Below are 49,912 nucleotides of genomic sequence, written 5' to 3'. Positions count from 1 at the left end.
AGGGCAGTCGTTTTTCGCGCGGCGACCAGGGCGGTCAGCTCGGTGTGGAAGCGCTCGGCAGCCAGCTCGGCGGGCCAGGGCTCCCAGGGTGCGCAGTCGTAGATCGAAGCCAGCGGATCGACGGACAGGATCGGGTGCGTGATGCCCAGCTCGTTGCGAATCTCGGCCAGCGTCCAGCCGGCGCAGCGCAAGGCCTCGGATGCGGCCGCGATGGCGTCGGCGCGCTTGTGCAAGGGGTAGGCCTCACCCGACCAGGGAACGAGGCTGTAGCGGGCGAATATGGCCCGCGCGAGGCGATCCCCAACGGCCCGGAAGGGATCACCCAGGACTGCCTTCAGCGGCGATATGCAGTCGAAGCCCAAGAACCCTTCTTCGGCATCGTGCAGCAGCTCCAGCAGCGAAGCGTCCATGTCCAGCGCCTCTGCGGTCATCTGCCGGCGCAGCGCCAAGACGGTCAGCGAGTGCTGAGCGACCGACAGGGGGTGCGTCCATGACGATTCCCCCCCCCACCGGTAGGTGCGGGACAGGCGGATGGCAAGGTCGGTGTCCGTCCAGGCCTGCGGATCGGGGTTGATGAGGTCGAGGCGGCCGCCAGACGGCAGACGAGTCCAGGCGCGCGGCTTGCCGCCCTCGCCGCTCATTGCTTGCTCCGGGGCTTGTACGCGCCGGCCAGGTCGAGCCCGAGTCGGCCCGCCAGACCTTGGAGCGATGCCAGGATCAGCCCATCGGGATCAAGGCCGTCCTCTGTCGTCTCCGACACGCTGGCGATCACGGACGCGCGCCGGCCATCAGCGTAGCGCTCGATGTTGACCGTGGCGCGCTGCTTGTAGGCCCACTGGTCGCATTTCGCCAAGCACTTGCCGTCAGGGTCGCCCACGGCGCTGTTCACCGCGTCCTGCACGCCCGTCGCGTTGCCCACGTTTTGCAGCACGGTGCCGGCGACCACAGCCAGCGGATTCAAGCCCAGGGCGACCGAGAAGCCACGGCCGCTCTTGGTCTTCAGGGCCTCGGGATGCTCGGCGTATTCACCCAAGCGGATCTCGGCCGTGCGATTGGTCGCGGGCCGCATCGCCTGGAAGGCACCGTCGAAGATGTAGGCGATGTCAGCCTGCACTTTGCTGTCGGCCAGCTCGTAGCCCTGCGCCCTGAAGGCGTCTTGCAGCGCCTTCGACAGCGCCGGGCTGTCGTTGAACTCCACGTACAGCTTGCGGCCCTTGTCGCCTTCCGGCGCGATCTTGCCGACAAGGCGATTCTTGATCGACGGCGCGGCTGCCGGCGCTTGCGCTACCGGCGAGCTGGCGTCGGTCTGAGCCGATTCAGCCCAGGCCGCGGTCGCGGCGGCCAAGAGCATGGGGATCAGAAGTTTTCGCATGGCGTATCAACCCTTCTCGGCACGCAGGTGGTCGCGTTCGCGGGGCTGCTGCAAGCTGCCGTTGATCCAGCGATGCAGGTTCACAGCTCCTTCGGCTGGGCAGTTGATGAACCGGCGAACATCCGCCGCCACCGCCTCGTCAAAGCGGTTCACGAAGCCGAAGTTGCGGCCGCCCATCGTGCTGACCATGAGGTACATGAACGACACCATCACCAGCAGGTTCACAGCGGTGGGGATGGCCGCAACAAGCTCGTCTTTCGTGACTATCTGGATCGCGTGCAGTGCAGTAGCGAACGACTCCGGCGCGAAGAAGTAGCAGCCAGCCGCGCCCCAAAAGACCAAGATCGGCAGCGTCCAGATCAGGCTGTCCAGGGCACGGAATAGGCATCCGAGGACGTTGACGAACTGCGCGACGTACAGGCGGACATCAAAGAACACGTCACGGCGGATGCGGGCGTAGCGGGCGTCGGAAATCTCGCCAGCCTCCACGCCATTGACGTTCACAGTCCAGGAAAAAGGGTCGGCGGCGTCGATGCGCTTGTCCAGCGCGGCCCGGTAACGCGCAAGCATCCCCGTCACCGTGAAGGCGAACATCGAGGCGAACACAGCGGCAGGCAAGATGTCGGCTGCCCGGCGAAGCATGAAAATCGAGGTGAGTGAAACGGCCGCGAGCCACACAACGGCCGCTACCGCCTTGTTCTCCTTGTGGAAGCGGATCACTTCATCACGGGCTTGTTGGAACTTCATCGGGTATCTCCTTCCTAGTGGTGGGTGAGGTTTCGCGCGCGAAAGTCGCTCAGTGCGACTTGGTGAACGGGTTGAGGCTCCAGTTCGCATTGGCCAGCGCAGCGGCCGAAATGCGTTCTCGCTGCTCCGGCGCGAGGCTGTCCCACAGCTCGCGCATGGCGCGGGCATTGCACGGGCCTAGGTCGATGATGTGGATCAGCCTGACCTGGCCGCCCTGGATGCGGGCTTTGGCGGCCTCGATCACAGCCTGCATCGAAGCCGGGGAAGCTGCCGCGAACTCAGCGAAGCCGTCGCCGGCAGCTTGCGCCACCTCGGCCGCAGTCTTGCCGTTCAGGAACTCGGCGATGGCCGGTGCAAGCAGAGCCTCCAGCAGCGCAGCGGTTTGATGATCCCAATAGTTGTCGGTGCTCATAGTCGTTCATCCTTTCGTGATGGCAATCTCGGCGCGGCGGTTCTGCCGCTTGCCTTCCTCGGTGCCGTTGTCGCCAGCGAAGCATGTCAGGCAAGTTGTCGCCTTGATCTTCGAGGCTGGGATGCTTGCGGCGATCAAGGCGGCGCGGACGATGCGGGCACGGGCCAGCGCCAGGCGCTCATTGCCAGCAGTGGTGCCGGTGCTGTCCGTCTGCCCCGTCACCACGATGCCGGGCGCACCCTTGGCAGTTGTGGCGAAGCGCTTGATGTAGGCGAGGGCGTCTGAATCGAGCCTAGCGGATGCGCTGGCAAACAGGACGTGGCCAGGTTCGGCTGCCGGCTGCACTGCCGCAGCCACACGCTGGGCCGGCATGGTTGCGGCCGCAGGCTTGGCCGCTGGCTCGGCGAGCGTGGCCACCAGGTTGCCGCGCATCATGATCGGCTCGGGCTCAGCCGCTTTCAGCGGCTCGGCCGGGACGATGGCCACCGGGGTCTTGGCCGTTGGCACCGCACATGGGTTGCAGGGTACGAAAACCAGTTCGCCACTCTGCGGATCGCGCACCTGCCCCATGCCGGTGATGGTCGGATAGGCCATCCCCTCAAGCGGCTTGTGCGAGGGCAAGTCGGGCTGCGTGGCGCAGCCCGCCAGGCCTGCGACGGCATACGCGGCCGACAGGGACAGGGCGAGCTTCCCGAAGCTGGCCAGCGAGCGCTCGGGCTCGATGGTCTTGCGGCCCTGGCGCGTGATGCGGAGCACTAGGCTCCCTCCCTCGATCTGTCGCTTCACGATGAGCTTCTTGGTCATCAGCGCGCGGATGGCCGTGATGCTCTCTTGCAGGCGTGCCATGTCGTTGTCGGCACTCAGGCGACGGCAGGCGATGCGCTCGGCGACGGTGCGGATGCCGGTGGCCGGCCCTTGGAGAAGCGCGCGCAACACGGCGCGCTCCTGCGCGGTCAATTCGTTGTGCGCGTCCATCGCATCAGCCCTTCACCTTGGCCTTGAAGATCGCGCCCGGCACGAAGCGCGGCTTCACCGTCGCCGGCAGGCTCATGGCCTGGCCGGTGGTCGGGTTGCGGCCGGTGCGCGCGGCCACATCGGCGCGCTTGAAGGTGCCAAAGCCCGTCAGCGTGACTTGATCGCCCTTGGCGACGGTTCCCTGCACGTTCTCGATGAAGGAATCCAGGAAGCGGCCCACTGCCGTCTTGGTGGCGTCCGTGTCCGCTGCGATGGCGTCGATGAGTTCTTGCTTGTTCATGCTCTATTGCTCCAGTTGGTGGTTTTCAAAGGCCCAGCGCGCGAGCTGCACGTGCCAGATGCTCGGGGGTCAGACCGTCGAAGTAGTCCGTGGCGATGAGGTGCCGGTCAGCCGTGGTCGGGAAGCCTTCCGGCTTGTCGTCCAGGGCGACCCATCGCTCGATGTCGTACCGGGCGACCAGGGCCAGAATCTCCTGCTCCCGGTCGGCGTCTTCGATGGTTGGGGTTGTGCCGATGACGCGCTCGCGCACGTCCGCGCTGAACAGCTCGGCCAGGTCGTCATAAAAGTGGCTGTCCTTCCAGTTCGAGGCAATCACCACGTCGATGACCGTGTGCTTGCGAAGCCAGGCCTCCAGCATCGGCAGGTACAGCAGCGTGCCCGATTGCGCCGGGTGCAGCACGCCGTCGATGTCCAGCATCAGGACGTGGCTGGATGGCGGCCTGGTCAGGCGGCCGTTCGGCAAGGCGATGTCCGTGGCGGTCAGCTCGATGGAAGGCTCCGCGACGGCAGGCCTCGGGCGCAACATGCGCAGCAAGGCCTGGATCATTCGCGTGGCCCCCGGTCATGGCCTAGCGCCGGCAGAGCGGGCATGTCGGCCTCGCCGGCACGCCAGAGCCAATGAGCGAGCTTGCTTTCGTCCATCAACTCGGTCAGTGCGGCCGCGTATTCCTCCGTCGCGCCAGGCGGCAACACGTACATGGCCGTGGGCTCGGGCGCGGTGTCGGACGCGACCAGGCACGCCAGCGGCCGGCTGGACGGCAGGTTGTAGCGCATCCCCTTCATGAACCGACGATTGGCGCGGCTCATGGCGTCGATCACCATCTGGTCGAAAGTGCTCTCGAAGGGAATCCAGTTCTCCGTTACCGACATCAAGGCGACTTCCTCCAGCGAAGCGATGCCGGTGTTGCCCACGCTGAAGGTGCCGATGGCCATCAGGTGGGTGTCCTCCAGGGCATCCCACAAGCCCAGCTCGACCTCGAAGCGTTTGAGCAAGCGCTTGTGCAGGTCGTCGTTCATCATGAAATGGCAGTCGGGCAGGTGCTTGAAGACGATCTTGTGGCCATATCGAGACTGCGCCACTTCCTTCACCTCGCCGATCACGATCATCAGCCGGCGCGAACCCTTGACCGTGGCCGCCGCCTTGCCCATGTGGGCGATGCGGCGTTGAGTGATTTCGTTCTTCTTTTCGGCGTTGAAGCTCTCCGGGATGTAGAGGATGTCGGCCAGCGATGCGCCCTTGGCCATCTTGTCCTCGGCTGCTTGCATCAGGTACTTGCGGATGACGTACCAGCTCCGTTTGCCCGCCATGTTGGGTGCCCAGCGGTTGAAGCCCGCTTCTTCCCACAGGTAATGCAGCGTTCCGCGCAGCGTGAGCTTGTTGCCATCGGTCTTCACGCTGTCGGTTTCCGCGCCGCTGGCGATAGGTGCAGAGCGGCCGGCCACTTTGGTCAGCGAGAAGTCCAGCTTGAGGGCCGTCAGCCCTTCCTCCGGGTCTTCCTGGATCGCGGTGCCCATGACTTGGCCAAGCCCGGAAAGCTCCGGTGGCGGCTCATAGGAGTCGCAGGCGGGTGCATGGTCGCCGCCAGAGTTGGGCATCCGCTTGATGACGAACTTGCCTGCCACCTTGGCGATATACATTTCGATGCCAGGATCGCGGCACACGCACACCGGCCGGGTCTTCGCCGTATAGGCATGGGCCAGCGCGTCGTTCATGCCTGGGTCATCGCTTTTGATGCGCTGCTCGCCAATGCGGTAGGTGCTCATGTCAGTCCTCCCTGGTGTCTTCGGGTTTTGAAAGGCTTTCGCGCGCGAAAGCGGCTTGGCGCAGGAATCCCTGGCTCGATGCCTTGGGATCGGCCGCGCCGGCAGCGCCGTCCGGGAAGGCCTCGTTCAGCTTCTCCAGCAGGGGATCGAGCGGCGAGCTGGGAACCTGCTCGGCGGGTGTCGCATCAGGGGTCTTGGTTGGTTCAGCCACGGCCTATCTCCCCATGTCGCGGCCCTCACGGGCCTGATCGTGTTGTGGCTCCTTGCCCAGCTCGTGGACTTGGTTCTTCCCGGCCGCGTACTGGATAGCCACCTTCTCGCCGACTTGCATGTCTCGATCCAGCGAGGCCTTCTCGTACCGGACAGCGATCATGTCGGACATCTTCACCAGGGCGTGCTGCGATGACTCGGCCACCACTTCACCCTTCACGTCGCGCTTCAGCTCGTCGGGGTCACGCACCATCAGACCGCGATGCGCGGCAGCGGCGTCGATCACGCGGCGCGATTCGTCCAGGGTCACATTGCCTTGCGGCACCTGGCCACGATGAAGCTGCTCGGACAGTTCGGCGCGCGCCGTGAAGTAGGAGTTTTCGCGCTGGTCTTGCGACGCCTGGGCCGTCCATGACTGCTTGAGTTCGTGGAGCTGCTTGTAGGCACCGTCCAGCTCGGGGTGCCGCTCCAGGGCCTCGCGCTTGGTCATCTGGTCGAAGGCCGCCGCGCGCTGATAGGTGTTGGACTGCTCGAAGCGATCCAGATCAGCGCGGGCCGCATCGAGCTTGGAAGCCAGCTCGCCACGGTCTGCAATGACGGGCTTTGGGCTGCGGTCGGCATCGGGCTTCAGTGCTTCGGCATAGGCGCGCTTCAGAGCCTCGTCGTTGCCACCGATCCACTTGTTGTATTCCCGGAGCCCATCCTTTTCCGTGTAGGTGGTCTGGCCAGGATGCGAGGCGGCCTCTCGGCCGTTGAGCAAGCGCTCGGTGCGGATCACATAAGGATGCTCCTGGGTGGGCGCATCTCTGAATGCCTTGGCCGCCTCGTGGACGTTCTGGTATTCCTTCGACTCGCCACTGGCCACGGTGCCCACGGTGTAGCTCACGTTGTCGCGCACGCCTTCGCGCTGCTTGGCCAGGGTGTTGATTTCGTAGAGGGCCGAAACGTAGTCCCGGCGCTCGGCGTGCGTCCATTCGCGCGAGCGCTCCTGCTGCAAGGCCTGTGCAGCCTCGGGGGCTTTCTGCCACTCGCCGCGCTCCTGCTTGTTCTCGTAGACCGGGCGCTGGTTGGCGTCGTAGAGGCGCACGGTGTCGGCCAGCTTCTCGCGCTCCAGAGAGCGAACCGACTCCACCATGCCGGTGTAGGCCGCGTCGTGCTGCTCGCGGTTGACGAAGCGACCGGTGCCACGCTCGGCCACTTGTTCCTCGAACCGCAGGCGCGCGCGCGTCATTGAGGTTTCGGGGTTCACCGCCATCACGCGGGCCTCCACCTCGTAGCCGTTCTCCTTCAGGCGGTTGGTCAGCTCGCGGATGTTCTCCGGGCTGCGCATGGTGCCGTCCACCACCAGGTTGCGTCGGCCCTCCACAGCCGCCATCGTGAGCCGCGTGGCCCACTCGCCGGCTTCCTTGTGGGTGCGGTCGGCCGCGTTCTGCGGGTCTTCCTTGCTGAGCTGCTTGTAGCGCGGGTTTTCCTCGCGCATCCGGTCAGCGTCAATCACCACAGCCCCGCCGTTGCCACGGAACTCACGGGCCGCTTCTGCTGCCAGTGCCGACTTGCCGGAGCCTGGCTGTCCACCCAACACGATGGCCTTGGGGTTGTCCTTGGCCTCGGTGCGTGTCAGGGCATCGCGCTCTACGTCCTTGTAGGCGCTCTCCATCGCATATTTCGATACCTCGCCGGCTGCCATCTACGCCTCCGTTCAGTTGCTTGCGTAGAGGTCGCGGGCCTGCTGGCCGAACCGCTTGATGACCGACTCGATGGCTTCCTCGTCGTTCGGCTCCAGGGCTTCCCGCAGATCGCGCAAGCTGCTCTTGGCCGCCTCGGCGACCTTGATGGCGTTCTCGTCGGGTTGAGGCTTGTCGCGCTCGATGGCAATCTGCTCGGAGTGGTGGGCAATGATGGCCCCCAGCACGTCCAGCGCCACCTCGTAACGGACGCCCGTGCGGCTGAAAAGTCCTGCTGTGCTCATGTCGTATTCCTTTCCCTTGTCGATCAGCGCGGGGACATTTCCCGTGTGCGCTCCATCTGCATGTCACGCCCGCCGCGATCCTTCGCGGGCTCCTTGCCCTGGTCGTAGACCTGGCTCTTTTCTGCTGCGTACTGGATGGTCACGCGGTCGTTCTGGTAGACGGCCCGATCCAGGTTCTCGCGCTCATAGCGCACCGCCACCATGTCGCCGACCTTCAGCATCGCGTGGTGGGACGACACCGCCACCACCTCGCCCTTGAACGTGCCCCCCATATCGGTGGCATCGCGCACCATCAGGCCCCGGTAGGCGGCCGCTCGGTCGATAACGTTGCGTGATTCCTCGACCGTGACATCACTGCCGACCACCTTGCCGGCGTGCAGGTCGCGTGAGATTTCCGCGCGAAGCTGCGGCACGTCCAGGCCTGACTCGCGCGCGTTCATCATGGCCTTGTAGGCTCCGTCCAGCTCCGGGTGCTTGGCCAGCGCTTCGGCCGGCTTGAGCTTGTCGAAGGCGACGGCGCGCTCTACGGTCGTAATCTCGTAGAACACCTCGCGCATCGGCGCTGGGTTGCCATGCGCCGATTCCTTGGCCGCTTCGTTCCAGACTTCCTTGCCGACCTTCTCGTAGTCCAGCTTGTGCCCGGAATGGCTGGCCAGCTCGTTCATGTACTCGCGTGTGGCCCGGCCGTTGCCTTCGCGGAAGGGGTGCATTTCGTTCACCACCGCGTACACATCGGTCATCGCCTTGGCGAACTCCTGCTTGTCCAGTCCTCGGCCGTAGTGGGCATCCTTCACGAGCTGGTGGGCCTTCTCGCCGTAGCTCGGGATTTCCTCTGTGAAGGCGAACAGCGTCCGGTTGGCTCCGTTGCCCTTCACCATGTCCACGGTGCGCAGCTCGCCAGCCCACTCGTACACGTCCTTGAAGACATGCCGGTGGATGTCTTGAAGGTGTGCCAGGTCGAAGTCGCCTCGAACGGGATGCTCGCGCAGCTCCTGCGCGCGGATCGCGGTCGCGCCGCGCTCGAAGCGTTGCAGCTCGGCTTGATTCTGGATGTCGGCCTTGTTCCGCAGCACGTTGGTGCCGGGGTAGACGTAATCCTCCCAATTCCCGTCAGCCATCAGGCACCCCGCTTCGCCAGCTTCAGGTACTCGGCCACGGCCTGGTCGGGGGTCAGCTCGCCATTGATGACACGTTCCTGGATGGCCAGGTCGTGTGCATCCATGTGCAGCCCTTCCAGCGCCTGGGAGGCATTGGCCTGGCGGAACTGTTCGCGCCGCTCTGCCTGGATGTCGCGGGCCGGCACAGGCTCGGCCAGCAGCTCGTCAAAGTTGTTCATAGTCAACCGCCTCCATTTCCAAAGAGCCAGAAGGCAACCACCACGAGGAAGCCGACGATCAGCAGCTTCATGATGATTCCCCTGAAGAAGAAGGCCAGGACAAAACCGATGATGATTCCCGTCACCATCGGCCCATTCCCGGCCATGTTTTGCAGGTAGCCGAACATGGTGCTGAACACCCGCATAGCCACCTCTGCGATGTCCCCGAACACGCTCAGGAACTGGTGCATGAATTCGCCTACGTCGAAGCTCCCCATCAGCGCGCCTCCCATTGCAAGACCTGCACGGGCAGGTGCATCGAGGCGAACAGGCCCGGTCGATTCGTTACCAGGGTCGCGCCGGCCGCGACCGCGTGCGCGGCCACCATGATGTCCAGCTCGCCCATGTCGGCCCCGTCGCGGACAGCCAGAGGCCGCACGCGGGCGTATTCATCGGCCGCAGCGTCATCCCATGCCAGCGAGCGCACGATCTGGAAGAAGGACAACAGCACCCGGCGCAGCATCAGGTGCTCGGGGAAGTCCATCAGCCCCAGCAGCAGCTCGGCGCGCGTGACGGCCGAGACGCACAGCTCTTGCGGCAGGGTGGCCGCAAGCTGCGCGTTGCGGTCTTCGGTGATGTCGCCACGGATCAGTGCAGCCGCGACGGTGGTATCCAGCATGAACGGCATCACTGCGCCTTCCCTCGTGTCGTGTTGTTGTTCGCCCGGCACTGCCTCTGCATTTCCAGCTCTTGCCGCACCGCCTTGGAGTGGCAGGCCAGCAGCACAGGCTTCACCGTGTCGGGCACCTCGGGATCGTGCTGAAGGCCCGACAGCAAGCGCCGCTCGATCTTGAGGATGAAGCTCTCAGCCAGGTTGCCGGAGCGGGCGGCGATCAGCAGCGCATCCTTGCGCAGCCGGTAGTACCAGTGCTGGGCAGCGGCTGCTTGGTTACTCATGGCACACCTCCCTCGCTACCTTGTTCATCGGCCGCGTGGCCATGTAGCCCACAGGGATGCCAGCCGCCCGGATCGCACGGAAGAAGCTCGACCAGGTGCTGGCACCGGGCAGCGTCGTCAGGATCACGTCGCCGGTCAGTTCGTCGCGCCGAATGAAGACTTCTTCGCCCTCGAAACGGAACTCAGCAGGTAGCCGAACGGCTTGGCTGGAGCCGTTCTTGAACAACTTGGCAGGGCGCAAATCGGTCATGGTTATCTGCTGGTGAGTGGGTATATGCAGCAGTCTATATTGCCGTCACTTTGCCGTCAATATGACGGCACTTAATACCGCGCCCGATAAGGCTCACCTTCCTCCCAAAGCCGCTGCCAGTAGGTCGCGTACTCCTTGGCCAGCGTCGGGTGATGCCAGATCACCAAGACGTTCTCGCTGTTGCGCCTCGCGGCAGAATCCGTGTAGTTGAAGCTGCCCGTTTCCACGGTGTCGCCATCCACCACCAACACCTTCGAGTGCTGAATCGCGTACCGGGAATTGATGCGAACCGGGACGCCCACGTTGGCCAGGAAAGTGGCGGACGTGTAGCGCTCCGTGAGCTGCGACTTGTCCATCACCACCATCACTGACACGCCCGCCTTCTGCTTGCGCAAAAGCGCCTCGGCGATGGGCTTGCTGGTGAACGAGTAGGCCGCAATGCGGATCGAGGTCTTGGCCGAGTCGATGACGTTGAGCACCAAGTCAAGCGCGCCACCGTCAGGTGCGGTCGCCATCTGCACCCACGCACGCCCGTCCGCTGGGGGCACCGTGCCCATATAGACCTGCTCCGGCACCGTGGCCGCGCCACCCTGCCCTTGCGTGCTGTGCTGTCGCTTGCTGTCGTTCTTGCTGCCGTTGCCAAATTTGCCGCTGAACCAGTCCAGGATGGGCTGGTCGCCGGCAAAGGAAGTGACGGGAGACGACGTGAGTGCGACCCCTATTGCAAAGGCTGTAACGAGGCGAGCTACTGTGTTCTTGCTTTTCATTCAATCATCCATCCATAGTCAAAACGGAAGCCTGTAGTGGCCATGCTTGTTTAGAAACTTGCGCACTTCTCTGAAGCTACGCAGGTTTGGCGGCGGCACACCGTTTTCTTGCGCTATCGAGATTGCGTAACCGACCATCTTGTCCGTAGGCCGCCGCACAGCAGAGCCAACCATCCAGACCAAGAGAACCAAAAACAGGGCGATGAACCACCAGCTTTGAGTCAATACAAAGGCCACCATCGGCAGCAAAACAAGTAGTACGCGCAGCATGGTTGTCATCCTGAACAGGTGGCGGCGTGGCCGCACGAATTGCATTTCTTGCCGCGACTTTTCCGGGGCTGAGCGCGCCCTTCCGTCACGTCCAGATAGCGGTTGATAATTCGCACGCACGCGGAGTCGTCCAGCAGCTCGACCCGATGTGCGGTGCGCTGCCGCGTGCGGCGATTGTTGATGGCCACGTACCCATGCGCTGCCGTCTCGAAGCCCTTGTGACGCAGCAGCCAGGCTTGCAGTGAGAGCTGCGCGATGTCGGTGTCAAACACGCGGTCAAGGTCGCGGTTCTTGTTCTCGACCGGGACGTGTTGCCCGGTGGGCAGGCGGTAGACGCGATCAGGGCGGCCGACCACGGGAAACGGTGCGTCGATCCACAGGTTCTTCTCGACCAGGGCGACTCGGGCGGCCTTGAGTTCTTCAGGGAGCCAGACCTGGGTGAAGCCACGCCAGACGATGAGCATCCACACAGCCACCGCGATGGCCATGCCGAAGAACATGAGGCCGATCAAGGTGTGCATCACCGGCCCTCCACGAACACCACGAGGCGGTCAAGTGCGCGACGTACCAAGCCAGCGGCTCTCGGCCAGCGCTCCAGCACGCGGGCGATGCCAGGCGACACGGCGTAGTACAGGCGAACGGCCACACGGCCGGTCGCACGGGGCATCAGTACCCGGTCGCGCCATGCGCGCAGCGTGTTGGTTTGCCAAGCCTCCCCGCCGTAGACCTGGGAAGCGATGAAGCAGCGCTTGTCCACGATCTGCGAGGTCTGCCCCTCGACCTGAAAGCGCAGATGCTCGAAGGTGCCCGTGGCCGCCTTGATGCGAACATCGAGCGGCCGCGCATCCCCGCGCTCACGGTCATAGACGGCCTTCTGCTCGCAGTAGACCGTCGCCACGATGTCGGTGATGGAGTGGTAGCGCTTCCTCATGCACCACCGCCATCTGCGAACAACAGGCTTGGTGGCATTCCCGCCTTCTCGCACACCTCAATTACGCTATCCCGGACGGCGGTGGATAAGGCCGCAGTTACTGACTCGAAGATGAACTTAAATGACTCATCCTCTCGGGGAACTAGCGCCTCCATCAGATAACCAAGCAGAGCGCCGTTCACTGATAGAGTGAATGTGCCGGCTGGCCATGCCTCGTTCCAGATGTAGAGAAGGGGGAGGATGTGAGCCAATTCGGAAGCCACTTCCTCGCTTGTCACTTCAGCGCAGTAAATCGGCGTGGACAACTGCTGGCTGTCGAAAATTTGTTTAAGGATCAGGCCAACGGCCTGCCTCTCCATTTCTTGCCGTGTCATGCGTCCTCCAATCTTTCGCGCGCGAAAGTCACCGCGCCCTTGCGGGCTGATGGCAGCAGCCAGCGATAAATGCCTAACAGGCTGGTCAGCGTGAAAGCCGCCTGCATGACGATCAAAGCCGGCTCTGCGGCCATGACGCCGTAGGCGATCCACATGGCGTTAGAGCCCAGGAAGGCCAAGAACCCGTACCCTGAAAAGCGGCTGTTGGTTGCCAGCAGGAACGAGCCAAGGACTCCCAGGGCGCATCCTGCCCACTGGATCGCGTCCGTCATTTCTGAGGCATCCGGCAATCGCCACACTCGATGTAGTTGGGGATCGAGCGGTACGGGGTCAGGTCGGTGCCAATGCGGGGATCGGGCTGTTGTTGCTTTGTTGCACAACCTGCCAAGCTGGCCAGGAACAGTGCTGCGGCCAAGGTTTTCTTCATGTTTCGCTCCGAAACGGTAGGGTTTTAGGGGTTGCCAATCCGGTCAGCCGAAGGCTGCGGGCGGGTGCTGTAGTTCCAAAAACGGCCTCAGCCGTTGTATCCTTGTAACTGCCGTCAAAGTGACGGCAACTCGTGCGCTCCCGCACCTTGCGTTGTCGATGGTCTTGTGCCACTGTCCGCGCGCACTTTGATGGAGAGCGGCGGGCATTTAGATTCACGAGGTTTGCGCACCGCGCAGGCCTGAACCCAGGAGATACGACATGCTGAAGAAATACGCCGCTGCCGTCTTTATGACGGCAATTTGCAGCCTCTCCAATGCTCAAGCCGCGCCGAATCAGGCCCCGGTGAAAGGCGGCCTTTGCTATGGCACCCCGCAGGCCTTGAACTGCGAGCACCTGGGCAAAGTCACCGTCAAGGAGATTTACGAAAAGGGTTGGCGCGTTGTCGCTTACGTCAAAGAAGGCCCGAACACGGTTACGGTCGTGATCGAGGAACAAAGGTGAAAACATGATCTCTCGTCCCCGCAAGCTGCTCGGCCTTGTGCCGGTCGTAGCTGCTTGGTTGTTGTCGGACAAGACCGCCTCTAGCTTCCTGGCGATGCTGGTTGGCGGTCTTGTCGTTTGGGTGCCGTACTGGCTCGCCTGGTGGCTTAGCGATGGCTTCAGTGGTTTCAGCATCGGCTCAGCTCCGTTTGACGATGACCCTGTGACCGGATACCGCTGGGGGTCACAGGGCTATGGCTACTACCAGGGCAACCACCGCGTTCACTAGAAGCCAACGCTGTCCTCGCGTTTCTTGTTGTCGTTGAGCTTTTCGCCATCGGCCGTGCCGTCTCCACCCGTGAGCTTGTCCCACGTCTTCTTGGCGGTGTCCTTGATGTCGCGGCCTTCCATGTCCTCGACCACACCCATCGGGTTGGCACGCCCTTCGCCGACCTTCTTATCCGGGCTGGCCCAGGCGTTGACGTTCTCATCGAAGGCTCCAGCGCGAGCCGGGATGCTGGTCTTGTTGTCCGGGTTCAGGTTGCCCTCCACCGCACCACGAGCATCGCTGCCGACAGCAGGCAGGCCGGTGTGAACATCGAGCGCGCCGGCACCGGTAAAGCCGGTCTGGCGTACCTTCTTCTTGTGCTTGCTGTCGATGTCGTCCTTGATATCACCCTGCTCGTGCTGAGCCAGGTTGTGCAGCTCGGATTTCGTCGTCGGCATGTGGCCGCCATCGAAGGTCTGGCCGTTGAGCGTTGAAGCCTTGGCCACCATGCCCTTCTCTGCGGCGAAGTCCTGCACCTGCCTCATGATCGTGGGCGTCTCCTGGCTGTAGAAGCGCATGGCGCTCATGCCATTCCGCGCCGCGACCTGGGACATGAATTCCGGGTCGGCCATGAGGTCGTGATGCACCGAGAAGGAATTGCTCTCGCCTCGGCTGGCCCGATTGCCCACGCCGTTCTCGTTGCGCTCCACGGCGTCGTTGACCCTGGAGTGTTCGTCCACGTTGCTGCGTGCTGCCTCGCGGCCGTGGCGGTTGGTCTGCGCGGACTGTTCGCCCTGCTGGTTGTGAACAGTGCGGGAACCCGATTCCTGGAAGCTGGTAGTGAGCCGGGTCGATTCGTCTGTTGTATGAGCTTGATCGGTACTCTTGTCGCGTGAGTGAGCTGCCGAGTAGTTCTTGGCCGAGTCGAACCCAAGGCGAGCGCCGATAGCCATGCCACCGCCCTTTCCAGGCGCAGCTCCACCACGGGCGTTACGGTAGTTGCCCAAAGCCTTGTCGATTTCGGCCTGGGATGCGCCCGCGTTCTTCATGGAGTCGGCGATGCGCTTTTCTTCCTTCGGATCGACGCCGGCACCGCCACCACCGCCAGGCAAGGCAGAGCCTCCACCGCCGACTGCGCCAGTGTTCCCGCCACCGACACCAAGGCCCATTGCTAGGTTGTCGCTTGCCCCAGCCGTGGTGTTGAAGTGGGAGGCCGTCCGCGTCCCGCTATGCAGGCCTTGGCCCTTGTCCGTCGATCCACCGTGGCTACCTTGCACAGAAACGGCGTTCTCCGTGCTATGCCCTTGGTTGCGGCCGCGCGTATTGTCATGACCGACCACATCCGTGTACGAGCTGGCATCGCTGTGGCGATTGGAAACGGCGGTGCCCTTCCCTGCGATGTCCGTCTCGTGCGCTTCCTGCGTGCGCTGACTGTCCAGCCGGTTGTCGGTGGAAATCGAGGTCATCAGCCGGTTGTGCATCGCCTCCAGTGCCGCCGATCCGTTGCTGGCCAAGCGTGCCACGCCGCCGCTGGACGTGCCGATAGCGGCACCGCCACCTTCGAGCCCGAGGTTGTAGTCCATCTTGTGCATGGACGTGGTGTTGACCGAGTGGGTGTCGATACCGGCCTGGCCCATGCTCACATTGCCGGCCGCCCAAGCAGAGCCCGCAGCCGCACCGGCAGACGTGAAGCCAGTGATGGCCTTGTCGGCAAGGGACATGAAACCACCCTGCCCCATCTTGATGATCGCGCCGGCCATGAACGGCACCAGGACAACCATGTAACCGATCACCGCCTGCTCATCGACAATCGTCGCGCTGAAAGCGTCCGAAAGCTGGAAGGGCACGCCAGGAGCAAGCCCAAGCGCGTTCGCCTTGTGCTTCAGGTACATCAGCGACAGATGGTTGATGACCGCGAACAGAACCGGCCACATGCCGATCCAGGCGAGCGACATCATGTAGCCCCCCAGCACCTTCTTGGCCCCGTCTGAAGTCATCACGACCATCAGGATGACGATCACCGGGAACATGGCGTACAGAATCGCCTCGATCCAGTTGCGCATGTGGGGGATGACTTCTTGGCCCAGCAGACTCATCACCGAGTTCGAGGTATTCGCTTGCGCCGCAGCCTGGCCCTCGGCCGCAAGCGCGGTCACTTCCGCGACCTGTGCCGGGTCGTTGAGCATGGAGGGAAGGCTGGTGCCAGCCTGCCGCCACATGTTGTTGAACATGCCTTGCTTGAGGGCGTCGGATGCACTCTGCGAGCTTTGCAGCAGCCAGTCGTAGGACGTGGAAACGGCATTCAGATACATGCTCTGGGCGAGTGCGTCCGATTGGGCCAGCGGGAATGCCTGCTTCCCGTAGAAGGTCTGAGCTGCCTGCACGGCAGCATCAATCCTGGTCTTCAGGATCACGCCCGTGTTTTGGCAGGTGTCGGTGGTCGGGTTCGCGCTGATCGTGTTGTAGGTGACGAAGCGCGCCGGACTAGTCTGCGTCAGGATGGTGTTCCAGACATCGGTGCCGCCAGTGATTTGCGCGCCGCTAACTTGGCCATCCTTGATGTCATACAGGGTGCATTCCTTTATGAACTGCAAGAGGTCAGCGCGCAGGCCGGGGTCTTGGATTTCCGCGTTGTTGACTTGCTTGAGGATGCGGTGGCCAAAGCCCACATCGCCTTGCTCAAGGCCCAACGTGTCGGGCACGCCGAAAGCCGTTTCGTACTGCTGTGTAATGAAGCCGAAGGTCATGTTGACCGTTTGCCCGATCACAGCCATCGCAAAGGGCACGTTGGCTACCACACGAGGCGGCTGGAGGTTGGTCTTGTCGGTCAGCGTCACGCGCGCGATCGGCATGTTCAGCAGCGTGACAAAGATCAGCGCCTGGAAGAACCAGGTCGCCATTTCGAGCTGCTTGCCGCCGAGGTAGGCGAACATGCCGATGCCGATGGCGAAGATGAAGACCATCTTCAGCAGCCCGGCGAAGCCTGCGCCAGCCATCATCGCGGCGACCGCGTTGAAGACGTAGTAGAGCGTTTCGACGTTCCAGTACGTTGAGATAGTTACGTCCATCATGGGCGTGGCTCCTTATCGCAGGCTGCGGCCAAAGGTGAGCGAGCTGCGCAGAGTCGGCGACAGGTTGGCGCTCAGGGAACGCTCCATGAACTGGACTTCTTGCACCATGTTGAAGGTGCTCATGGTCTGCGTGTAGGCGGTGGACATCTGCTGACGGGCCTGAGTCTTGACCTTCTCAGCAGCCTCCAGAATGACCTTGATCTGGTCGGACATGACGCCACTTGCCGCCACCGTTTGGTACTTCACCAGCGCGGCCACCAAGTCGCTCACGGCGCTACGGATGTAGACCTCTGCGTACTTGGCCGCGATCAGGTCTTGGTAGCGGTTAATCATGGCGTCGGCCAGCCCGGTGTTATTCGATGCCGTGCCGACCGCCACCATCTTGTAGACAGGCAGATCGGTGACGTTGATGAAGTTCAGAACGTCATTCAGGTTGTCGTGGGGCTGACGGGCAGCGATCTTGTCGGCGATGGCCCACAGCTTTGTCCGCACCATCGCACGGAAGCTCAGCACGTTGCCGTTGTCGCCGATGTTCCCTTGGTAGGGGTTCAGGCAGTCGGTGGTGTCGTCGCAGCGCCAGATAGGGAAGTCGAGGTTTGGCGATGCGTCTTGCTTGCCGACAAGCTGCTCAAGCGAAATATCCAGTGCGGGCAGGATGATCGGCGTCGGCGGGGTGCCGGCATTGTTGTTGGTAGGGAAAATTGCTGTTCCGACCATCGACATGATGACCATCCGGTATTCGTCGTCGATGCCATTGAGCTTCTTCAGCGCCTTCCACACCACGTTACCGGTGGGCATGGCGTCCTTGGCTACCGGGTTGCTGCTCGCCACCTGATTCATCGTGTCGTTGGCCTTCGGCTCGTTGTTCATCACGTTTGACCAGGCATCCGAGATGTCGCTGAACAGGTTGGTGTTCACGCCGAAGTTCTTGGCCGCGTCCTGCTTGCCGCGCGTCCACGAATCCGGCACCGAGGCATTCACGATGCCCTTGGCGGTTTCGCAGGAGTCGATGTTTTGGCGGTTGATCTGCTGGGCCGTCGCCTGGAGCGCCTGCATCACGTTGTCGCAGGTCGGGCACAGGTTCTGGATGGCCAGCTTGAATCCGTAGCCCAGCGCATTCGAGCCGATGTTGCGCAGCATGGCCACGAACTGCTCTTTGTTGATGAACGAGAAGCCGCCCATGAACAGGTCAATGCCGCCGCAGCCGGCATTCCAGCTCGGCGGCGTGACGGTGGCCAGGTTGTAGGTCTTGTGCGGCATCCGCATGAACAGACTGCCCCCGGTGTAGAGGTTCATCGTCTGGCCTTGCAGGATGGCCGGGTTGGTGACGTTGCCCTGGGCGTTCACCGAGTCGAAAAGCTGTTGCATTGACATGGCGGACGAATTGGTAGCGACAGCGACGGCCAAGGCGAAAACAGAGAGGCGTTTGAGCAGCATGTCGGTTCTCCTTAGAAGTTCTGGCCAGGCTGGGTGCCAGTCAGGACAAAGATGCGGTTGATAATTTCGGTGAGCGCCATCTGGCCGAAGCCGATGGGTGCGTGGTCGCCCGTGGTCTTGGAGCCGATGAACAGGGCCGGCACCCGCTCAACACCCCAGGCCTGCGCTTGGCTGCGGCCATCGGTGAACTGCGGGTACTCCGGCAGCAGGCCCGCGCCGTCCACCGACACGGCCAGCACCTCGATGCCGTACTTCTCGGACATGCTGCGCAGCACCGGGGCCATCGCGTGGCAGTACGGGCAGTCAGACCGGAAGAAGAAGATCAAGCCGTGCTCCTTGGCCAGCGTCTTCAAGTGCTGTTCCTCGTTGACCTCGCGCTGCGCGTCGTAGGTCTTGATCGCCGTGTTGTTGGTCGGACGCTTGAGCGAGTAGTCCAGCTCGGGGTTCTGCCAGACCACCCGCCGCCAGTTGTCGGCGAAGACCGCCCCCTTTTCCTGCGTGAGCTGCCACAGCTCCAGGTAGTTCTTCAGGTTGGCGTCGGTGGGGTTCATCACGGCCACGTCCTCGCGGCGCTTCAGCTCTTGGCGCATCTGCTCGGCCGTCTTGATTTCCCTCAGAGAGAGCGGACGCGGCGCGGAGGCCTGCGGCGCCGGCGGGGCCACCTGACGCTGCGGCTGCTGTGCGTCCTCGTCGCAGTACCAATTCGGCTTGCTCGTGTCGCACCTCCAGATCGAGGGGTAGTCGAGTGGGCTATCGGCCCAGGCCGCCGTGCAGGCCAGCGCGACGGAAAGCGTCAGTAGGAAGCGCTTCATTGGGCTTCCTCCAGCGAGTCAGGCGCGCGGCCGTCGAGGCAGTAATTGATCTGCGTCTTCAGCAGCGCGTCCGTCATGCCGTGCGTGGACTGCACCTGCTTCTTCGTGTAGTTCACTGACAGGCGCGCGCAGCCCTTTTGCTTGTAGCGCTTCTCCACCGTGGCGCTGACCAGCAGCGAGCCGTTGCTGCGAAACTGGTCGCTGAACTTCTTGGCGATGTCGCCGGTCATGACGCCGGACGCGCTACCGGTGCGGATCGCCTCCACCATCAGGTCGTGCGCGTTGTTGTAGATGCCGTCCGCGAGACTTTCGCGCGCGAAAGTTGCAAGCAGCAGGACAGCGGCAAAGTAGGTGGTCTTCTTCATGTCATTGCCCGTAGTAACTTTTGACCTTGTTCTGCACAGTCGAATTGATCTGGCTGTTCAGAGAGGCGTTGTTGACGCTATCGACGTTGAGCGAAGCGATGAACTCGCTGAAGTCCATCGCAGCAAAGTTGAGCGCCTGAAGCTGGGCTTGGTTGAAACCGCCACACTGGTTGGCCGGAAGGCCAAGCTGCGCCCTGCCCTGTCGATTGACGATCTTGGCCAGGATGGAGTTGAAGCAGCATTGCTGTTGCTTGATCTCCGTGCAGACGTTGATGATCGGAATCTTGTGGGAGCAATAGCTGCCCACATACACGCACAGGTTCTGGCCTTTCTTCATCATCAGGGTCTGCTCGTTCGGGTCACAGCTCAGCCACTCCATCACCATTTGGATGGCGATAGAGATTGCGAAGCTGTAAGGGTCGAAGCCGACGAACTGGAAGCCATCGGCCATCGAGAAACTGAACTGGAAGCCATAGGCCCCGAAGGTGCTACTGCTGCCCAGGCCACCGGCCCAGTCGTTCATCGAAGTCAGCCCCTTGTCGATCAGCGAAATGTCGGTATTGCCGTAGAGGGCGTCATAGACGTACTGCGAGCCCGCTCTGATGCCGTCCTTGCCGACCTGGCCGACCACGGCTGCACCGCCGCTCATGCCCGCCGAAAGTAGCGCATGGTTGGTGTAGGCCCCGCCGCCGCCAGCCGATTTGCAGCAGCTCTTGAGTTCCGTACCGCCCAGCACCTTGATCGAGCATTCTTCGAGGTAGCCCTTGAAGATTTCCACCTTGTTGGGATCAACGCCATAGATGCCGGCTTGGCGCGTGACTTCGACCATCGCGGCCGCCTGGCCAAAGTCCTTGTCCTGGGGCGACGAGGTGTCGTAGCACCCGCTGCCATCGTTGTTGCAGAAAGACGTGTCGCACACGGTCTTCTGAGTCGAGGTGGCGGGCTTATCCGGGCAACTGAAGGTGAAGCTCGCATTGACGCACTTGCCGGTGGCGTCGGTGGACAGGCAGGTGTTGCCGATCTGGCCGCAGCCCTTGTCGCGCAGCGGCTGGCAGGTGTCGATGGAGCTACTGTCTTCGCAGGTGAAGCTGGCTTGGTACTGCCAGCAGTCGGCATTCACGCGCACGGCCCCTTGCGGCAGCGGCTGGCCGTTGATGCAGGCCAGGATGCCGTTGATCTGCTTGCAGGGCGTGGCGTCAAGGCACACGTCTGCTTGGGTCTGCACGCAGCTCTTGGGGCCGTAGGTGATGTCGGCCCAGGCGTTGGCGGTCAGGAGGCAGGTGATGGCGAAAAGGATGCGCTTCATGTTGTCTCCTTACTGCGTTGCGCCGCGAGCTGCCGCGCAGCCGTCATTCCACGGCGTGTTGCAGGTCGGAGCCACGTTGTAGATTTGCCCGGTCACGGTCACGTTGCCGCAAGCGCCACCCCAATAGCCGGTGCCCCAATAGACTTGAATGGTGTTGGTGCCTGTTTGGAGAGGCATCTGGGATGAGACGCTTCCTCCCCAGGTGCCACTACCCTCGTGCCGATTCATCAGGAATTTGCCTTCTGCATTGCAGAAGAAGCCCATCACGTTGTAGGGCGTGTAGTTCGCCGGTGGGGAACAAGACCCGCTATCAGGATCGCAATAACTGAATTGGCTTTGTGAGGTAGGCGAATAGCCGCCAGGGCAGAAATCCAGCAGCTTGGTGTTCGCATAGAACTGCTGGTAGTTCGGCTGGCTGGCCGTGCAGTTGCCGTCCCAATCGTAGGCCGTGCAAGTAGTACCCACTTGCTCAGTCCATGAATATCCAACCTGGAATGCCTTGGTTGTTTGAGGGAAGTAGCTGCCGCTGTAATAAGGCCCCGCGTTCGGGTATCCGGCGAACACTGCATAACCATTCACACCAATGGCCGCCGCGTCATCAAGGTTAGACAGGTTGATGGTTATGTAGCCACCCTGCCCAACGGTATCCAGGTTGAAGTTAATTTGCGCCGAACCCTCCGCACCCCCGGTACAGTTGGGAAGGCTGACGATGTAGTTGTAAAGACCGGCCGTTCCGGTGGGTGTTATGGACAACGAGGGAAATATGCCGGTCTGAGATGTAGAACTCGATGAAATTGGGCTTCCCGTATAGGCACACTGCGGAATCAGCGTCTTCTGACAAGTGAAGCTCTGCGTCACCACGGACTGCTCGCAGCTCTCGGTCTTGTACGTAGCCGGCGTCGTCACTGTCTCCACATGGCACTGCTGATTGCTGGAGCCCGGCGTCGAACCGGGGTTCTTGATGGTGTTCGCCGATCCTGTCAGCAGCGGGTCGTTCTTCTTGTCGATGATGAACTTCGGCCGGATGCTCGGGTTCTTGGCTAGGAAGTTGACGGCATCGCATTCCTGCTGCGCCATCGCATTAGGCGACACGCTGTTTTGGCAGGCAGCGAGCTTCGAGTTGCCTGCCGCGCCGAGGTTGCCGTGACCGTTGGCGAAGCTCGCCGACTGCGGCGCGTTGGTCGTGAAGTTGGGGAGGTTCTGGCTCCCCGTGTTGGTATTCACCTTTCCTGCCGCAGAGTCCTTGCCACTCTGCCCGAAGGTCTTGCCAGCCTGGAAGGCGTCTGCCGGCGTCTGGATCGGCGGATCGGCAAAAGCCAGGGTGGACATGGCGGCCAGGCCGCCCAATGCGATTGCGGTGGTCAGGTTCTTCATCAACGGCCCCTCAGTTGACGTGCGTAGCGTTGAGCCAGCTCGGTGAAACGGCGGTCGTGCTGCGCGATTTCATCCAGCGCGTAGTCGAGGCTCACATCCCCGGCGACGGCGGCGTAGGTGTCCGGCAGCGCGCAGCCTTCGCTGTCGAGCTGGTCAATGGCCTCGGGCTTGGTCAGCACCGTGACGGGCACGGACTTGACCTTGTATTTGGCGAAGGCGTTGGGATTGACCACCACGTTCCCGCGCTTCTCGCCCAGGTCTTTGATGGCGAAGGCGGTTGCCTTCCACGAGTTGTCCTTGAACCCGTTGAGCACCACGGTGCCCCCGAGTCGGCTCACCTGCGCCACGATGCGCTTGAGCGATTCAGGCGGCATGGTGAAGCTCACGAACACCATCAGGTCATCGGTGCGGCGAGCGTCTGCGCGCTGCTCGTAGCGCTTGGCCAGCGCCTGGATGTCCACGTTGGAGACTTCCGGCGTGGGCACGTTGGGAAAGACGTTCTTGGCGTTCTTCGTGGCCGGGTTGTTCGGATCGAACATGGCCTTGCGTTCGGCCTCGATGCGCTTCATTTCGCCCTGCACGGCGGCACTGGATGGCAGCGCCGGGGCCTTGGCCTTGGTCGCCGGATTGTTCGGGTCGAACATCGCTTTGCGTTCGGCCTCGATGCGGCGCTGTTCCTGTTCGAGCTGGGACGCGGTTGGCGTCGTCACGTCAGCCCAAGCGTGGGACAGCAGGGATGCCAGTACGGTGGCAGCGAGAATGCGGGTCTTCATCGGTGCCCCCTCAAAGTCCATAGCCCAGGCAGCAGTTTTTCTTGCGGAAGATTTCGTAGCTGAAGTCCTCGCCTTTGTACGGATACTGGCGACCCGCACCCCACACGGCAGTGGTGCGGCCGTAGGGCTGGCAGCACTTGCCGTTGATCTTGGCCGTCTGCGGCACCGGGTACAGCATCGTGTACTTGTACTGATCCTTCTTCATCACGGGCTGCGGGTAGACGCCGCACAGGCCTTCGCTGCCAGCCGTGCCCCAGGTCAGCATTTCGCGGTGCATCTTGGCGGTCATTCGCTGCACCAGGAGCGAGCTGGCCTGCACATGGCTGACGTGCGCCTGGACGTGGCCGTTGAAGGGGTAAATCGAGCCGTTGCAGCCGGCACACCAGAAAAGCGCATCGCTGCCAAAGCCGGTCGAGGCCAGCACGCAGTCACCCGCGCAAGCGGCCTGCGCGATGGGGTTGCCGAACAGGTACGTCTCGGGGTTCAGCAGCATGGTCAGCTCGTCGTCGTTCCAGGTGGGATCGACTTCGGTGATGTAGGCCACGTCGAAGCTGCCGGTTTCGAGGCAAGGGTTGTCGAGGATGATTTCGAGCCAGTACAGCATCGGATCGACATACCAATGCACCTGGTAGCTTGATTGCCGCGTGTTGTCCTGCTGCAAGCGCACCTCGCCTTCGGGCGCACGGATGCCGGGGTCAAGGCTGATACCGCCCAGCGAGACGAAGCAGTACGGTGAGCGAGTCACGTCCACGCGGCGGGCGGGCTCCCAAAAGCCCACGGTGACGCCGAGAACGGGCCGCAGGCCGCACGAGCACAGGAAGTCGCTCGGGTTGTCGGTGTCTTCCTGATCCATCGTGAGGATTGGCAGGCCGCCGATGGTCACGGGGAACAGGCAAGACCAGCAGATGTCGGTGATGGGGTTGGCGAAAGCGCCGACACATTGGCCAGCCACACTTTCGCGCGCGAAAGCGGCGCTCAGCACCATCATGAGGGTCACGATCCAGCGTTTCATTGCAGCTCCTTCGCGGGGACTTCTTGCAGCAGCAGCGAAGCGCCCTGTTGGCTGATGACGGTGGGCACGGCGTGGATGCCGAAGCGTTGAGAGAGGACGCCCTTCTGATCGAAATACACCTGGGTCTTCCAGGCCTTCGTCAGATCGAGCCATGAGCCGGCCACCAGGATCGGCTTCACCTTCGGGCCTTCCTTCTTGACCATGCGGCGCACGGCCTCGGCTTGGTCAGGGTCGCGGCCGTCGAAGAACACCAGGCGCTTGCTCAGGCCGGTGACGAGCAGCGGGTTGATCTTGGCCCCAGCCGGCACCACGATGCGGCCCTCGTCGGTCTTCACCGCATTGGGGTAGTACACGGTCGGGTCGATCAGGCGCTGTGCCTTCTCGGTGACAGCCTGAAGGCCATCCACCGGAGGCATGTTCTTGACGCTGTTGAGCGACCGCTTGATGGCTTGCTGCTGGAGCGCCTTCAGCTCGCCGCTGCGCTCCTTCTGGCGCAGCTTGTTCATAATCATCGTGAGCGCGGATTCCTCGCCAATCGGGTACGTCTGGCCGATGGTTCCAATGGACTCCGCGTGCGCAGCCGTGAGCGTGGCCCCGGCCATCAGTACCGCGATCAGCTTAGAAAATCGCATAGGCTTTCCCGATCACCTCGTAGTTCTTCACGTTGCCCGAGAGCGCGTAGCGCGAGTCCAGGCTGTCCGGGCTGGGCGTGGCGACGAACATCTGCCCTTCCGGGATCACGCCCGGCTCGGCGGGCGTAAGGGGCACGCCAGCCTTCGATTTGGGCTTGGCCACCCCGATGTATTGGCCATTCACCCAAAACTCGTTGCCGGCCCGTTTAACCACGTCGCCGGGGCCTCCCATTACCACCTTGATGAACGTGGTGCCGGCCGGGTAGGTCGCACCGCCGTGCCAGCGGAAGGCCACCAGGTCGCCCTTCTGCACGGGCGCATCGCGCTTGATCGCGTAGACGTGGCCAGGCAGGCTATGGGTCAGGGCCACCGAGTAGGTGAACCAAGCCGTCGAAACCCACAGGCCCACGCCGGCCAGGCCAACGGCTCCGCAGAGCCCCAGGTACAGGCGCTTGATCTTCATTTCTTGATCCTTTCCCGCACGATGTCCGTGTAGTCCGTGGCCGTGCCGGCCAGCAGCGCGGCCTTGTTGACGAGGACGCAGTGGCATTCCTTGCCCACTTCGTCCACCACGACCGACAGCTTCTTGGCGAATTCGGCGGTCATCTTGTCGGCCAGCGCTCCCTTGTCAGGCGAGCTGCCCACGCCGATCAGATCGAGCAGACGCTTCTGGTCTTCCTCCACCAGCTTTTGCAGATCGACCGTGGCCACCTGGGGAGGCGTGTGCTTGTAGATCGAGTACGCCACCGGGGCCAGGGCCAGCAGGGTGAAGACGGTAGACACCAGGGCGGTGGTGAGCACGGTCATGAAATAGCTCGGCGCGGGTTGGGGCGCGTCGGCGGGAGCGGCTGCTGGCGTTGCCACTGGAGCTGCGACGGCGGGCGCTTCGGCCGCCACGGGTTGAGTGTTCTGTTCCATGTCTTAAATCCGGTAGGTGTGGGGGTTCTTGCGACGGTCGCGCACGCGGCGGTCTTCGCCCCGGCGACCCAGCATGATTTGCATGGCTTCCATCGTGGAGTAACCCTGCTTCAGAAGCGCCTCGCACTCGTTGTAATCAGCCGCATTGGTCGAGGCCATCAGCAGCGAGAACGGGTCGGGGATGTGCCGCACCACGGAATCGCCGTTAGGCGACGAGATCATCATTTCGGAGAAGCGGCCCTTCTCGGTGCGCAGCGACAGCAGCATCCGCTTCTGTGCCGGCGAGCAGTTGTAGAGGCCCTTCTCGATCAGTGTTTCGAGGTTCTTGCGGTCTTGACGCAGCAGAATCTTCCAGTCCGCGTTGTTGTAGGCGGCCTGCGAAGCGTCGTTCTTATAGGCGTCCTCGATACCCTGAGTACCCACGCAGAAGATGCCGTTGTACTTCCGTGCGCGGCGGTAGCCCTCCTCGATGAACTCGGCTGTCTCTTTGTCGGCCCCCAGGAGCTGCCAAGCCTCATCGACCAGACACAGCTTCTTGCGATCCCGGCTCAGGTACATATCGTGAGCGATCCGGGAGGTCAGCACGAACAGCACCACGCGGCGCAGCTCGGGAGCGTTCTTCAGTTCTTCCAACTCCAGGCCAACCATGTCGGCGTCGAGCGAAATGTTGGCGCGACCGTTGAAGTAGTTGCCGTACACCCCGCCTTCGGTGAAGGGCTGAAGCTGCTTGCCCAGCTCGAAGGCCACGCGCTCGATGCCGCCCGATTCGTTCTTGATCTTCTCCAGCAGGTACTTCTGGATCAGGGTCGGGTTCGTCTCCTGGCCGTAGTCGTTCCAGACGCCCGTGATGGCCTCGGTCAGCAGCGAATACTGGTATTCGTTGAGCGACGCATTGGGCGACGCCATGCGGCCGATCATGGGCTTCAGCAGGCGCATTTCAGCCTTGAAGTCCAGCTCGTCGTCTTCACCAACCCATGAGAACGGGTTGATGCACATCTTGGTTTCCGGCGTGAACTCCAGGAAGGTGCCCTTCTGGAGACGGATCAGGTTCTGGTAGCTGCGGCCCACGTCGATCACCCACACGCGGGCACCGATGCCCCGGTAGGCCGACACCACCTCGTTCATGGCCACCGACTTGCCGGAGCCCGAGACGCCGGCCACGAACACGTTGTAGTTGCCCTGCTGGTTCGAGTAGAAGTCCACGAAGGTGGGCGTACCACGGCGGCCGAAGAACATCATCACCGGGTCGCCTGCGCCCTTCCACTCGCCGATGATGGGAGACAGGTCGGTGGCGTTCACGCTGGTCTTGGTGCCCATCACGCGCAGCCGCAGCATGTCGTTGCGCACGTTCTCCGTGAGCGTCATGGGCAGCGAGGCGTAGAGCGCGATCACATGCAGCGATTGCAGCGGCGCCAGGAAAAAGCGCTCGCTGCGCCAGATGTTCACGGCCACCTGGGCGCACTTGTTCATCGAGGCCTTGGGCGCGAACAGCAGCAGCGTGTGATACAGCTCGCACATGGTGCCGCCCAGGTTGAGCTGGTGCATCACCACGTCCCAATCCTGCTTTTGCGATTCCAGCTCGGGCTGGAACTCGGCCATCTTCGACTTCGCGTTTTGCTTGGAGCGGGCCGACTTGAGCTGCGCCTTGCCTTCCACGATCTGCGGATCGAGCGTGTAGATGCCGCCCGAAATGATGAAGGGGCACGGGTACTGGAGGCCGTCATCGAAGAAGCTGCCGATGATGTTGGCCATCTCCCACAGCTCTTTCTTCTGCGGGTACTGGAGCACGCCGAAGCCACGCACGGCGATGCGCGTGTCTTCCTCGTCGGCCGTCTCGGGCGGGATGCCGATCAGGATGTCGCTGGATTTGACGCGCGCGTGCTGGCCGAACTTGGTGATCTGGTCGCGGATCGAGCGCCCCTTGTCGTAGCGCAGCGCCGGCTGGGGCTCCGGGCTGAACATCGTGTCGGGATTGAAGATCGGCCACAGGAAGCGGATCAGGCCCTCGGCGTCGAATGCAAAGCTCGGCAGGCCTGCGGTGCGCAGCGAGGCGCGCAGCGTCTCCTTCAGCTCCACCATGTCGCTCACCAGGCGCGTGTCGCTCGGCTTGCCGGCCTTGGTGACGGAGAAGATCAGGCGCAGGTTCTTCACCATGAAGTTGTCGTTGACAAACATGGGTCGCCCGACCTTCTTCTTGATGTGGTCGATCCGTCGCTGAGCCAGTTCCAGGAAGAAGGGCGTGGTCGCGCCCTTGTCCACGGCGATGTGCCGCTGGTCGAGATAGGCCTGGAATTGCTCATCGAGCACGGGTGAACCGAACAGCGTCCACTGCACGCCGTAGCCCGGTGGGATCGGCGTGAACAGCGTATTGAGGCGGTTCGCCATGTCTTCGTCTGCGCCGGTCTGAGGGATCACCTCGAAGCAGAACGAGATTGACGTGTCGTTGTAGAACAGGCCTGTCTTTTCGTCGTACTGGTCGTACTGCACCAGGTTGTGCAGGCCGTGGGTGCCGGCCGCGACGGTGTGAACGGTGTGGTCAACATCCCCGTTCACCAGGTCATTCGAGACGACAACCGGCGCGGGTTCGCTGCCCACGTCCGAGGTATTGCCAAGGATCTGCTCATCCCACACCTGAGCGGCCTTGGACTTGAGTTTTTCGAGGAATGTCTGTTCCATTCAATGCACCTTCTGAGGTTGGCCGGTTGTGCCTGGAATCACTGCGGCGGCAGGTCACTAGGCGGCTGGCCGCCAGGCTGGCCGAGTTGACCGGGCATCTGGATGCCACCCAGCAGGCCGGCAGCGTCTTGCTCGCCGGGACGGCCTTGCACCACGCCGATGGCCTCTTGGCCCTGCGCTGCGCCGGTTTGCACGTTCGACGTGCCTTGCACCTGGGCATTGGGCGCAGTGGTCTTCACGGACGGCGCACGCACGGGACGGTAGGCATCCATGACGCGGCGGCGGTTGTGCTCGATCAGCCAGCGGCCGGTATCGACCTGCATGTAGACGTAATCCTGGTCATGCAGATCGCCGTCGCTGTCTTCCCAGGGCGCGAACCACACGCGCAGCACGCGCGGCGCGCTGCGGATCGGCGTGCCGCTGTAGATCGGCTTGCTCAGCACGCTCTCGGTCGAGGCATCTTTCGCGCGCGAAACTTCGGCGGCTTGCTCAGCCTTGGCCATGTTGACGCGCTGGCCCGGCAGGTTTTTCTGTTCGGCGTTTGCGTAGATGCCTGACATGGATTCGCACAGCACGCCCGGAGGGGCCTTGCAGGCGAATTGGGTGTTGGCGTCGTAGCCGGACATGCTGCCGCAACCGGCCAGGCTCGCGGCAATGGCAGCGGCCGCAGTAAGGGTCAGTGCTTTCATTGGGATGCCCCCGGATAGGTCGAGTAGGGTTGCTGGCTGACTTTGCAGCAGTCACACTGCGACGCGCGGTTTGTTGCGCAGCCGCTAAGAACGACGAGAGCGACCATACAAAGGCCAAGTGCTGTGCGTTTCATTTCGCACCTCCCAGCCATTCGTTGATCTTGTCGGCCGGTGCCGCGCCGGGCAGGATGCGACCGTCAGCGGCGATCAGCGTGGGCGTGCCGGTGACACCCAGGCGGGAGCCGAGGACGGTGTTGTCATTGATCGGCGTGACGCACGAAACCAGCGCCGGGCGCTTCTGGTTCAGCATCCAGTCGCTCCAGGCCTTCGAGCGGTCGGCCGCGCACCAGGTAGCGATGGCCAGCGTCTTGCTGTCCTCGCCCAGCACGGGATACAGGAAGGTGTAGATGGTCACGTTGTCCACCTTCGTCAGCTCCTGCTCCAGCTTCTTGCAGTAGCCGCAGTTGGGGTCGGCGAACACCGCGAGCTGGCGGCTTCCGTCGCCCTTGACCGTCTTGATGGCGTTGCCCAGCAGGCCCTTCGGATACTCCACGCGGCGCGCAGCTTGCTGCTCCTGCTGACGCTGGGCGGTGAGGTCAACCTGTTCTTTCATGTCGAACAGGTGGCCGAAGACGAAATAGCGGCCGCTGGCGTCGGTGTAGGCCACGTTCTGGCCCATCACCAGCTCGTACAGGCCATCAATGCCGGAGGCGCGGATGTCCGTGAAAGTCGTGTTGGGGTACATGGCCCGGAACTTCGCTGCCACTGCTTGCAGGGCAACGTCTTTCGTCGCGGCTTGGGCCGCACCAGCGCCCACACCTTGCGCCACGCCAGTGGCCGCTTGGGTCGCCGCGTCGTCGCCGGCAGCGCTGGCCAGGTTGGAGAGTGCAGCCAAGGCGGCCACAGCCAGGAGGTTCTTAATCTTCATCGTCGTAGCCCCTTGAGTTAGACCCGTTGCGCTTCAACAGGCCGCGATAGTTGTTGCCGATGTTGGCTGCGCGGCCGTTGTAGACCGCACCCTTGGTAATGAGCACTTCCACAGTGCGGCCGCCGTCTGTCTCGATGACCGGAAACAGCTTGTCCGCAGCCTTCAGGTAGTACTGCTCCAGTGCCGTGCCGGCGTTGCCCACACCGGAACCGATGGCGGCCCGGCCGACATCGCCCGGTTGGATCGTGGAAGTTGCGCCCAGGGCGCTCGTGCTCGTGGTGGTGGCCGATTGCTGGAAGGCCTTGCCGATACCGCTGGCGATACCGGCCAGCAGCGCGTTGGCCAGCACCTGCCCCTGCTTCGTCACCAGGCGGCCGCGCACGCCGGCCTTGCCGTCTTCACCGATGATCTGGCCCTTCACCTGCATTTCGACGGTTTCGCCGCCGATGATGCAGGTCAGGGTGTCGGTGCGACCCATCATCCGCTCGCTGCTCAGGTCGCCCCAGGCAGCGGCCACGAAACGGCAGTCGCGGATGTCGAGCTTGTACTTGTTGGCCAGGTTGGCGGTGTCCAGGACATGTAGCGCGATGGGCAGCGGGTTGCTCTGCGCCTGGCCTCCAGTCGGGGCGTCCGCGCCGTTCAACATGGCCACGCGCACGAAGCTGCCAGCGGGGATGAACTCGATGCTGTTCTTGACGTTCTCCTTGCCCGACTGGCCGTACTTCTTGGCAGCGTCTGCGACTGGAAAACCCAGCAGCTCGCTCTTGGTGCCGCCAGTGGAGCCGTCTTTGCCGCCCGCGCTGGAGTTGTTGAACTGGATCAGCTCCAGCTCGCGCTTCGGTGCCTCTGCCAGCGGCTGGCCCAGCGGCGAATTCAGCGGCGTTGCAGCGCTCATGCCGGTCTTGGCGGTCGGAGGCGGCAGCACGGAGCCAGTAGGCAGCTTCTGGTTGAGGGTGGCGGCGTCAGCCGACTTGTTGCCGCTCGGTGGGTTGGCCGCGTCCTTTCGGGCCTTCTCCAGCTCGTCCTTGAGCTTCTGCTGGTCTTCCTGCTGCTTCTTCAGCGCTTGGGTCAGGTCGTTCAGCTTGTCAGCGTTGGCTTGCGCCTTGGCCGCTTCCTGAGCCCGCCAGGCATCCTTGTCGTCCACCGTGCCCGGTGCCGTGATGGCCACGGTCTTGGGCTTCTCGGTGCGGACGGCGGGGCCGTTGTCGAAGAAGAACATGCCGCCCGCGCCAAGCAGCAGGATCACCGTGACGGTGCCGCCGATCAGCATGAGCTGACGCTTCTTCACTTGTGCGTTCGGGTCACTCATTGTCCTTCCTCCCGCGCACGATGAAGATCAGCGTCTGTCCCTTCGACGGCAGCGTGTGGTTCTCGATCACCACGGCCACCACGCCCTTGCGGTACAGCTCCTGCTCCATCAGCAGCATGTCCGTGTCGGACACGTTGGTGAGGCGGTACTTCTCGCCAACCAGGTCGCCGTCCAGGTACTTGGAAAGCATCACCAGTCGCGCCTCTTTCCAGAGCGGGATTTCTTGGTTGACGGGGATGGGTTCGAGGTCGCGGCTTTCTTCGTCCGCCATCTGAAGGATCATGTCCTTCGCGTGGCGTTGGTAGGCCAGCGCGCGGCCGTCGCCGCCCTTACGCCCTGCTGCGGAGGTGCGGCTCTCGGCAGGCGGCTTGATGATGATTTCCTCGCCCGCAATGGGACGGGGAACCAGGATCAGCTTGCAGGTCGCGGCCGGGTTCTGTTCGTCACTGACGAACAGCGTCACGGTGCCCGAGTTGGGCGTGTCGCTGGCCAGCGTGAAGTACAGCGCCCCGGCTTGTTCGTCCTTGACGTAGCTGATGACGCCCTTCTGAGAGGGCACCACCGTGCCGATGCGCCGGCCGTCGATGGCCAGGCGGTTCTGCTCGCGGGCAGAAATGTTGACCTGCTGATGCGTTGCGTAGCAGCCGTCTACAACCTGGGTTGCGGAGGCATCAAGGCTGAGCAGCAGCAGGCTTAGCAGCGGAATCGCGCTTAACGACTTCTTCGACTTTGAGTACATAGAGACGCCCCGAAGTGGTTACGGAAAATTGAACGAGATAGGCCTTGTCGAGCTGGGAGGTCAGCTTGTCGGTGATGAAGGTCTTGAGCTGACCCGACACTTCCACCGTCATTGCTCGCTCGTTGACCTTCTCGTTCCTCGGAATCCAAACCGTGGTCACACGGTCTTGCTTGACCCGCAGCGCGGCGGCGTCGAGCATGGTCTTGAGTGCGCCGTACCCATCCGGGTGGGCCATCTTCAAAATGACCTTGTTGTTGTAGTCAACCGTCTCCGGCGTGACCGTCTTCACCTTGTCGAGCACGTATCCCGCCATGTCCAACAGGTAGTCGGAGTTGGCGTAGTTCGAGCCGATTTCGTAGGGCCGCCGAACTTCAGGCGGCACGACGATTTCTTTGGCCGTCATGAGGGTGTAGGCCTCAAGCCCAAGGAGTGCGACGTTCAGGCCGATCAGGCCGATCACGACGCTGCGGAGAAATCGCACCTGCCCCTTGAGTGAGTCCCGTTCGTTGATTGCGTTATCTGGTGACATAGGCATTTACCCATTCAGTTCTCGGATGTGGGACTTGGGCAGCTCCTTGGGTTCAGGCATACCCGTGAACCAATAGAGCAGATGGGCAGCCATGCCGGGGTGCTGACCGGCCTTGAGCTTGTTGTAGCCATAGGCCATCGCAATCCCTGCAATGAGCCCGAGGACTCGGTACTCAGTGGCCACACCCACGAGCATCCCGAGCAGGGCCACCGCTGCAACATCCAGCTCCCAAAAGAGAAACTTGCCCTTGTCGTCTAGCCTGCGCGGGATGTAGTGAGAGAGGTCTTGTGACATGGCTGCCCGCCCTCCTTAGATCGTTGCCGTGAAGCTGGCGTTGACGATCCCGATCAGGATGCCCATGCCGATGGACAGGACGACCGCGCCGAAAAACCACGACCAGTCTTTCTTGACAGCCGCGACCACGGCACCGACAGCCAGGGCGATGAAGGCAGCCAGCTTGCCCAGGTTGCCCTTCACCCAGGACTCGAACTTGTCGCTGGCCGCCTGGAACTCCGCGCCGTCACTGGCGTAGGCGTGCGTAGCCAACATCATCAGGGCCAAGATCAGGCCCACGAACATGAGAGCCTTGACCCATTGCTGGGCTTCGACCTTCATGGAAGCGAGGTGCATTTGATTCATTTCAGTCAATCTCCATTACCGGTAAGTGCCTTCTTTCCAACCCGCATCTGCGGGACTGCGCGTGAAGGCGGGGACGCGCAATTTGTTGAGCGCCGTCACTTGGTGGCGGGGCAATCGAGTCGCTTCACCGGCTTCTTCGCCGGCTTGTGTTTCTTGTGGTGCTTGACCTTGGGCTTCGGCGGCGGGGCTTCCTCGCGTTCCTCGATCACAGGCGGCTCCACCACGGGAGCGGGCATCACCAGCGGCGGCGGCGGCGGTGGCTCGGCCATGTGCTTGAGGCTCCTGTCGGGGCACTCGTTGGTGTTGCAGAAGACGTACTTGTGGTCGCCAGGCATCCCGAACTGAACGACGCCCGACACGTGCGAGACGGGGTTAGGCGTACCTAGGGAGGCGTTCGTTGGCGGCGGCGGCAGCTTGGTGGCGTCATCCGCGAAGGCATTGAGGCTCAGAGCCAGCAAGGCCGCGAGCGATAGGTGTTGTTTGGCGCGTCTGGCCATTGGTCAGTCCCCTTTCAGTGCGACGTTCTGAGGTTGCGCGCCCTGCTCTTGCTCTTGGCGCTTGTAGCCCGCGTAGAAGGCCTGCACGTCGCGGACGTACCAGGCTTGAGCGGCGGTGTTGTTGGAGGCCGGGCCGGTGTAGTAGCAGCCGACCGCCTTCCATGTGCTTCCGAACCGCTGGATGCAGTCGGCGAGAACCCAAGCGCCTACCTTCTGGCTCGTGCAGGCGTCGAAAAGCTGCTCTTTGGTGATGCCGTACTTGGCCAGCAGCGGCAGGTGCACGGAATAGATTTGCATCAGCCCATAGGCGCGATGCCCCGTCTTAGGATCGACCGGGCCGATGGCGTTGGGGTGGCCGCGCGACTCCTTCCAAGCGATTGCCTTCAGCAACGCCGGCTCGATTCCATAGCTCGCGCCCGCCTCCTCCCAGCAGGAAGCGCTGGCCATCAGAGGAGTCAGGGAAACTACCCCAATCAGGCAACGGAAAAGTTTGATAACTAGCATGTCTTTGGTTCAGCGTGTTGGAATCTGTTAGTCTATACGCTTGCATTTGACATTGCTAGTTTATAGCAATTCTGAGTGCCTGTCACACCCCCTTTACTCGGTGGTCGAAAAGTGTCGTTTTCCGCTTGGTCATGGCCGCGCTGCCGGGCTGTGCAAAATGAAAAGGGCTGGATCACCACATCGGTGATCCAGCCCTGGAGGGTTGATGGCGCGCTGAGCTTTCGCGCGCGAAAGCTGACGGCCTTAGTTGGTCACGCCCGTCTGCTGTGGCTTGAGAGGGATGCGAGCAACGATGCGGCTGCCCCCATCGTTCCGGGCCGAGTGGATCTCCAGACTGCCGCCGAAGGCATCAGCCCGTTCCCGCATGCCGACGAGGCCGAAGCCCGCTGCTGCGTCTTGTTGCTCGGAGAATCCACGCCCGTCATCTTCGATGGCTAGGCGCAGCTCGTCGTCCAGCACCTTGAGGGAAACATCGGCGTGATGCGCGTTCGCATGCTTCACAACGTTGCTCAATGCCTCCTGCACGATCCGGTAGGCCGCGATACCGATGTTGGGGTCTACTCCGGCCGTGCTGCCGTCGAAGTGGAAGGTGAAGGTGCAGGCTGGGTGCGTAGCGTTGTAGGTCTTTACCATTTCCTCGATGGCCTCGTCCAAGCCAAGCACGTCCAACACTTCCGGCCGTAGCCGGGTCACGATTGCACGACAGGCAGCGTAGAGGTCGTTAGCGTGCGCAGCGATGGATTTGGCTCGCTCGACAACCTCGTCCATTAGCGGAGTGTGCTGCGCCTGGGTCATGCTGCTCAGAATGGCCTGCGAGTCCAGCCTGATGCCAATCAAGATCGCGTTGAGGACATCGTGAATCTCGATTGAAATGGCCTTTCGCTCGTCTTCAACAACAGTATTGAGCCTGCGAATCAAACGCTGCCTTTCTTGCGCAGCTTTAACCGCCTCGTCACGCGCTCTCGCCAGTTTCCCCGCCTTCTGAATAGCGGATGTGACGCCGTAGGCCCCGAACAATAAGGCGAGCGCCGCAATGTAAGAAGCAAACGCCACGATTTTTGGCCCGCTCATAGCGGCCTCGGTCGGGAGGGAGACTGTCGCGTACATAAGCGACCCCTCCAGTCGCTCAAAGGCGGTGAGCTTTTCCAAGCCATCCATTGGATCAATCCCTATGACGAAACCTTGATCCTGGCCCGCCTGTATGACTTGACCTATTGCGTCACCACGAAGCCTGCGAGTAGCAATCTCTGGATTTCGGATGTCCGCAGGAAAGCGGAGTAGGATGCGTTCTGCGTCGCGCAAACTTGTCGTCGTGTTCGGCCCGAAGTTGATCGACTTATAGAACGAGAAGAACACGTCTTGCGCCGCGAGATTCATGACGACAACACCCGCAAAACTGCCGTCTGGCCTATTGAAGCGGCGCGCGACATGAATGCCAGGCTTGCCGCTTGCCCTGCCATCTTGAACGCCGCTTATATAGAAGTCCTTGCCATTGCGCAGTTCAATGAAGTAGCCACGATCAGACAGGTTAGTGCCATCCTGCCCAACCACGCCGACTCGGCGAATCCCGTCAGCACCTATCAGCGTAAAGGAGGCAATGCCAGGCAACCTAGTTCTATGCTGAGAAAGGTAGGTGAATAGTTGCTGCTTGCGCTGCGGCGTCAATGGACCATTCAGGTCATCAGTCGTGACGTAGTCCTGCAAATCCTTGAGGATCACATCAGCCAGCGTAAAGCCAAACCGGTCGTGCGCGGCAATGAGGTGCGCATAGGCTTCTGCTTGGTCTTTCAGACGCACCTGCGCATGATTGACGGCATCCGTACCCAAATACAGAAGCAACACGGCCACCGCAATGGTGGCCGTCCAGATTGTGCCAAGTAGAACGCCTGCCTTGTACTTGGATAGAAAGATGGTTTTCTGTCGAAATGACATAGTTATGTTCGGCATCTCATTACATGGCGTGTTGCAATGCCCTTCAACTCCTGGATGTCATGGGCACCCAATTTATCCAGCAGAGTACGGACATGCTTATTCAGTTCAGGGTCGGAAAGATTCAGATCTTCGCGCAATTGACTCAGATCGCGCCCTTTGCCAAGCGCTTTAAAAACGTCATATTCATCATCATGGATAACCGCGAACCCACCGTCCTCGCAGACGATGGTTCCATGCAAGAAGCCTTCTTCGATAGCCATAGCCGCACCCCAATCAACGGGGCGCTTGTATCTGTAGATGACATGATCCGTGAAGTAGCGCAGCCATCCCCAAAAACCATTTGGCCACCTCTTTCGGATAGCGTCCTTATCGAGTGACGTATTCTCGGCCTTGTGCATTTGTCCGCCTACGCCTCGATCAAACCATGCCGGATTGCCAGCCGCGTAATTTCGGCCGGGCGATGAATGTCCAGTTTTTCCTTGATGTTCTGGCTGGTATTGCTGATCGTCTTCACCGACAAATTAAGCGCCTCGGCAATTTCAACGATGGTCAGCCCTTGGGCCATGAGCTTGAAAATCTGCATTTCTCGCTCTTGCAAGACCGTCTCCGGCGATTGATCGCCCAGCACTGACAGCGTAGCCAAGCGCTCCGCAAACTTAGGGACGTAATAGAGTTGTCCGGCCTTGGCTTGCTTGATCGCAGTGGCCAGGTCGTCGAGTTGGCAATCCTTGGTGAGAAAAGCCTTGCCGCCGATCTGGTAGCAGCGTTTGATGATCGAATCCTGACTAAACTGGCTCAGAAAGACGACTTTTGCGGCCGGGACTTTCTTCAGCAACTCGGCGGCAACATCGAGGCCTGTTAAGGCCTCTCCGAAACGAATGTCGAGCACCAGCACTTCTGGCTTCAGCTCATTGAAGCGCTCGATCACGTCCGCTGCGCATCCGACCTCTCCGAGCACCTTGATGCCGAACGAGGGAAGGGATGTGGCGAAGCCCGCTCGCACGATGGGGTGGTCATCCGCGAGCAGGACTGTTACAGGGGCTTGCAATTCGGTATTCAATCCAGTCTCCGGGTGGTCTGGGCGTCACAATATGGAAGACCTCTTGTCGCAGGCAATGCGATTGCCATCGACAGGCACTTTTTTATTCTAGCATGTAGACATTTACCACGCCACCTGGCGACCTTGGCGTTTGTGACGAAAAAGCCTCCCCTTGCACCCCTTTACGCGGGGTGTCACCAGCTACCCGTTACTTGCCCTGCTTGCGAAGGTCTGCTTCGATCAGGGATATGATGTAGCTACTCGCTGGCATACCGATGCTCTCGCAATGCGCAATCACTCTTGCGTGCAGCGGCTCGACGAGTCGGACGCTCAGGGAGCGTTTTTCTTGCGGCTTCTGCTTGGCGGGGGTACGCTTCGGCTTGCCCGCTTGGGCTTCGTCGGTCTTCATGGTCATAGGTCTTTTCTGCTCACACTTGTTCTTCGATAAGTAGGTTAGGTTTCCAGGAAAAGGCAATGGCACGCCACTTTCGCGCGCGAAAGTGTCATCCTACCGACTTCACCTATCCACGCCCACAGTCTTGTCACGCGCCTGCTCAGCCCGGTGCAGCGTCTCCACCGCACTGGTCTTGTCCTGCTGGGCACTGACGGCCTTGGCCGCCACCGCCTTGTCGTTCGTGTAGATGCTCAGCTCGTGGCTCGCGCGCGTCGATCCCACGTAGAAGCTGCGGTTGCCAAACACCTTGGCCATCGCTTCCAGTTGCCGGGCCTGCTTCTTCTCGTTCTCGTCCTCGGGCGCGCGGATCACGAACATCGCCCGGTGCTGGGTCGCACCCTGGGAAGCGTGGACGGTGCTGGCATAGGCGTAGTCCCAATGCTTGCTCTTGGCCAGGTCAACATCGTGGTAGCTGATCGCCTCGCCCTGCTTCAGCTCCAGCTTCACCTTGTCGCCGTCGATGGCCGCCACGCGCGCCACTTCGCCGTTCTTGAACTCGCCTTCGTTGCGCGTCATGCGGATGATGTCGCCCTTGGCGATGTCGCGGCGCTCGGCGTCGTAGACCTCCACGTTGTTGTTCTTCTTGGGCTCCCAGGCGATGGTCTGGCCGTTTTCCTTCTGGAGCAACACAACCCCGCGCGTCGCGTCGGTTGACACCACCCTGGCGTACTCGCCCTTGGCGGCGTCGATCTGCTTGTAGTCTCGGCCGAAGCGCACCACGTCCCCGGCGTTGTAATACTGCGCTTCCTTGGTGACGGCGCGCGTCCAGCCCTTGCTGATGAAGATTTCCTTGTTCTGCTCGATGCGCGACACCTCGCCCGTCTGCTTCAGGCCGTCACGCACGCCGGCATTGATTTCGTGCCGATCCTTGTTGTACGCGGTGATGACGATGGTGCGCTCGCGCTCTGCTGCGCTCATGGCCAGTACATCCTTCACGGCCGCGTCGATCAGCCCGCCGTTCGTGACCTCCTTCACCATGCCAGTCTTGTCCATGTGCTCGAAGGCCCGCGCGTTGTTCTTCAACTCCACGGCCGTGAGCCTGCCGCCATCGGTGAGCTGATCCCGGCCGGTGATGATGTCCACCGCCGCCTTCAGGTCGGGCGTCTTCTGGCGGCTGATTTCGGTCATGTAGGCCGTCTCGATGCCGCCCTGCTTCTGTGCCAGCTCGAACGGCTTGCCGGCCTCCACGCCTTGCAGTTGCAGCGTGTCGCCCAGGTAGACCACCTTGGCCCCTGCCTTGGCCGCCATATGATCGAGCTGGGCTTTCTGGCGCTGCGACAGGAACGAGCTTTCGTCCACGATCCACATTTCCGGCTTGCGCTGGAAGTCCGGGGCGAACTGCTTGGCAAACTCGATGTCCTTCTGAAGCTGCCGCTCCTTGATCTGGAACATCGAGACGGTATCAGTGGCGATGCCTGTTTCCCTGGCCAGCACCTTGCTGGCCGCGCCGGTCGGGGCCATGCCGCGCACGGTGTAGCCCTGCTCCTGGGCCATTTCCTTGAGCGAGCGCAGCATCGTGGTCTTGCCAGTACCGGCCAGGCCCTGCACGGCCACGTAGCGGTCTTCCGTGGTTAGCACCGTGGTGATGGCTTCCTTTTGCCCATCGGTGTACTTGAAGCCCTGCTTGTCCTCGGCCTTGCCCAGCCGATCCGAGACGTGCTCGGCGGCCATGATCGCCGGCATGACGCCCTTCTGCGCCTGCACCTGGTCGAGCGCCCATCGCTCGCTGCCCAGCATCTTGGCGGTCGTGTAGTTGCCGTCCGGGAGCTTGACCAGGTGGCCCTCGGCCTCCAGCTTGTCGAAGGCCTTTTGCACATCCGTGGGCGACACCCGGCCCACGCCGTGTTCCAGCGCCGTCTTCATCAGGTCTTCCTTGGACACCACCGCTTCGCGCTCGATCAGGTGCGCGGCCGCGAACTCCATCGCCTGACGGCCGGTCAGCTTGTCCTCGCGCATGATCCCACCCTGCTCGCGCGCGGCCTCGGCCTTGGCCTGGATTTCGGCCAGATTGAGCCCGATGGTCTGCGCCCTGCCCTTCCAGTCGGCAATCAGCGCGTCGTGATCCACGTCCACCTTCTTGGCGCGGGTCATCAGCGTGGCGTCTTCCTTGTCCTGGGCAGTGGCGCTGTCCATGTCCACGCCCCGCGACTTCAGCGAGGCCTCAATGTCCGCCCGCCGCTGGCTGTAGTGCTCGATCTGCTCGCGCGTGACGCCGACCACCTCGAAGTTGCCCTTCTCGTCGGTACGGCGCAGTTCGTAGCCCAGCTCCTGGAGCTTGCTGGCCAGCTCGCCGGTGTAGATGGCCCCGACCACCCGCTGCGCCTTCCAAATCTCGTCGTTGGTCAGGCTGCGCCATTCGCCGTCCTCGCGCTTGGTGGCGTTCATGATGACGGCGTGGGTGTGGGTCTGCGGGTCAAGCTCGCGTGACGTGTTGTGCCGGAACATGGCCACCACCAGGTTACCGGTCTTCACTGACTCTAGCTCGCCGTCCTTCATCTGCCGTGTGTAGGCCAGCTCGGACTCGATGTAGGTCAGCGCCTTCTTGACCGCGGCCTCATGGGCTTCCCGCACCTCCCGGTTGCCGGCGACCTCGGCCAGCAGCGAAACGCTCTTGGGTGCGCTGAAAGTCATGTCTGTGCCGGGCCGGTGCTCCCGCTCGCGCTCGCCGGTTTCCTCGTTCACCACGAACTTGCCCAGCTCCTGGCCATCGACCTTGCCATTCAGGATTTCAAAGAAGTCCTGGCGCTCGATCTGCCCGGAAAGCCCCAGCGCGGCCGCACCCTGGCCGAACCACTCCGACTTCTCCAGCCCTTCGTCCTGGGTGTAGTAGTTGTCCTTGCTGAAGTAGTGCAGCGCCTGGCCAGCGCTGCCCACGTTGTTCATGCTAATCATCGTCACCCCCCCTTCTTGCTGAGCGCCGGAACCTGGAACTCTTTGGTGTACGGTGGATAGCACACCCCGGCCTCCACGGCGCAGCCCTGCACCTGAACCTTCAGGCGGAACGGCTGCGGCTGGCCGATCACGTCCAGCCCAACCGTCAGCCTCCCCTCGTAGTAGGCGACCTGCTTTTCCAGCACCTTGTCGAACTTCTCTGCCGGCGCAGGGAAGCGCGGATTCACCAGTTTGACCAGCGGCGCGTCAGACGCGAAAGCGAAGCGATCCCTGTAGAGGATGTAGCCCGGCGCAATCCTGAAATCCAGCGCGATCCGACCAGGCCCTTCCTGCCGCGCGCCGATCAGAAACGCCTGCTCGGCGGGCAACAGGGACACCTCTTGAGCGCTCGCCAACCGCGAAATGGGCAACGCCGCCAGGCCAGCTAGGATCACTCGTCTTTGCTTGTTCATGGCGTCCACCTCGTCAAATGTCAGCGTAGGGATCGGACTTTTTCGGCGCTGGCTTGGCGGCAGCGGCCGCCGCCTTCGCCGGCTTCTTCATCGTCAACGCCTCGATGGATTGCATCAGCGTCTTGCCAGCCGGGACGTGGATAAAGCCCGGAATCTCCATCCCCGCATCGTGGAACATCCGCGACGGGAAGCCCTTGGGCGGCACCTTGAAGGTGTAGGTGCGATCCTTGGAAATGTCCTCCTTCCCGGCCAGCGCCTCGGCGAGCGCTTCGAGGTCAGATTCGTCCTCGCTGCGCGGTTTCGCGCGCGAAAGTTCTTCGCGTGTGCCGACCACTTCTCCGGTATCCGCGTCGATCACTACGCGGTCGCCTTCGGTCTTCTTGACCGCCCCGGCCGCAGGCGCAGCCGGCGCATCATCATCGTCATCCAGCATATCCGGTGCGGCCGGTGTATTGGGCTGGAAGCTGATTCCCAGGCCGCCACGCTCCACGAAGCCTTCGGCGATCTTCGGCGTCGGCGTGTACTCATAGGCCACGCGGGCAATCGGGTAATCGCCGGGAATCACCAGATAGCCGTGCATATCTGGCAAGGTCAGAATTTCGGAAGTCAGCACGATTTCCCGCAGGTTGCGCTTCGCAAAAACGCTCACGCCATCGCGCGACGAGCTGATGCCATAGCTGAGCGTTTCGTCCTTCTCGTCCACCTCGGCCTGCCCCATCAACTCCGACATGAGCTTGGCCGCCGCGCCGTCCGTCACGCGCAGCAGCAGCTTAGTCTGGCAACCGGAAATGATGGTCTTGGCCAGGTCGTGGCCGTAGATTTCATAGACCTGGGAGAAGTCCTGCACACCCAGCACACAGCACAGCCCGTACTTCCGGGTATTGGTCAGGGCCAGCTTCAAGATGTCGAGCTTTTGGAGTGTCGGTAGCTCGTCCACAAACAGCCAAAGCCGTTCGCGGTGGACAGGATCGAGAGACAGCACCGCCTTGATAACAGTGTCCACCCACAGGGACAGCACAGGTGCCAGTGCCTCGCGCAATTCCTCGCGCGCCGTGATGAACATCCACGAGTCAGATTCCTCTTTGATCCACTTTCGGATCGAGAACGGCTCACCCTCGTCATGCAAAAACCGGAATGCCTCAAGCTGGTTCTGCACTGTCATCTTGAGCGACATCCCGGTTCGTTCCGTCACCGGGTCAACGTAGCTCGCACCCGCTTCACCAGCCAAAAGCGCGTGCATCGCTTCGAGGTTGCTCTTGGCGATTGAGTTGTAGAGGTCGCGGTTCGTTCGTCGGCCTTCACGCCCGAGAACTTTGTAAACGTCCTTCAACACCATCCGGCCCGCCTTCGCCCAAAACGGGTCAGCCTCGGCCGGATCAGGAATCAGGCCGTTGGCCATATTGTCAAAGTGGTAGTCCTTCTCGATCTCGTTCCAGATGTTCCAGTTCGGACTGCGGGCATCCAGTGGGTTCATGAGGATGTCCTTGCCTGGACGGAAAAACGCCTGGGTGAACTCGCCCGACGGGTCATAGACAATCGCCCGCTTCCCGCGCGCACGTACCTGCTTCATGAGCGCGAAAAACTGCTGAGACTTACCCGTGCCCTGCGCGCCGGCAATCAGCGTATGCAGGTTCTCAGACTTGGCGCGCATCGGCACATCGGCGATCACATACGGGCTTGCATCCTCGCGGGCGTTCACCAGCGTTTTGAGGTCTTCGCCGTTCACCAGCGATGCACCGCGCAGGCGTTCATCGGTCATCTTGCCACGCCCGTAGTGCCACCAGAACATGCTCAGCAGGAGCAAACATCCGATGCCTACCAATCCACCGATCAGCGTGCCGTTCCTCATCTTCCGCCGCGCTTCGGTGGCATCGTCCTCGGTGAGCGCGATCACCTCTTTCACGTCAAGCATCGACTTGCTGCCGTTGACGTACAGCTCCATCTTTGCCAAGTTCATGCCCAGCGCATCGCGCGCCTGTCCGATCCAGTTTCGTTCCAGTGCGTACCGCTCTACCGGCGTGGCCGCCTTGTAGAAGTAGACGCCACCAGTCACCAGACCGATCAGGAAGGAAATCACCACGACTGTCAGCACCGCCACGCCGAACAAGCGTGCTTGGTGCATCCACAACTCGGCACCTCTGGAGAAGCTCCCCATCGTGCCCTTCTCTGCCCGTTTAGCCATTTGCTTCACCTTTCTCGCGCTTGATCTTTGCCTTCGCTCTGTCCTGTGCGTCGTAGAGGTCTTGCGGGTTGCGCGCCTCCACAATCTTCGTCAGTAGCTGCTCTGACGTGTAGATCGACATAAGCGCATTTTCAGGCAGCTTGGCCGATCCACCGCCGCCTGTCTGAATCTGCATTTCGGCGAGCATGACCCTCATGCGCTGCTCCACGTCGAGGGCCGTTTCGGCGATCATGCCCTGAACGATCATGGTGCGCAAAAATTCGGAAAGTGTGGTTCCTCGCTCTTTCGCACGCTTGCTGTAATAGGCCGCAGTATCCCTATCGAGGCGTAGCCCGATGAACTTTGAGCCGTCTTCTCCGTTCGCTGGCTTTTTCGGCATTTTCTCTTGTCCTGGCAATGGTTTAGCCATTGTAAGACAGTTAGGTGTTTAACGCTATTGGTTTAGGTGTTTAACAGCCAAAAAGGCCGCCATAGCGGGTTTTTTGGCCGTGCAACGATAGTTGCGTGGTGTGTGACCAGTCTTGAGGGGGTGCGGGGCTCCCCCGCGAACCCTCAAGACTGGTGGCGTCATCTGACTAGACGCAGGTAGCGGCCATCCGAGCCCATTTGGTAAAATGGGGCCAACCCAGGGGCGCAGGAAGCCCCGAGGGGTTGAGCAGGATTGACGAAACCGAACCGAGAAGGAGAAGAACGTGAGTGATGCGAAATCGGCACCAAAGGGCGGACGCAAGGCGCGGACGCTGGGAGAAGAAATTGCAGCCCAGCGCGACAAGCTGCGGAAGCTGGAGGAACGACAGCGAGAGCAGAAGCGGAAGGAGCAGGAGCGGAACACGAAAGCCGTGCTTGAGCTGATCCGCGCTGAGAAGCTGGACGCAGTTCCAGCGGAGCAGTGGAAGCTGGCAATGCCGGCGATCAAGGCGGCGTTGCTGGTCGATTCATCGCCGCAGCCGGAGGCTGGGGCGACAAGTCAGAAAACGGACGGCCAGGGCGAACCGGCGGCGAGTGGCCAGTGAGCGTTTTCCACAAATCCACAGGCCCCTTTGCCCCCGACCGGGGATACCCAAAATATCCCAAAGGGAGGGGGTCGCGCCCAGTTTTCCACAAGAGACTTCTTGTGGGAAACCGGATCAAGCGCGAGGGCCTGTGGAGCTTGTGGGAAACGCGGTGGTTGAGGGAGAGACGGCCCAGCGCCGGGACGGCGCAAGCGAAAGGGATGTGCAGGGCTGCGCAGCAGTCCCCGCGAAGCGGGGATGAGCGCGAAGGCGCGAACCCGGAGCAGCCCGGTCTGGTCGCGCAGCGGCCAGATTCGCCCAGGTGGAGGGAGTCATGGCAGAAGTGGAAAACTGGACGAACACGAAGCTGCTGGAAAAGCTGCGTAGTGATGGTCGAGCAGAGATTGACGGCTGGGCCGTCAATCTCGATGGTGCCGACATCTGGTTGACCAACCCGTATGGGTTGGACTGCGCGTTTTACGCAGCATCCGGTGAAGGGTGCGAAAGCATCCTTCACCGGATCAAGTCAGACACTCACGAACGTGAGTGGGGCACGCTGTAGGATCAGCGGGCCAGAATTGCAACAGCCGCAGAGGGCCGACAGGCGGCGAGTTGCGTGAGATGGGCCGTCAGTGAAGCCGCACGACAGTGCGGCGGAACGGGCGGCCTTGTCTTTTGGCGAGCGGCCAGTCTGCCACCGCAGACGCCAGCAAGATCGCCCAGGGCCGTGGTGGGCGCGGAAAGCGGCAGAGCCGGTTTCCGTGGCCGCCCTGCCCTGCGCCTGGTTTGGCTTTCGCGCGCGAAAGTCGAGCCAGGCCGGCAAGCGGAGCGCGCAGCGCCCGCCAGGGCGCGGAGGCGTGAGGGATGGAAGCCCGCAGGGTCGAGACACGCGCAGCGGGGCTCGATTCACGACAGCCCGACCCCGCAGGGGGCACGCCCAGGGTTGCGAAGACTCGGTGAACCCAGGTCATGCGAAAAGCGCGGGTAGCGGACGTATCGGCAGGCCGGGAGAAATCGGCCACTTGGACGGTGCCGGAGGGTTGGCGGGAGGCGCAGCCTTCCGCCAACTTCACGGCATCGGAGCGAGCCGCAGGCGAAGCGACAAGGGGAAGAACGGCGGGCGTGGTGACGGCGCAGCCGTCAGCTCGCAGAGCCGTTCTTGGGGAAGTGGCGCGCAAGGAACTTGCGCATGGTTTTCTCCGTCACGTCGAAGTGACGGGCCAGCTTTGGAATGGAGAGGCCGAGCTGGTACAGCTCGCCGACACGTTCACGCTGCGGGTCGAGTTTGAGGCGGCCGGTGCTGCCTTTGCGCCGGCCGCCGATGCGGCCAGCGAGGCGAGCGCGCTCCAGGCCTTCACGAGTGCGAGCACGAGTGAATTCCACCTCGATCATGGAAGCCATCGAGAAGGCGGCGGCTTGAATCTGCGCATTCAAGCTGCCGTCCATCACGGTCTGCGTTTTCGTAATGATGAGGGTGACGCCGCGTGCGGCGGCACTCTCAAGAATGGAGAAAACCTGGCCAGGTGATCCACCCAGCCGGGTGAATTCAGACGTAAGGATGAAGTCGCCCGGCTGGGTGCGCTCTAGCAGCAGCTTCCCGATCAGGCGCTCGCGCCAGGGAATGCTGCGGCTGGCGGTTTCCTCCACCATCGTCAAGGGCGTGTAGCCCTTGGCGTTGGCGTAATCGAGCAGCCACAGGCGCTGATTCGCCACGTCCTGGGAGTCACGCGAGACGCGCAGGTAGGCAAAGTATGCGGGCACGCAGTCAGCCCGCCTTGATGGCGAAGTGGTAGGCGAGCGGAAGCGAAGCCAGCGTGCCGATGATGATGCAGAGTCGGCTGGCGAAGCCGCCGACAGCGGGCGATTTGATGAGGCGCGCGACTGCGCGGCCGAGAATCAGTCCGGCAAGGAATCCGACCAGCACGATGCCGAAGGCGAGCATGGCATTCGAGTGGTTCGCCACGAAGGATTGAGGGGCGTCTGTGTTCATGGGTTTGCCTTTCTCGTTCAGATCGCGGCGCTGGCCAGCAGTGCGGCGAAGTGCGTGCGGCGCGAAGCGGCGCAGCGCGAGCACCTGGGCGAATTGGAGGCGAAGCCGACCAAGAGCCCGGATGTGGTTTCAGGGTCTTCAGCGCGAGCCGGCAGGCGAGCGCGAAGACAGCGGATCGGGTTCACGGCGCATCGACCGGGTGAAGCCTGGTCAGTGCGGCCGTTGGCCGCCCAGGGTGGCCACGATGTACGGCTGGATGAAGCGCAGCAGGTCGCCTTGCTGCTCGATGGTCAGGCCGACCGACAGGCAGTGCTCGAAGAATTCGAGCGCGGCCTGTTTCGCCGGCACGGGCAGGCTTTCCATCATCGCCAGGTTGCACACCATGTCCGGGTGAACGAAGGAAGCGACGTACTGGACGAGGGCGACGGCGACCTCGCCAGACGGGTTTTTTTCGATGAGTTGGAGGGTAGGCCTCAACTTCTCAGGAAAACCGCTCAAAACGGCTCTATTCGCGTCGGGGGTTGAATGGGGCATCAGCATTCGGGCCTTTCGGTAGATGTTTCCCCGGCGCGGGCTATTTCTACCGGGTTCCGGGTGAATTTTAAGGATTGTTTCGCTACCGGGTTTCACGGTAGCTAAAACGGTCGTTAAAAGTACCACGTTTTCGCCCGTCCAGGGCGGAAACGTGACTTTTCGACCTCTCCACCTTTCGCGCGCGAAAGGTCTGGCCAGGCCGCAGGCCAGCGCCGGGACGGCGCAAGCGAAAGGGATGTGCAGGGCTGCGCAGCAGTCCCCGCGAAGCGGGGATGAGCGCGAAGGCGCGAACCCGGAGCAGCCCGGTCTGGTCGCGCAGCGGCCAGATTCGCCCAGCAGTGAAAGCTGGCCAGGCGCAAGGGTCAGCCGGAAAGCAGCCAGGTGGTGCGGGTGGGTGGCAGGTCGGCGCGCGCAGCGCGGCGGCCTGCTGGCTGTTGGAGCGGGCGCAAGCCCGGCACCACGGCCAGCCGAAGGCTGGCACCGGCCGCAGGCCGCACCGCCGACAGGCGGCCGCGCGTCAGAACAGGGCGAGCTGGGGGGACATGGAGCCCGCACGCAGCGCCCTCACCTCGTCCAGCTCCAGGTGCAAGCGGACAAGGATCGACAGGTCATAGGAGATATGGGCGTCCTTCAGCCGAAGGGCGCAGCGCAGCGCGCCCAAGGGGTCATTGCCGCTGGAAATGCAGATGTCGTAGGGCGACAGGGCCGCCAGGCCCCGGTCGCGCAGGTCGTTGTACCGGGCGATGCTGGCGAGGCGGGACGCCTCGTAGCTGGCGACCTTGGCCAACAGGAAGGACTCGCGGGCCGCCAGGTCACGCGGGGCCTTCTTGGTCAGGGTCGGGTCGAGTTCCTGCCAGTGCTCCCGGATGGTGATGTCCTCGGCTGGGGGGAAGTCGGCGAGCACGGCCGCGACAGCGGCCGGATCGACGGCGGCCACCAGCTCGGCGGCCTCTTGCTCGATGCTCACGGCGGCCGCCCTCCCCTATTCCGTGCCCATGCGCTCAAGCATGGGCACCACGGCGAAATTCCACCAGTTGAGCGCGCGGGCCAGGGTGGCGCGGCGCTCGTCCTCGGTGGCCGTGCTCAGCAGGTTGTGCTGGCGGATCACCTTCTGATTGAACAGGCGCAGCACGTCGAGCGGGCCTTGCGTGCCCTCCAGGGCGCGAATGGCGTTGCGCAGCTCGGCGTCCTCGATGCAGTGCAGCGGCACCGGGTGGGTGATGGACTCGGCGCGGTTGGCGGCCTGCTCCAGCTCGGCCAGGCTCCAGTTCTTCATGACGCGCTCCAGCAGCGGAGCGCGGGCGGCGACAGCCGCGCGGCGCAGCTCGTCGGCCTGGCGCTCCAGGGCGTCGGCTTCGGCCAGCAGCGCGGCCGCCTGGTCGCGCTGCTTGATGATCGGCGAGCCGACCTCGGCGAGCATGTCCACCCAGGGCAGGAAGCGGGCGGCGGGCTTGGTGGTAGTGGTGGCGGTGGTCACGGGCGAACCTTTCAGAACAGGGCGAGCTGGCCGCGCAGGTTGATGTCTGCGGCCAGGGCGGGAACGGGCGAGGGAGCCAGGGCGGCGGCGGTGGGCATGGCTTCCGCCTCGGCCTCGGCGTCGTCGGCCGCTTCCTCGGCGCGAGACTGGGCGGCGGGCACGGTCAGGGTGGCGGCGTCACCGGCGCGGCGCAGCTTCACATCCCAAAAGCCCAGGACATGGGCGGGCGTGCGCCACGTTGACCATGTTTCAACGCTCAGCGAATTGCCGTGATAGACGACAGCCGGGATATGCAGCAGCGACAACTGCACATAGGCCATTTGCACCGCCACGATGTCAATATCGACGGCGACGGCGTGCATGTGCTGCTGATAGTTGATTTTCGCGTCCTGCAAGGCATGGGCGGCCGCAATAACCATTGCGCCACCGCCTACGCATGGATCGCAGAGGGTGATAAAGCCCTTTTTCTCGATTTCCACGGGCGCGCGGTCGCCCATGTTGATCGCGGCCATCAAATAGCTGACCTCGTAGGGCGTGAAAAACTGGCCTTTCCAAGAGTCGCCCAGCTCCAGATTCATGAACAGGGAGCCGAGAAAATCACACATGCCAGCTTCAAGGCCGAAAGTGACATGGGCCAAGCCTCGGGCCATCATGTCGGCTTCTTCCTTGGTATAGCGGCCGACGATCTTCATATATTCAGCCTCGCGCGCGGCAAACTGGCGCTTGTCTACGGCGTTGCTGATCGCAATGGCGCACATGGCCACAAAGTCGCGGAAGACTTGCCAGAGGCCGTGCCGATAGCCCAGCTCGCGCAGCAGCTTGCCCAGCTCGGCCTGGTGGTCGTTGGTGTAACGGATGTGCTTCTTAGCCACGGCTGGGCTCCCCTTCTTCCTGGTGCGCGTGGGCGTCGATCACCGTTTGCATCCCGCGCTTGGTCTTCTTGAATTGCTCGATCATGGCGAGGTAGGCGGCCAGCGGTTCGCCGCTGCCTGCCCCGTATTCACCGATCCAGGAATAGCCCTTGCGGCCGTCGCGCAAGGGGTATTCCTTCAGGCGGATGGCCTCTTTGCCTGATCTGGTCAGGTACAGGCCGATGGTCTTGGTTGTCATGCTCACCCCGCTGTCAGGCCGGGGCGGTGGCCCCGGCGTCGTTGCTCAATACTCGGAAGGCAGCAGCAGGGTGGTCACGCTGCGGTCGGCCTCGGTGATGATCCAGAGCTTTTGCCCGTTCTTCGTCGTGTAGGACGAGAGCACGCGCGCGCCGCACTCCAGCGCCTCCCGGTTGGTCTGCTGGTCTTCGGCGTCCATTTCCGACCAGTCGCCGGCAACGTGGCGGGCGACAAAGTGGATAGGCTGCTGGCCGTTCTGCTCCAGCACCTCCAGCGCGCCGGGCGTGGCGCAGAGCTGGCCCAGGGAGAACAGGGGCGAGCCGGTGGGCACGAGGGCGGCCGGGCGGGCGGTTTCGGTCGGGGTTGCGGTGGTTGGTTGCATCTGGATCACTCCTAAAGGTCGATGGTCTGGAAACTGCGCCGGGGGTCTGGTCTGCTCACCGTCACCCCCAGCGCTGGGGGTTTGCTGGGTTTAGGGTTTCGTCACGCGGTAGCAAATCCACGTCTTGCCGTCCCAGCGCTCGAACAGGCGCGAGCCGTTCAAAACGATTTCGCGGTTCTGCGGCTGGGGTTTGGTCGCGGTTGCCATTGGCTTATCTCCTGCGGGTTGTTGATGGTCTGGTTTCTCGGTCGGGTATGGTCTGCTCACCGTCACCCGTCCGAATCAGTTAGCCAGGTCGGCGGGGGGATCGACGGTAATCACCTCGATGTCGAAGCCCAGGGCCTCAAAATCGACTGCGACACCTTCAGAAATCCAGTCCGCCAATGCCTCGAAAACTTGCTGGGTCATGGTCATATCTCCTTATCAACCATGAGAGACATTCTACCCGTCAAAGGGTTGACCGTCAACCCTTTGACGAAGAAAGACAACCCTTTTTA

General features: G+C 62.4%; 66 protein-coding genes. 4 read left to right on the top strand and 62 right to left on the bottom strand.

Features of this window, described 5'->3' with window-relative positions:
- From AAHM38_RS19650 to AAHM38_RS19535, 24 genes are all read right to left on the bottom strand, one after another.
- A partial coding sequence (locus AAHM38_RS19650) for a phosphohydrolase (protein WP_342234312.1) occupies window positions 1–641 on the bottom strand: 641 nt, incomplete at its 3' end.
- Window positions 638–1,372, bottom strand: a complete 735-nt coding sequence (locus tag AAHM38_RS19645) for a hypothetical protein (RefSeq protein WP_028229009.1) — start codon at window positions 1,370–1,372, stop codon at window positions 638–640. The genes AAHM38_RS19645 and AAHM38_RS19650, both read right to left, overlap by 4 nt.
- 6 nt (window positions 1,373–1,378) lie before the next feature.
- Window positions 1,379–2,092, bottom strand: a complete 714-nt coding sequence (locus AAHM38_RS19640; RefSeq protein WP_182553465.1) for a hypothetical protein — start codon at window positions 2,090–2,092, stop codon at window positions 1,379–1,381.
- 76 nt (window positions 2,093–2,168) lie between these two features.
- Window positions 2,169–2,531, bottom strand: coding sequence for a hypothetical protein (locus AAHM38_RS19635; protein WP_028229011.1), 363 nt, complete (start codon window positions 2,529–2,531; stop codon window positions 2,169–2,171).
- Between the two features lie 6 nt (window positions 2,532–2,537).
- Entirely contained in the window at window positions 2,538–3,506 is a 969-nt protein-coding gene (locus tag AAHM38_RS19630) for an OmpA family protein (protein WP_028229012.1), read from the bottom strand.
- Between the two features lie 4 nt (window positions 3,507–3,510).
- Window positions 3,511–3,786 (bottom strand): HU family DNA-binding protein, encoded by a 276-nt coding sequence (locus AAHM38_RS19625; protein ID WP_028229013.1) that lies wholly within the window; start codon window positions 3,784–3,786, stop codon window positions 3,511–3,513.
- A gap of 25 nt (window positions 3,787–3,811) precedes the next feature.
- A complete protein-coding gene (locus AAHM38_RS19620; RefSeq protein WP_028229014.1) occupies window positions 3,812–4,333 on the bottom strand; it encodes an HAD domain-containing protein in 522 nt (173 codons plus the stop codon).
- Complete coding sequence (locus AAHM38_RS19615; RefSeq protein ID WP_028229015.1) at window positions 4,330–5,550, bottom strand: DUF1173 domain-containing protein; 1,221 nt, start codon at window positions 5,548–5,550, stop codon at window positions 4,330–4,332. The genes AAHM38_RS19620 and AAHM38_RS19615 overlap by 4 nt, the downstream gene beginning before the upstream one ends.
- Window position 5,551: 1 nt before the next feature.
- Window positions 5,552–5,761 carry a hypothetical protein gene (locus AAHM38_RS19610; RefSeq protein ID WP_028229016.1) on the bottom strand — a complete coding sequence of 70 codons (210 nt, stop codon included), beginning with the start codon at window positions 5,759–5,761 and terminating at the stop codon, window positions 5,552–5,554.
- A gap of 3 nt (window positions 5,762–5,764) precedes the next feature.
- Window positions 5,765–7,447 (bottom strand): zeta toxin family protein, encoded by a 1,683-nt coding sequence (locus AAHM38_RS19605; protein WP_028229017.1) that lies wholly within the window; start codon window positions 7,445–7,447, stop codon window positions 5,765–5,767.
- Between the two features lie 12 nt (window positions 7,448–7,459).
- A complete protein-coding gene (locus AAHM38_RS19600) occupies window positions 7,460–7,729 on the bottom strand; it encodes a hypothetical protein (protein WP_028229018.1) in 270 nt (89 codons plus the stop codon).
- Between the two features lie 23 nt (window positions 7,730–7,752).
- Entirely contained in the window at window positions 7,753–8,847 is a 1,095-nt protein-coding gene (locus tag AAHM38_RS19595; RefSeq protein WP_028229019.1) for a Fic/DOC family protein, read from the bottom strand.
- Window positions 8,847–9,065, bottom strand: a complete 219-nt coding sequence (locus AAHM38_RS19590; RefSeq protein ID WP_042339272.1) for an antitoxin VbhA family protein — start codon at window positions 9,063–9,065, stop codon at window positions 8,847–8,849. The genes AAHM38_RS19595 and AAHM38_RS19590 overlap by 1 nt, the downstream gene beginning before the upstream one ends.
- A 2-nt stretch (window positions 9,066–9,067) precedes the next feature.
- On the bottom strand, window positions 9,068–9,295 hold the full coding sequence (locus tag AAHM38_RS19585) for a hypothetical protein (protein ID WP_156967228.1): 228 nt from the start codon (window positions 9,293–9,295) through the stop codon (window positions 9,068–9,070).
- Between the two features lie 26 nt (window positions 9,296–9,321).
- Window positions 9,322–9,732, bottom strand: coding sequence for a PIN domain-containing protein (locus AAHM38_RS19580; protein ID WP_028229021.1), 411 nt, complete (start codon window positions 9,730–9,732; stop codon window positions 9,322–9,324).
- Entirely contained in the window at window positions 9,732–10,001 is a 270-nt protein-coding gene (locus tag AAHM38_RS19575; protein WP_028229022.1) for a hypothetical protein, read from the bottom strand. The genes AAHM38_RS19580 and AAHM38_RS19575 overlap by 1 nt, the downstream gene beginning before the upstream one ends.
- The gene (locus AAHM38_RS19570; protein ID WP_028229023.1) at window positions 9,994–10,251 is read right to left on the bottom strand and encodes an antitoxin; all 258 of its coding nucleotides are present in this window, start codon (window positions 10,249–10,251) and stop codon (window positions 9,994–9,996) included. The genes AAHM38_RS19575 and AAHM38_RS19570 overlap by 8 nt, the downstream gene beginning before the upstream one ends.
- A 71-nt stretch (window positions 10,252–10,322) precedes the next feature.
- Entirely contained in the window at window positions 10,323–11,018 is a 696-nt protein-coding gene (locus AAHM38_RS19565) for a phospholipase D family nuclease (RefSeq protein WP_084170298.1), read from the bottom strand.
- Window positions 11,019–11,036: 18 nt separating this feature from the next.
- Window positions 11,037–11,288, bottom strand: coding sequence for a hypothetical protein (locus tag AAHM38_RS19560; protein WP_156967229.1), 252 nt, complete (start codon window positions 11,286–11,288; stop codon window positions 11,037–11,039).
- Between the two features lie 5 nt (window positions 11,289–11,293).
- On the bottom strand, window positions 11,294–11,809 hold the full coding sequence (locus AAHM38_RS19555; protein ID WP_028229025.1) for a Dna2/Cas4 domain-containing protein: 516 nt from the start codon (window positions 11,807–11,809) through the stop codon (window positions 11,294–11,296).
- Entirely contained in the window at window positions 11,809–12,219 is a 411-nt protein-coding gene (locus tag AAHM38_RS19550; protein WP_028229026.1) for a CFI-box-CTERM domain-containing protein, read from the bottom strand. The genes AAHM38_RS19555 and AAHM38_RS19550 overlap by 1 nt, the downstream gene beginning before the upstream one ends.
- Complete coding sequence (locus tag AAHM38_RS19545; protein WP_156967230.1) at window positions 12,216–12,593, bottom strand: hypothetical protein; 378 nt, start codon at window positions 12,591–12,593, stop codon at window positions 12,216–12,218. Before AAHM38_RS19545 ends, AAHM38_RS19550 begins: the two co-directional genes overlap by 4 nt.
- Window positions 12,590–12,865, bottom strand: coding sequence for a hypothetical protein (locus AAHM38_RS19540; RefSeq protein ID WP_042339277.1), 276 nt, complete (start codon window positions 12,863–12,865; stop codon window positions 12,590–12,592). The genes AAHM38_RS19545 and AAHM38_RS19540 overlap by 4 nt, the downstream gene beginning before the upstream one ends.
- On the bottom strand, window positions 12,862–13,020 hold the full coding sequence (locus AAHM38_RS19535) for a hypothetical protein (RefSeq protein WP_156967231.1): 159 nt from the start codon (window positions 13,018–13,020) through the stop codon (window positions 12,862–12,864). Before AAHM38_RS19535 ends, AAHM38_RS19540 begins: the two co-directional genes overlap by 4 nt.
- A 260-nt stretch (window positions 13,021–13,280) precedes the next feature.
- On the opposite strand from AAHM38_RS19535, the gene AAHM38_RS19530 reads away from it, so the two are divergent.
- Window positions 13,281–13,523: a hypothetical protein gene (locus tag AAHM38_RS19530; RefSeq protein ID WP_028229027.1), complete on the top strand. Its 243-nt coding sequence runs from the start codon at window positions 13,281–13,283 to the stop codon at window positions 13,521–13,523.
- 4 nt (window positions 13,524–13,527) lie between these two features.
- The gene (locus AAHM38_RS19525; RefSeq protein WP_042339279.1) at window positions 13,528–13,791 is read left to right on the top strand and encodes a hypothetical protein; all 264 of its coding nucleotides are present in this window, start codon (window positions 13,528–13,530) and stop codon (window positions 13,789–13,791) included.
- On the opposite strand, the gene AAHM38_RS19520 is transcribed toward AAHM38_RS19525, so the two are convergent.
- The 29 genes from AAHM38_RS19520 to AAHM38_RS19380 form a co-directional block, all read right to left on the bottom strand.
- Entirely contained in the window at window positions 13,788–16,841 is a 3,054-nt protein-coding gene (locus AAHM38_RS19520) for a conjugal transfer protein TraG N-terminal domain-containing protein (protein ID WP_245621248.1), read from the bottom strand. The genes AAHM38_RS19525 and AAHM38_RS19520 overlap by 4 nt on opposite strands.
- A gap of 12 nt (window positions 16,842–16,853) precedes the next feature.
- A complete protein-coding gene (locus AAHM38_RS19515) occupies window positions 16,854–18,278 on the bottom strand; it encodes a conjugal transfer protein TraH (RefSeq protein WP_028229029.1) in 1,425 nt (474 codons plus the stop codon).
- Window positions 18,279–18,289: 11 nt separating this feature from the next.
- On the bottom strand, window positions 18,290–19,090 hold the full coding sequence (locus AAHM38_RS19510; RefSeq protein ID WP_028229030.1) for a conjugal transfer protein TraF: 801 nt from the start codon (window positions 19,088–19,090) through the stop codon (window positions 18,290–18,292).
- The gene (locus AAHM38_RS19505) at window positions 19,087–19,455 is read right to left on the bottom strand and encodes a hypothetical protein (protein ID WP_028229031.1); all 369 of its coding nucleotides are present in this window, start codon (window positions 19,453–19,455) and stop codon (window positions 19,087–19,089) included. Before AAHM38_RS19505 ends, AAHM38_RS19510 begins: the two co-directional genes overlap by 4 nt.
- Before the next feature lies 1 nt (window position 19,456).
- Window positions 19,457–20,761 (bottom strand): conjugal transfer protein TraN, encoded by a 1,305-nt coding sequence (traN, locus tag AAHM38_RS19500; protein WP_052421045.1) that lies wholly within the window; start codon window positions 20,759–20,761, stop codon window positions 19,457–19,459.
- Window positions 20,762–20,770: 9 nt separating this feature from the next.
- The gene (locus AAHM38_RS19495; RefSeq protein ID WP_052421046.1) at window positions 20,771–22,135 is read right to left on the bottom strand and encodes a hypothetical protein; all 1,365 of its coding nucleotides are present in this window, start codon (window positions 22,133–22,135) and stop codon (window positions 20,771–20,773) included.
- A complete protein-coding gene (gene trbC / locus AAHM38_RS19490; RefSeq protein ID WP_052421047.1) occupies window positions 22,135–22,908 on the bottom strand; it encodes a type-F conjugative transfer system pilin assembly protein TrbC in 774 nt (257 codons plus the stop codon). The genes AAHM38_RS19495 and trbC overlap by 1 nt, the downstream gene beginning before the upstream one ends.
- Before the next feature lie 10 nt (window positions 22,909–22,918).
- Entirely contained in the window at window positions 22,919–23,920 is a 1,002-nt protein-coding gene (gene traU, locus AAHM38_RS19485) for a conjugal transfer pilus assembly protein TraU (RefSeq protein WP_028229033.1), read from the bottom strand.
- Window positions 23,917–24,552, bottom strand: coding sequence for a type-F conjugative transfer system protein TraW (gene traW / locus AAHM38_RS19480; RefSeq protein ID WP_028229034.1), 636 nt, complete (start codon window positions 24,550–24,552; stop codon window positions 23,917–23,919). Before traW ends, traU begins: the two co-directional genes overlap by 4 nt.
- A complete protein-coding gene (locus AAHM38_RS19475) occupies window positions 24,539–25,015 on the bottom strand; it encodes a S26 family signal peptidase (protein ID WP_028229035.1) in 477 nt (158 codons plus the stop codon). The genes traW and AAHM38_RS19475 overlap by 14 nt, the downstream gene beginning before the upstream one ends.
- Window positions 25,012–25,470, bottom strand: a complete 459-nt coding sequence (locus tag AAHM38_RS19470) for a TrbI F-type domain-containing protein (protein WP_042339282.1) — start codon at window positions 25,468–25,470, stop codon at window positions 25,012–25,014. The genes AAHM38_RS19475 and AAHM38_RS19470 overlap by 4 nt, the downstream gene beginning before the upstream one ends.
- 3 nt (window positions 25,471–25,473) lie before the next feature.
- Window positions 25,474–28,146, bottom strand: coding sequence for a type IV secretion system protein TraC (gene traC, locus AAHM38_RS19465; protein WP_028229037.1), 2,673 nt, complete (start codon window positions 28,144–28,146; stop codon window positions 25,474–25,476).
- A gap of 38 nt (window positions 28,147–28,184) precedes the next feature.
- Window positions 28,185–28,835, bottom strand: a complete 651-nt coding sequence (gene traV, locus AAHM38_RS19460; RefSeq protein WP_042339286.1) for a type IV conjugative transfer system lipoprotein TraV — start codon at window positions 28,833–28,835, stop codon at window positions 28,185–28,187.
- A gap of 130 nt (window positions 28,836–28,965) precedes the next feature.
- Complete coding sequence (locus AAHM38_RS19455; protein ID WP_028229038.1) at window positions 28,966–29,763, bottom strand: DsbC family protein; 798 nt, start codon at window positions 29,761–29,763, stop codon at window positions 28,966–28,968.
- Window positions 29,753–31,072, bottom strand: a complete 1,320-nt coding sequence (locus tag AAHM38_RS19450; RefSeq protein ID WP_028229039.1) for a TrbI/VirB10 family protein — start codon at window positions 31,070–31,072, stop codon at window positions 29,753–29,755. Before AAHM38_RS19450 ends, AAHM38_RS19455 begins: the two co-directional genes overlap by 11 nt.
- Window positions 31,065–31,811 carry a type-F conjugative transfer system secretin TraK gene (locus tag AAHM38_RS19445; protein ID WP_028229040.1) on the bottom strand — a complete coding sequence of 249 codons (747 nt, stop codon included), beginning with the start codon at window positions 31,809–31,811 and terminating at the stop codon, window positions 31,065–31,067. The genes AAHM38_RS19450 and AAHM38_RS19445 overlap by 8 nt, the downstream gene beginning before the upstream one ends.
- Window positions 31,744–32,340 (bottom strand): type IV conjugative transfer system protein TraE, encoded by a 597-nt coding sequence (locus AAHM38_RS19440; RefSeq protein ID WP_028229041.1) that lies wholly within the window; start codon window positions 32,338–32,340, stop codon window positions 31,744–31,746. Before AAHM38_RS19440 ends, AAHM38_RS19445 begins: the two co-directional genes overlap by 68 nt.
- A 6-nt stretch (window positions 32,341–32,346) precedes the next feature.
- Window positions 32,347–32,634: a type IV conjugative transfer system protein TraL gene (traL, locus tag AAHM38_RS19435; RefSeq protein WP_028229042.1), complete on the bottom strand. Its 288-nt coding sequence runs from the start codon at window positions 32,632–32,634 to the stop codon at window positions 32,347–32,349.
- A gap of 15 nt (window positions 32,635–32,649) precedes the next feature.
- Window positions 32,650–32,979, bottom strand: a complete 330-nt coding sequence (locus tag AAHM38_RS19430; RefSeq protein ID WP_028229043.1) for a TrbC/VirB2 family protein — start codon at window positions 32,977–32,979, stop codon at window positions 32,650–32,652.
- A gap of 95 nt (window positions 32,980–33,074) precedes the next feature.
- Complete coding sequence (locus tag AAHM38_RS19425) at window positions 33,075–33,476, bottom strand: hypothetical protein (protein WP_156967232.1); 402 nt, start codon at window positions 33,474–33,476, stop codon at window positions 33,075–33,077.
- Window positions 33,477–33,479: 3 nt separating this feature from the next.
- Complete coding sequence (locus AAHM38_RS19420; protein WP_245621250.1) at window positions 33,480–33,923, bottom strand: lytic transglycosylase domain-containing protein; 444 nt, start codon at window positions 33,921–33,923, stop codon at window positions 33,480–33,482.
- 300 nt (window positions 33,924–34,223) lie between these two features.
- The gene (locus AAHM38_RS19415) at window positions 34,224–35,912 is read right to left on the bottom strand and encodes a cache domain-containing sensor histidine kinase (protein WP_169742691.1); all 1,689 of its coding nucleotides are present in this window, start codon (window positions 35,910–35,912) and stop codon (window positions 34,224–34,226) included.
- Window positions 35,913–35,914: 2 nt separating this feature from the next.
- Window positions 35,915–36,310: a hypothetical protein gene (locus AAHM38_RS19410; protein ID WP_156967233.1), complete on the bottom strand. Its 396-nt coding sequence runs from the start codon at window positions 36,308–36,310 to the stop codon at window positions 35,915–35,917.
- 8 nt (window positions 36,311–36,318) lie between these two features.
- Window positions 36,319–36,972, bottom strand: coding sequence for a response regulator (locus tag AAHM38_RS19405; RefSeq protein ID WP_028229047.1), 654 nt, complete (start codon window positions 36,970–36,972; stop codon window positions 36,319–36,321).
- Window positions 36,973–37,159: 187 nt separating this feature from the next.
- Complete coding sequence (locus AAHM38_RS19400) at window positions 37,160–37,366, bottom strand: hypothetical protein (protein WP_028229048.1); 207 nt, start codon at window positions 37,364–37,366, stop codon at window positions 37,160–37,162.
- 102 nt (window positions 37,367–37,468) lie between these two features.
- Complete coding sequence (gene mobF / locus AAHM38_RS19395) at window positions 37,469–40,288, bottom strand: MobF family relaxase (protein WP_245621251.1); 2,820 nt, start codon at window positions 40,286–40,288, stop codon at window positions 37,469–37,471.
- 11 nt (window positions 40,289–40,299) lie between these two features.
- Window positions 40,300–40,749 (bottom strand): protein-disulfide reductase DsbD N-terminal domain-containing protein, encoded by a 450-nt coding sequence (locus AAHM38_RS19390; protein ID WP_028229050.1) that lies wholly within the window; start codon window positions 40,747–40,749, stop codon window positions 40,300–40,302.
- 13 nt (window positions 40,750–40,762) lie between these two features.
- The gene (locus AAHM38_RS19385) at window positions 40,763–42,931 is read right to left on the bottom strand and encodes a type IV secretion system DNA-binding domain-containing protein (protein ID WP_084170302.1); all 2,169 of its coding nucleotides are present in this window, start codon (window positions 42,929–42,931) and stop codon (window positions 40,763–40,765) included.
- Entirely contained in the window at window positions 42,924–43,310 is a 387-nt protein-coding gene (locus AAHM38_RS19380) for a hypothetical protein (protein ID WP_028229051.1), read from the bottom strand. Before AAHM38_RS19380 ends, AAHM38_RS19385 begins: the two co-directional genes overlap by 8 nt.
- 313 nt (window positions 43,311–43,623) lie before the next feature.
- Here AAHM38_RS19380 and AAHM38_RS19375 point away from each other — a divergent pair, with 313 nt between their 5' ends.
- A complete protein-coding gene (locus AAHM38_RS19375) occupies window positions 43,624–43,944 on the top strand; it encodes a hypothetical protein (protein ID WP_042339292.1) in 321 nt (106 codons plus the stop codon).
- Between the two features lie 313 nt (window positions 43,945–44,257).
- Window positions 44,258–44,485 (top strand): hypothetical protein, encoded by a 228-nt coding sequence (locus tag AAHM38_RS19370; protein WP_028229052.1) that lies wholly within the window; start codon window positions 44,258–44,260, stop codon window positions 44,483–44,485.
- Between the two features lie 578 nt (window positions 44,486–45,063).
- Here AAHM38_RS19370 and AAHM38_RS19365 read toward each other — a convergent pair.
- The 9 genes from AAHM38_RS19365 to AAHM38_RS19325 form a co-directional block, all read right to left on the bottom strand.
- Window positions 45,064–45,684 (bottom strand): recombinase family protein, encoded by a 621-nt coding sequence (locus tag AAHM38_RS19365; RefSeq protein WP_028229053.1) that lies wholly within the window; start codon window positions 45,682–45,684, stop codon window positions 45,064–45,066.
- Window positions 45,685–45,688: 4 nt separating this feature from the next.
- Window positions 45,689–45,997, bottom strand: a complete 309-nt coding sequence (locus AAHM38_RS19360) for a hypothetical protein (RefSeq protein WP_042339294.1) — start codon at window positions 45,995–45,997, stop codon at window positions 45,689–45,691.
- 126 nt (window positions 45,998–46,123) lie between these two features.
- A complete protein-coding gene (locus AAHM38_RS19355; RefSeq protein ID WP_259395634.1) occupies window positions 46,124–46,390 on the bottom strand; it encodes a hypothetical protein in 267 nt (88 codons plus the stop codon).
- A 574-nt stretch (window positions 46,391–46,964) separates the two neighbouring features.
- On the bottom strand, window positions 46,965–47,414 hold the full coding sequence (locus AAHM38_RS19350) for a hypothetical protein (protein WP_028229055.1): 450 nt from the start codon (window positions 47,412–47,414) through the stop codon (window positions 46,965–46,967).
- 15 nt (window positions 47,415–47,429) lie between these two features.
- Window positions 47,430–47,924: a stable inheritance protein KleA gene (kleA, locus tag AAHM38_RS19345; protein ID WP_245621252.1), complete on the bottom strand. Its 495-nt coding sequence runs from the start codon at window positions 47,922–47,924 to the stop codon at window positions 47,430–47,432.
- 11 nt (window positions 47,925–47,935) lie between these two features.
- Window positions 47,936–48,796, bottom strand: a complete 861-nt coding sequence (locus tag AAHM38_RS19340; protein ID WP_042339297.1) for an N-6 DNA methylase — start codon at window positions 48,794–48,796, stop codon at window positions 47,936–47,938.
- A complete protein-coding gene (locus AAHM38_RS19335) occupies window positions 48,789–49,034 on the bottom strand; it encodes a hypothetical protein (RefSeq protein WP_137959871.1) in 246 nt (81 codons plus the stop codon). Before AAHM38_RS19335 ends, AAHM38_RS19340 begins: the two co-directional genes overlap by 8 nt.
- A 45-nt stretch (window positions 49,035–49,079) precedes the next feature.
- Window positions 49,080–49,415: a hypothetical protein gene (locus tag AAHM38_RS19330; protein WP_042339299.1), complete on the bottom strand. Its 336-nt coding sequence runs from the start codon at window positions 49,413–49,415 to the stop codon at window positions 49,080–49,082.
- Between the two features lie 282 nt (window positions 49,416–49,697).
- Complete coding sequence (locus tag AAHM38_RS19325) at window positions 49,698–49,823, bottom strand: hypothetical protein (protein ID WP_259394498.1); 126 nt, start codon at window positions 49,821–49,823, stop codon at window positions 49,698–49,700.
- Between the last annotated feature and the right edge of the window lie 89 nt (window positions 49,824–49,912).

Origin of the sequence: Ralstonia sp. OTU4908 (genome assembly GCF_038440115.1) — a bacterium.
Classification (GTDB): domain Bacteria; phylum Pseudomonadota; class Gammaproteobacteria; order Burkholderiales; family Burkholderiaceae; genus Ralstonia; species Ralstonia pickettii.
The sequence above is the reverse complement of the archived record's forward strand: the minus strand, read 5'-3'. Positions and strand labels throughout refer to the sequence as shown.

Excerpts from the sequence above, each read along its gene's own strand:
- AAHM38_RS19645 (WP_028229009.1), bottom strand. The coding sequence starts at position 1,372 with ATGCGAAAACTTCTGATCCCCATGCTCTTGGCCGCCGCGACCGCGGCC.
- AAHM38_RS19635 (WP_028229011.1), bottom strand. The coding sequence starts at position 2,531 with ATGAGCACCGACAACTATTGGGATCATCAAACCGCTGCGCTGCTGGAG.
- AAHM38_RS19630 (WP_028229012.1), bottom strand. The coding sequence starts at position 3,506 with ATGGACGCGCACAACGAATTGACCGCGCAGGAGCGCGCCGTGTTGCGC.
- AAHM38_RS19625 (WP_028229013.1), bottom strand. The coding sequence starts at position 3,786 with ATGAACAAGCAAGAACTCATCGACGCCATCGCAGCGGACACGGACGCC.
- AAHM38_RS19620 (WP_028229014.1), bottom strand. The coding sequence starts at position 4,333 with ATGATCCAGGCCTTGCTGCGCATGTTGCGCCCGAGGCCTGCCGTCGCG.
- AAHM38_RS19615 (WP_028229015.1), bottom strand. The coding sequence starts at position 5,550 with ATGAGCACCTACCGCATTGGCGAGCAGCGCATCAAAAGCGATGACCCA.
- AAHM38_RS19605 (WP_028229017.1), bottom strand. The coding sequence starts at position 7,447 with ATGGCAGCCGGCGAGGTATCGAAATATGCGATGGAGAGCGCCTACAAG.
- AAHM38_RS19600 (WP_028229018.1), bottom strand. The coding sequence starts at position 7,729 with ATGAGCACAGCAGGACTTTTCAGCCGCACGGGCGTCCGTTACGAGGTG.
- AAHM38_RS19595 (WP_028229019.1), bottom strand. The coding sequence starts at position 8,847 with ATGGCTGACGGGAATTGGGAGGATTACGTCTACCCCGGCACCAACGTG.
- AAHM38_RS19590 (WP_042339272.1), bottom strand. The coding sequence starts at position 9,065 with ATGAACAACTTTGACGAGCTGCTGGCCGAGCCTGTGCCGGCCCGCGAC.
- AAHM38_RS19585 (WP_156967228.1), bottom strand. The coding sequence starts at position 9,295 with ATGCACCAGTTCCTGAGCGTGTTCGGGGACATCGCAGAGGTGGCTATG.
- AAHM38_RS19580 (WP_028229021.1), bottom strand. The coding sequence starts at position 9,732 with ATGCCGTTCATGCTGGATACCACCGTCGCGGCTGCACTGATCCGTGGC.
- AAHM38_RS19575 (WP_028229022.1), bottom strand. The coding sequence starts at position 10,001 with ATGAGTAACCAAGCAGCCGCTGCCCAGCACTGGTACTACCGGCTGCGC.
- AAHM38_RS19570 (WP_028229023.1), bottom strand. The coding sequence starts at position 10,251 with ATGACCGATTTGCGCCCTGCCAAGTTGTTCAAGAACGGCTCCAGCCAA.
- AAHM38_RS19565 (WP_084170298.1), bottom strand. The coding sequence starts at position 11,018 with ATGAAAAGCAAGAACACAGTAGCTCGCCTCGTTACAGCCTTTGCAATA.
- AAHM38_RS19560 (WP_156967229.1), bottom strand. The coding sequence starts at position 11,288 with ATGCTGCGCGTACTACTTGTTTTGCTGCCGATGGTGGCCTTTGTATTG.
- AAHM38_RS19555 (WP_028229025.1), bottom strand. The coding sequence starts at position 11,809 with ATGCACACCTTGATCGGCCTCATGTTCTTCGGCATGGCCATCGCGGTG.
- AAHM38_RS19550 (WP_028229026.1), bottom strand. The coding sequence starts at position 12,219 with ATGAGGAAGCGCTACCACTCCATCACCGACATCGTGGCGACGGTCTAC.
- AAHM38_RS19545 (WP_156967230.1), bottom strand. The coding sequence starts at position 12,593 with ATGACACGGCAAGAAATGGAGAGGCAGGCCGTTGGCCTGATCCTTAAA.
- AAHM38_RS19540 (WP_042339277.1), bottom strand. The coding sequence starts at position 12,865 with ATGACGGACGCGATCCAGTGGGCAGGATGCGCCCTGGGAGTCCTTGGC.
- AAHM38_RS19535 (WP_156967231.1), bottom strand. The coding sequence starts at position 13,020 with ATGAAGAAAACCTTGGCCGCAGCACTGTTCCTGGCCAGCTTGGCAGGT.
- AAHM38_RS19530 (WP_028229027.1), top strand. The coding sequence starts at position 13,281 with ATGCTGAAGAAATACGCCGCTGCCGTCTTTATGACGGCAATTTGCAGC.
- AAHM38_RS19525 (WP_042339279.1), top strand. The coding sequence starts at position 13,528 with ATGATCTCTCGTCCCCGCAAGCTGCTCGGCCTTGTGCCGGTCGTAGCT.
- AAHM38_RS19520 (WP_245621248.1), bottom strand. The coding sequence starts at position 16,841 with ATGATGGACGTAACTATCTCAACGTACTGGAACGTCGAAACGCTCTAC.
- AAHM38_RS19515 (WP_028229029.1), bottom strand. The coding sequence starts at position 18,278 with ATGCTGCTCAAACGCCTCTCTGTTTTCGCCTTGGCCGTCGCTGTCGCT.
- AAHM38_RS19510 (WP_028229030.1), bottom strand. The coding sequence starts at position 19,090 with ATGAAGCGCTTCCTACTGACGCTTTCCGTCGCGCTGGCCTGCACGGCG.
- AAHM38_RS19505 (WP_028229031.1), bottom strand. The coding sequence starts at position 19,455 with ATGAAGAAGACCACCTACTTTGCCGCTGTCCTGCTGCTTGCAACTTTC.
- traN (WP_052421045.1), bottom strand. The coding sequence starts at position 20,761 with ATGAAGCGCATCCTTTTCGCCATCACCTGCCTCCTGACCGCCAACGCC.
- AAHM38_RS19495 (WP_052421046.1), bottom strand. The coding sequence starts at position 22,135 with ATGAAGAACCTGACCACCGCAATCGCATTGGGCGGCCTGGCCGCCATG.
- trbC (WP_052421047.1), bottom strand. The coding sequence starts at position 22,908 with ATGAAGACCCGCATTCTCGCTGCCACCGTACTGGCATCCCTGCTGTCC.
- traU (WP_028229033.1), bottom strand. The coding sequence starts at position 23,920 with ATGAAACGCTGGATCGTGACCCTCATGATGGTGCTGAGCGCCGCTTTC.
- traW (WP_028229034.1), bottom strand. The coding sequence starts at position 24,552 with ATGCGATTTTCTAAGCTGATCGCGGTACTGATGGCCGGGGCCACGCTC.
- AAHM38_RS19475 (WP_028229035.1), bottom strand. The coding sequence starts at position 25,015 with ATGAAGATCAAGCGCCTGTACCTGGGGCTCTGCGGAGCCGTTGGCCTG.
- AAHM38_RS19470 (WP_042339282.1), bottom strand. The coding sequence starts at position 25,470 with ATGGAACAGAACACTCAACCCGTGGCGGCCGAAGCGCCCGCCGTCGCA.
- traC (WP_028229037.1), bottom strand. The coding sequence starts at position 28,146 with ATGGAACAGACATTCCTCGAAAAACTCAAGTCCAAGGCCGCTCAGGTG.
- traV (WP_042339286.1), bottom strand. The coding sequence starts at position 28,835 with ATGAAAGCACTGACCCTTACTGCGGCCGCTGCCATTGCCGCGAGCCTG.
- AAHM38_RS19455 (WP_028229038.1), bottom strand. The coding sequence starts at position 29,763 with ATGAAGATTAAGAACCTCCTGGCTGTGGCCGCCTTGGCTGCACTCTCC.
- AAHM38_RS19450 (WP_028229039.1), bottom strand. The coding sequence starts at position 31,072 with ATGAGTGACCCGAACGCACAAGTGAAGAAGCGTCAGCTCATGCTGATC.
- AAHM38_RS19445 (WP_028229040.1), bottom strand. The coding sequence starts at position 31,811 with ATGTACTCAAAGTCGAAGAAGTCGTTAAGCGCGATTCCGCTGCTAAGC.
- AAHM38_RS19440 (WP_028229041.1), bottom strand. The coding sequence starts at position 32,340 with ATGTCACCAGATAACGCAATCAACGAACGGGACTCACTCAAGGGGCAG.
- traL (WP_028229042.1), bottom strand. The coding sequence starts at position 32,634 with ATGTCACAAGACCTCTCTCACTACATCCCGCGCAGGCTAGACGACAAG.
- AAHM38_RS19430 (WP_028229043.1), bottom strand. The coding sequence starts at position 32,979 with ATGAATCAAATGCACCTCGCTTCCATGAAGGTCGAAGCCCAGCAATGG.
- AAHM38_RS19425 (WP_156967232.1), bottom strand. The coding sequence starts at position 33,476 with ATGGCCAGACGCGCCAAACAACACCTATCGCTCGCGGCCTTGCTGGCT.
- AAHM38_RS19420 (WP_245621250.1), bottom strand. The coding sequence starts at position 33,923 with ATGGCCAGCGCTTCCTGCTGGGAGGAGGCGGGCGCGAGCTATGGAATC.
- AAHM38_RS19415 (WP_169742691.1), bottom strand. The coding sequence starts at position 35,912 with ATGTCATTTCGACAGAAAACCATCTTTCTATCCAAGTACAAGGCAGGC.
- AAHM38_RS19410 (WP_156967233.1), bottom strand. The coding sequence starts at position 36,310 with ATGCACAAGGCCGAGAATACGTCACTCGATAAGGACGCTATCCGAAAG.
- AAHM38_RS19400 (WP_028229048.1), bottom strand. The coding sequence starts at position 37,366 with ATGACCATGAAGACCGACGAAGCCCAAGCGGGCAAGCCGAAGCGTACC.
- mobF (WP_245621251.1), bottom strand. The coding sequence starts at position 40,288 with ATGAACAACGTGGGCAGCGCTGGCCAGGCGCTGCACTACTTCAGCAAG.
- AAHM38_RS19390 (WP_028229050.1), bottom strand. The coding sequence starts at position 40,749 with ATGAACAAGCAAAGACGAGTGATCCTAGCTGGCCTGGCGGCGTTGCCC.
- AAHM38_RS19385 (WP_084170302.1), bottom strand. The coding sequence starts at position 42,931 with ATGGCTAAACGGGCAGAGAAGGGCACGATGGGGAGCTTCTCCAGAGGT.
- AAHM38_RS19380 (WP_028229051.1), bottom strand. The coding sequence starts at position 43,310 with ATGCCGAAAAAGCCAGCGAACGGAGAAGACGGCTCAAAGTTCATCGGG.
- AAHM38_RS19370 (WP_028229052.1), top strand. The coding sequence starts at position 44,258 with ATGGCAGAAGTGGAAAACTGGACGAACACGAAGCTGCTGGAAAAGCTG.
- AAHM38_RS19335 (WP_137959871.1), bottom strand. The coding sequence starts at position 49,034 with ATGACAACCAAGACCATCGGCCTGTACCTGACCAGATCAGGCAAAGAG.
- AAHM38_RS19330 (WP_042339299.1), bottom strand. The coding sequence starts at position 49,415 with ATGCAACCAACCACCGCAACCCCGACCGAAACCGCCCGCCCGGCCGCC.
- AAHM38_RS19325 (WP_259394498.1), bottom strand. The coding sequence starts at position 49,823 with ATGACCCAGCAAGTTTTCGAGGCATTGGCGGACTGGATTTCTGAAGGT.